Raw genomic sequence first — 57,671 nt, 5'->3', positions numbered from 1 at the left:
TGTGTAGTTGTACCGCCGTTATTATTTTATTGGCCGATGTAGATATAAGCGGTGAAATGGAAGGTATACGCTTAACGCAAAGCGCCATGACCTCTCACTTAGCGCAAGGCGGCGTGTATTTTGTAGCCGCTGCCATTACTTTATTTGCATTTACCTCGGTGGTTGCTAACTACGCCTACGCCGAAAGTAACCTACACTTATTTAAGCTCGATAACAAAGTAGGGCGCGGTATTTATACTTTGCTTTATTTATCAATGATGTTGTGGGGCGCATCGGCCACCTTAAAACAAGTATGGGATTTAGCCGATATTGCGTTAGGGTTAATGACAGTGGTAAACGTTATCGCTATTATACTACTCACACCGACCATTTTGTCTGTTACTAACGACTACCACACACAAAGAGACAAAGGCATAGAGCCTGAGTTTAAGGTAAAAAACGTAAAAGTGCAGGGCAAATGTGAAGACGGAATTTGGGATTAAGATTAAAGTTTAAAAGTGTTGTTATTGCATAAGTATTCATTTTAGATTTAGCTTTAACAACATTAAACTGCGACTCTACAGGTAGTATTTTTAGATGATCGACATTTATGCAGGTAAAACTGCAGCAAAAATAATAAACGAACAAGGGTTTAAACCTGAGCTTTTTACCTCGTTTTTAGGGGCAAGTGGCGGGCCTAAATGGTTTACCTTATTTGGTTTAGATAAATATATATTTGGCGAATTTTTTAAACACCGCACTCAACCGCTTAATTTAATTGGCTCATCTGCAGGTGCTTTTCGTTCAGCGTGTTTTGCACAAAACGATCCAGTTGCAGCCATTAAGCGGTTAGCAACATCGTATTCACAAACGCGTTATTCAAGTAATAAACCAACACCTGCTGAAATTACAATTAAAGCCCGCGCATTACTTGAAGATGTATTTGGCGATAATGGCGTTATCGAAATAATAAATAACCCCGTATTTAAAGCACATTTTATAGTCGCTAAATCTAATGGCTTTATTGCCAGCGAAAATAAATTAATTCAGCTTTTAGGTTTATCAAAAAGTTATATGCTCAACCGCGTAAACCGAAAATTATTAGGCTCGCAATATGAGCGTTTTATTTTTGGCGCGCCCAATAGTAATTTAAGTATTACCGACAGCTACAATTTTATAACCAAAAATATTGCACTCACACAAACAAATTTGAAAGATGCTTTATTGGCATCAGGTTCTATACCACTAGTAATGCAAGGCATAAAAAATATCGCCGGTTCGCCACCAGGAATTTACCGCGATGGCGGCATTATTGATTACCACTTTGATTTAAAAATTAATAACCCAGGCTTAATTTTGTATCCGCATTTTAATAGCGACCCAAAAGCAGGGTGGTTTGATAAAAACTTAAAACGTAAAGTAGCACCACAAAATTACGACAACGTTGTGATGATCACCCCATCAAAAGAATTTATAGCCGGCTTACCTTACGGAAAAATCCCAGACAGAAACGACTTTACTGATCTCGATGCCGACACCCGCATTAAATATTGGAATACCGTATTTAGTGAAACGGAGAAATTAGCTGAAGCGTTTGATAATGATTTAAAAAGGAAAAATTAAAATGCATAAGAGGATTAAATTAGATTGCGGCATTACGGTTGATATAGATAGAGCTCCAGATAAATGTCCTATTTGCAATCAAGCACAATTGCCAGCAAATATTTTTGCAAAACTCACTGGTGATATTGAAAATAGAAAAACAAAACTGGAACTTGTTATGGAGTGCATGAACCTAAGTTGCGCACGATTTTATATTAGCCGTTACAGTAAAACTCACGGAACATATAATCATAATTTCAAATTTGATCATTCAATTCCTAATGTCTTTAATGCTCCAAATATTGGACAAGAAATAGTTAATACTTCAGAATCATTTGAAAAAATATTCACTCAAGCTAGTGAAGCTGAGTCTAAACAATTGGATGAATTGGCAGGTATTGGCTATAGAAAAGCCCTTGAATATTTAATTAAAGATTATTGTATAAGTATAAAACCAGATAAAGAAGAAGACATAAAATCAAATCAATTAAGTCGTGTTATAAATAATTATGTAACAGATGAAAATCTAAAAAACTGTGCAAACAGAGCTGTATGGCTTGGTAATGATGAAACACACTATGTTAGAAAATGGGAAAACCATGATCTTAAAGATTTAAAAATCTTAATTCAATTAACTTGTACGTGGATACAAAGCTCAATTTTGACAAAGAAGTATATGGATGAAATGAGTCGTGATTAGATAAATATAGGATGTAATGCTTTAGGGAATAGAATGACAACTCATAAATTACGTTATGTTAAATTGTAATGTTTAAATTAAAGTGGGCGTAATCATACAAACTAGCCCACTTATGATAGGGTTTTAAGAGCTTAGTTTAGCTCAGAATCTACCCAAAATTTAGTGCCTTTTAAAACGGCTTGTAGTGCAAGGCCACTTTCGGTTAAAGAGTATACAGTAACTTGGTCTGCAATGGCTTCGGCAACTAAAGCGCCACCCTTATCTTGGTATTTTGCAGCAGCATCTGCATTTCCGCCGAATGCCCAACCATGTTTAATAAATCTATTTAACGCAGCTTGATCGTGAAAAACCATCACAATATTGAAGTCTTTAACGCCTAAACCTAAGCCTAAACCAGCTTCGCCCATATTCATGTAGGTTGATTTACCAGTTAAGTTATTTTTTACTACACCATATCCACCACCAAAACTGGCTAAAATGACATTTACATTGGCATTATCAAAAACGGCATAACCGGCTGAATTGGCAATTTGGGTTTTAACATCTGGTTTTTTAGCATAAAGAGCACTTAATGTATTCGATTTCATGCTTTGTACTAAAGCACGTTTTTCGGCCGGTGAAGCACTGCCAGTTGTAGCGCAGCCACTTAATGCAACAGTGATCAGCAGCATGCTCAACAATAGAAGTTTTTTCATGATTTTTCCCTTAATAAGGTATATGGTTAATTTACTAGCAATTGAGCTAAAATATTAAATTCATTATGTCCAATACTAGACAGTATCGGACTTTAAAGTTAACCTATAAGCCTATTATTTTATTATATATTTTATTACTATGCTTGTTGCTCTGGTCGATACATTAAAACAATTACGTTATCAAATAGCTCACCTTGAAGATAATACACTCCAATCAGAATATCCAGAACTAGCCTCTTTTATACAGCAAGTAAGCTTGACTGTAACTGAATCAAAGGCCGATCTTAATTTTTTATATCAGTTTTTGTATGTTTATGGTCGAAAATCTGAGGCAACCTATAGTCGTTTTCGCAATGAATTAGAACGTTTTTATTTGTGGTCATGGCTTATAGCTGAAAAATCTGTATTTGAACTTAAGCGCGATGATATTGAAGCGTACGTTGATTTTATGGTCGAGCCGGATAAAAAGTGGACATCAACTTCGGTGCAGTGGCGTTATAAAGATGAGCAAGGAATTCGTCGATTAAACCAAAACTGGCGCCCTTTTATGCAAAAAGAATCTATTGCGAGTCAGCAAACATTATCAGCTATGTTTACTGCCCTTAATGTATTTTACAAGTTTGCTATTTTAGAAGAAAAAACCTTTGCTAACTTTGTTCCTGTGGTTAAAAAAAATAGCCCTTATTTAGTAGTGCAATCGCAGATTCAAATTCCTGATACATTGAGCGATATTCAATGGGAATATGTATTTGGTGTAACGCGTGATCTGTGTGAACAAAAACCAGAATATGAAAGAAACCTATTTACCCTAGCCTGTTTAAAAGGTTTATATTTACGGATATCAGAGTTATCAGAACGACCACAGTGGTCCCCAGTTATGTCACACTTTTGGCAAGACAACGATGGCTTTTGGTTTTTACGTATTATGGGTAAAGGTAATAAATTACGCGATGTAACATTAAGTGATGATTTTATTGAATATTTAAAACGCTACCGATTATATCGAGGGTTACCTGCCCTGCCCCGTGTTGATGAATCAGACCCATTAGTGCATAAAATTCGTGGCCAAGGTGGTATGACGGTAAGGCAAATTCGCCGTTTAGTACAACAAAGTTTTGATATTGCACAGCAGTCATTACTTGATGATGGTTTTAAAGATGATGCAGAACAACTTGAAGCCGCTACAGCACATTGGCTTCGACATACCGGTGCAACACATGATGCTCAAACTCGCCCATTAAAGCATTTATCTGAAGATTTAGGCCATGCAAAAATAGCCACTACCGACCAAATTTATATTCAAACAAATATTAAAGAGCGAGCTAAATCTGGATTAAAAAGGAAAATTTAATGGAGTACTTAGTTATTGCTTTTATTGGTGTGTTATTTTTAATTTATTCTTTAACGTTACGCCAACTAGAAAAAACTGAAATTACCGGCCCAATGTTTTTTGTTATAGGGGGTATACTGCTGGCATTTATAGCCCCAAACGAAAGTGAACATTTTAAAAATGGCTTACGTTTTTTACTGCCCTTTATAGAATTAACGCTCAGTATATTTTTGTTTACCGATGCAGCAAAGTCAAAATTAGGAGTATTAAGGCATAGTTTTCAATATCCTAGTTTACTTTTATTTATTGCTTTACCTTTAACCTTATTACTCGGGATTGCTACCGCATTATTTTTATTTGCTGAGCTTTCATTAATTCAAGCAGCTTTGGTAGCAATTATATTAACCCCAACCGATGCGGCGTTAAGTAAAGGGTTATTAAGTAATACCAAAGTGCCTGAAAAAATACGCGAAGGCATCAATACTGAAAGTGGTTTAAACGATGGCTTGTGTGTACCTATATTTTTAGTATTTATTTTACTTGCGAAAAACCCTGAGTCTGCCGTAACCGTAACACAAACATTAAGTATATTTGGTTCAGAGTTGGGGATTGCATTATTAACCGCTGTTCTGAGTATTGCTGTTTTTATTCCGTGTTTAAACTTTGCAATGAAGCGACATTACTTTGCCCAAAATACAAGTCCGTTTTTATTATTGGGGTTTGCTATGGCTGTGTTCTCACTTACGCAATATTTTCATGGCAGTGGTTTTATTGCTGTGTTTGTTGCAGGGCTTTTATTTGATAAATATGCGAGCAACAAAGTAAGTAAAGAATTAATTGAAGACTCAGAGCATATTGCCGATTTTACTTCTTTAATGATCTGGTGTTTATTTGGATTTGTATGTGCTTACTTGGTTATTCCTAAATTAAATTTAGAGATAATAACGTATGCATTATTAAGTACGACCTTAATTAGAATAATTCCTGTTATGTTATCACTGCAATTTACGTCATTAAAAATAAAAGAGCGTTTAACGTTTGCTTGGTTTGGGCCAAGAGGATTAGCTTCAATTGTATTTACCTTAATGGTGATAGACACACAAATAGAAAACAAATTTCAAATTGCGACCATTGCCATGACAACAATTTTATTTAGTGTATTTATTCATGGTATAAGTACAAAACCCATTGCAGACAGTTTTGCTAAAAAACTAAATAAGCAAAAATAAAAAGGCGTAACTTAATAATAAGTTGCGCCTTTTTATTTTACAGCTTACTTAATTAAATTATTAACTAAGCATTTTTGCTAGTAATTCTATCGGATGCTTGGGTTTAAATTTTTCATAACGTTTTACTTGGCTACGACATGAAAAGCCGGTTGATAAAAGTTGTTCAGGTTTATTTTTATCAACGATAGGTTTCCAACTCATTTCATAAAGCGCTCGCGAGTTAGCTTGGTTTTGTGCTTCATGACCATACGTTCCAGCCATGCCACAACATCCAGTATTTGTGGTGTTTAATGTTAAACCAAGCTGATCAAAAATATTTTTCCACACATTTGCGGCTTTAGGTAGCGCGGTCGTTTCGGTGCAGTGGCTTAACAAGATAAATTCAGTATCAGATTGTTTAGCTTTTAAAGCACTGAACGATTGTGTTTCTAACCATTCATGCGCAAGTTGCACATTAAAGTCACCACGGTTATTTTCTAAAATTGTATTATATTCATCGCGATAACACATTACTAACGACGCATCTAAGCCGACTAAAGGTGCATTAATATCATTCAGCTGATTTAAAAATTCTGCGGCACTTTTTGCCGTTAGCTTAAACTCATGCAAAAAACCTTTCACGTGCTGAGGTTTACCGTTGGGTTTAAATGGTAACAACATTGGTTTTTTCCCAAGCTGTGTAATTAACGTAATAAAACTCTCAACCAATTCTGCTTCGTAAAAGCTGGTGAATGGGTCTTGAACAATGAGTACATAATCATTTTGCTCATCGGCACTTAACTTTTTAAGTAATTCTAAATTAAATTTTTGCGCTTTGTTTATACGTTTATTGAGTGCAGGAATACTAAGCTGTGGGGTATCAACATAGCCTACGGTTTTTTTAATCAGGCTACTGACTAATGACGTTTTAACAATTGGGTTTATAACCCTCGCAAATTTTGCCATTAATGGTGCGCTGTTTTCGATATTACCCACTAAATAATCTTTGAGTGGTCGCGCATAATAACTATGATAATAATTTAAAAAGCGAGCACGGAAAGTCGGCACATCTACTTTAATTGGGCAAGCAGTCGTACATGCTTTACACGCTAAACATTCATCCATTGAGGCTTTTACTTCGTGTGAAAAATCGTAAACACCTTGTTTTTTTTCTCTGCTATGAACAAAACGCTCCCACCAGGTAATGACTTCACCTTTGTTTAGCTCTTTTTCAACCTCGAGTAAATTAACATCTTTTGACTCTTGAAGACGTAACCATTCGCGCATTAGTCCCGCTCGACCCTTTGGCGAATTACGGCGATCACCGGTCACTTTGTACGACGGGCACATTGGCGAGTTTTCATCATAATTAAAACACAAGCCGTTACCATTACAGGTCATTGCATTGTTAAAACTGGTCTTAACATCAATAGATATTTGCTTGTCAAAGTAAGAACGCTTTTGCCCATCAACGCTAACTAGTAAGTCCTTACTTTCAAGCGGTGTACAAATTTTACCGGGATTTATTTTATTATTTGGGTCAAACGCCGATTTTATTTTTCGTAATTGGGTAAATAAATGCTCACCAAAAAATTCAGGGCCGTATTCACTTCTGTAACCTTTACCGTGTTCGCCCCACATTAAACCACCGTATTTGGCGGTGAGTTTTACTACTTCGTCTGAAATAGTACGCAGTAATTTTTCTTGCTCTGGGTCGCACATATCAAGTGCTGGCCTAACATGTAAAACGCCCGCATCAACATGACCAAACATACCGTATTGTAAATTATGGCTATCGAGTAGCGCTCTAAATTCAACAATGTAATCGGCTAAGTTTTCTGGTGGAACGGCGGTATCTTCTGCAAATGCGAGAGGCTTTTGGCTGCCTTTTACATTACCGAGCAAACCCACTGATTTTTTACGCATTGCATAAATTTTTAGTATATCGCTTTTATCACTGGTTAACTGATAGCCAATAACGCCATTAGTTTGATTAGCAACACACTCATCTAACAATTTGCATAATGTGTCTACTTTGTCGTTTATATCTTCTGGTGATACGGCATTAAACTCAACCATGTTGAGCCCCTGCATATCTTTATTAGCAACGTCGGTTATTAAGTCCGATACTGAATGCCAAATAATATCTTCACGAGCTAGATTTAATACTTTGCTATCAACGGTTTCAACTGAGGTTGCACGGGCAGCAACTAAAAATGGTGAATGGCGAAGCGCAGAATCAAAGCTATCGTATTTTATATTGATGAGTGTTTTAAATTCTGCGATAGGTGTTAGGTTTAATTTTGCTTCAGTAACTATACCTAAAGAGCCTTCTGATCCGGTTATTAAGCGACTCATATCAAAAGTTTGTAAGTCTTCACTTAGCACATGCTCTAGGTCATAACCCGTTAAAAATCGATTTAATCGTGGAAACTTAGCTAATATAGCGTCGCGTTCATTAAGCGATATGTCTAACACTGTTTTGTAAAGTTTGCCAATTAAGGTGTCTTGATCGGCAATTATTTTTGCTTTATCTATATCAATTGGGCTGGTAGACATTGCGGTGCCATCAACCAAATAGGTGGTTAGCCCTAAAACATGATCGCTGGTTTTACCGTAAACCAAGGAGCCTTGCCCCGATGCATCAGTGCTGATCATACCGCCAATGGTAGCCCGGTTACTGGTGGATAAGTCGGGTGAAAAGAAAAATCCATACGGTTTTAAAAAGTCATTAAGTTGATCTTTTATCACACCGGTTTGAACACGTACCCAACCTTCTTCAACATTTATTTCGAGAATTTCACGCATATAACGTGATAAATCAACCACAATACCAGGCGTTAAAGATTGGCCATTTGTTCCTGTGCCGCCACCGCGAGGACCAAAGGTTAACGATAAAAAAGGGTCTTGCGATGCTATTTGCAGAGCAACTTGAATATCTTTTTCGGTTTTAGGAAAAATAACACCCTGTGGAAGCTGTTGATAAATACTGTTATCGGTTGATGCTGTGAGTCTGGTCGCATAACTTGCGTCAGTATCTCCAGTAAAGCCCTGATTTTTAATGGTGTTTAAATAATTTGCGACAAGCTCGGTCGCGGCATCTTGTTGTGTAATAGTTGCTATCATGGCGGCGCTTATTAATGCATTTGTGTAATTATATCATGGCGATGGCTAATAGAAATTGAAGATTTTACAGTTTGTAACACTCTTTTTATCGATATATGAGCAGCTGCAATTATAATCAAGTTAAACGCCTACTATGAGGTTTATATGAAAAAACTACTAATGCAGATCAGCGGAACACTATTTATTTTACTCGGATTATTGTTTGCTGTGGTGCCCGGGCCATCGTTAATATTTTTTATTGCAGGCTTATTCTGCTTTTCTATGTATTACCCTAAAGCAAGAGGGTATTTAACTTGGTGTCAAAAAGCACTGACTCGCTCGTGTGCCTATTTAGATAAAAAATTAGCAAAAAATTAATTTTTAGTCATAAAAAATGCCAGCAGTTGCTGGCATTTTTTAACGAGGTAACTTACTTAGCAAGTTTGTCTGCTAAGTATAACCATGTTTCTAGTACTGTATCTGGGTTTAGTGAAACAGAGTCAATGCCCTGCTCTACTAACCATGCTGCAAAGTCTTCATGATCTGAAGGACCTTGACCACAAATACCTACATATTTACCTTTTTCTTTGGCTGTTTTAATTGCCATAGAAAGTAGCTTTTTGATTGCAGGGTCACGCTCATCAAATAGGTGAGCAATTAAACCTGAGTCGCGATCAAGACCAAGCGTTAACTGTGTTAAATCGTTAGAACCGATAGAGAAACCATCGAAGTATTCTAAGAATTCTTCAGCCATTAATGCATTTGACGGAAGCTCACACATCATGATTACTTTAAGACCATTTTCGCCACGTTTAAGGCCATGTTCTTCAAGTAATTCAATAACGCGTTTACCTTCTTCAAGGGTACGTACGAATGGGATCATGATTTCGATGTTGGTCATATCCATGCTGTTTCTTACGCGTTTTATAGCTTCACACTCAAGTGCAAAACAATCACGGAAGTCTTCAGAGATATAACGTGCAGCGCCACGGAAACCAATCATTGGGTTTTCTTCTTCTGGCTCGTATTGTTGGCCGCCCACTAAGTTTGCGTATTCGTTTGATTTAAAATCAGACATACGAACAATTACACGCTCTGGAGCAAACGCACAACCTAGGGTAGAAATACCTTCAACTAGTTTACCAATATAGAACTCAACAGGTGATTCGTAACCGGCAATCATGTCTGTGATTTCTGCTTTTAATGCATCTGTTTGTGCATCAAAGTTTAGTAAGGCTTTAGGGTGAACGCCAATCATACGGTTGATGATAAACTCTACGCGAGCAAGGCCAACACCTGAATGTGGTAAACGTGCAAAATCGAATGCGCGATCTGGGTTACCTACGTTCATCATCACTTTCATTGGAAGTTCAGGCATTTCGTCAACACGTGAAGTAAGTACTTCAAAGTCTAAAATACCTTCGTAGATGAAACCTGTATCGCCTTCGGCACATGATACAGTAACTTCTTGACCTGCTTTAATTAAGTCTGTTGCATTACCACAACCAACAACGGCTGGAATACCTAACTCACGTGCAATGATTGCAGCATGACATGTACGACCACCACGATTTGTAACAATCGCAGCCGCGCGTTTCATAATAGGTTCCCAATCAGGGTCTGTCATGTCGGTAACTAAAATGTCACCTACTTGTACTTGGTCCATCTCTTTGATTGAATCAAGTACACGTACAACACCACTACCAATTTTATGACCAATTGCACGGCCTTCAACAACAACATTGCTGCTGCCATTTAGTTGGAAGCGTTCCATTACGTTAGTGTCTTCGTTTGAACGAACAGTTTCTGGACGCGCTTGAACTATATATAGTTTGCCATCGTTACCATCTTTTGCCCATTCGATGTCCATTGGACGACCGTAATGCTTTTCAATGATTACAGCTTGTTTGGCAAGATCTTGCACTTCTTCATCTGTAATCGAAAATTTGTTTGAAAGTGCAGAGTCTACGTCAACAATTTCTACTTGTTTGCCATGAGCTTTGTCTTGAGAGTAAATCATTTGAATGGCTTTAGAGCCAATGTTACGACGTACTACAGCTGGCTTGTTTTTAAGTAGCGTTGGTTTATGAACATAAAATTCATCTGGGTTAACCGCACCCTGTACAACCATTTCACCCAAACCATAGCTTGATGTGATAAACACTACATCTTCAAAGCCCGATTCAGTATCAATACTGAACATTACACCTGATGCTGATTTATCAGAGCGTACCATGCGTTGAATACCCGCTGATAACGCTACACCACGATGATCGTAGCCTTGGTGAACACGATAAGAAATAGCGCGGTCGTTAAATAACGAAGCGAATACGTGTTTAATAGCTGTCATTACAGAATCAATACCAACAACGTTTAAGAACGTTTCTTGTTGTCCTGCAAACGAGGCGTCTGGCATATCTTCAGCAGTAGCTGATGAACGAACAGCGAATGAAACATCTGCAGCGGCATCACCATGAAGTTGGCTATATGCGTCGCGGATTGCTTTATCTAGACTAGGTTGGAATGGGGTATCGATAATCCACTGACGGATATCGGCGCCGACTTTGGCGAGTGTGTTTACATCATCAACATCAAGAGTATCTAGAATGTCGTGAATTTTTGCGTTGAGTCCTGATTGATCTAAAAACTCGTTAAAAGCGTCTGAGGTAGTAGCAAAACCACCTGGGACTTGCACACCTGCGTTAGCTAAGTTTGAAATCATTTCACCAAGTGAGGCATTTTTACCACCAACTCGAGGAACATCTTGCATACCAAGCTCTTGATACCAGAGAACGTATTCTTGCACGGATCTTTCTCCAAAAAACAAATTGTAGTACTAACTGTGAGAGTTAAGAAAGAAAACCTTTTATAAAGGTCGCCCCCATTCTACACTGGCAAACGTCCTCACGTAAACCGTGATACACTTATTTTAAAATTAAATGTAATAAAAAAGAGGCTTTATGAGAACTGCGTTTTATATTTCAGATGGCACGGCAATAACATCTGAAGTGTTTGGTCATGCGACCTTGTCTTTATTTCCTGTTGAATTTAATCATAAAACAATCCCTTTTGTAGAAACAGAAGAAAAAGCACTTGAAATTAAAGCGCTTATCAATGCAACGTCATCTAAGCAAGGTGAAAAACCATTAGTGTTTTTTACCTTTGTGAATCATAAATTATCGGAAATTATTCGCTCTGCAGATGCCGTCTCGTATGACTTTTTAACAACGTATAGTGAAAAAATTGAAAGCGAATTGAACGTTGCCCCAGTACCTAAAGTGCACAGAACACACTCTATACACGAGAAAAGTTATGACTTTAGAATTGATGCAGTTAACTATGCTTTAATGAATGATGACGGCGGTAATATTAAAAACTTTGCTGAGGCTGACATTATTTTGGTTGGCGTTAGCCGAAGTGGTAAAACACCGACAAGTCTATATTTAGCTCTGCAATACGGTATTAAAGCGGCCAATTATCCGATCACAGAAGATGATTTAGAAAGCGAAGGGTTACCCAAGTGCTTAGTGCCATATAAGCATAAACTGTTTGGTTTAACTATAGACCCTGAAAGACTGGCTGCGATCAGAGATAGACGCATGGCAAATTCAAAATACGCATCAATTAGACAGTGTCGTATTGAAGTGCGCGAAGTAGAAATGCTCTATAAGAAGCATAAAATTGCTCATTTAAATTCTACCCACCATTCGGTTGAAGAGATCTCAGCAAAAATCATTTCTGATACAGGTCTTGAGCGTCGTAAGTACTAACAAACTAACATGTGATTTAAGCATGTAATTACACACAGCACACAAAAAAGCCGCTAAATAATAGCGGCTTTTAACATATTAGGAAGGCGTATTACTTGCGAGCATCTTTTAAAAGGTCTGCAACTAAAAAGCCAAGCTCTAATACTTGATCGGCATTTAAGCGAGGGTCACATTGAGTTTTGTAACGCTGCGCTAAGTCATCATCCGATAAACCATATGCACCGCCGGTACACTCTGTAACATGTTGTCCGGTCATTTCTAAATGAACACCACCTGCGTATGAGCCTTCAGCTTTATGAACAGCGAAGAACTGACTAATTTCGCGCATAATGTTATCAAAGCTGCGAGTTTTATAACCTGAGCTGGCTTTTTCTGTATTGCCATGCATTGGATCTGAGCTCCAAATTACTTTACGCCCTTCTTGCTGTACTTTATGCACTAGCGCCGGGAGCTTCTCTGGTAATACGTCTGCACCCATGCGAGTTATGAGCGTTAATCGACCAGGAATGTTATCTGGGTTTAGCGCATCAATTAAACGGATAAGTTCGTCAGGATCCATACCTGGACCAACTTTAACGCCAATTGGATTTTTAATACCTTTAAAGAATTCAATATGAGCATGGTCTAATTGACGTGTACGCTCACCAATCCATACAAAGTGGGCAGAACAATCGTACCAGTCACCTGATAAATGGTCTCTACGGGTTAATGCCTCTTCATAGCCTAGCAATAACGCTTCGTGTGAGGTGTATAAATCTGTTTCTTTTAAACTTGGCGCTATAGTGGAATTGATACCACATACTTCCATGAATTCTAAAGCGTCTTGAATTTTATCTGCAAGCTGTTGGTATTTCGCTTTTTGTGGATTAGCAGCAACAAAGCCCATGTTCCAACGGTTAACCTGATGTAAGTCAGCAAGCCCACCTTGTGCAAAAGCACGTAGTAAGTTGAGTGTTGCCGCACTGTGATGATAAGCGGTCATTAAACGTTGGGGGTCTGGAATTCGTGCTTCTTCAGTAAACTCAAAGTTATTTACTATATCACCACGGTAAGATGGTAACGAAACGCCGTTTATTGTTTCTAAGTCGGCTGAACGTGGCTTAGCATATTGACCTGCCATACGTGCAATCTTAACTACTGGGCATTTACCGCCATAGGTTAGTACTACAGCCATTTGTAAAATGGTCTTAAATGTATCGCGAATATTTGCTGCGTTAAAGTCACTGAATGATTCAGCGCAGTCACCACCTTGAAGTAAAAATGCACGGCCTTCACACACATCTTCAAGTTGTTTAAACAAACTTCTGGTTTCTTCTGCAAATACTAGAGGCGGTGCACTTTTAAGCTGGCCTTCTACTGATTTTAATACGTCTTGATCTGGGTACTGTGGCTGCTGCAGTATTGGCAGTTCTCTCCAGCTATTTGGGTTCCACGATTGCATGTTCATTCCTCATTCCTATTACCTGATGTATTGAAATTAACGTATGCAGCGTCCTTTGTTCAAGGACTAAATACACTATTTACCAATTATTTAGTTATTAGGTAAATATAAATAGGACTGCAAGCCCAGATTTGGCTATTTTATTGATAATAAATTTTTAAATAAAAAAACGTAAAGCATTAAAAAACAATAAGATATGTAGTAAGAGTGGTATTTATTTAGCTTTGCTTGTAGCCACTTAGCTAAGCTGTTTAAGATAATGTTAAACGTAGGAACACATCATACTTAAATCACCTATACGTATTCTTAACTTTACAGTTAAAATTAAATATATCTGCCGCCAGTTATGTAGTTTCGAATATATATGCTAGCTGAGTAGTTCTGCTGGTTTATACCCACTCCTTTATACTTCGTTTATATATAACTATTAGTAAGTTAGAAAATATTATTATTTAAATGTTCCTACCAACAGTAAAGAACACATCATACTCAATTTAAATATAAGTTTAATCTTAACAATAGAGTAATATTTAAATATTAGACTACCAAAGCAAAAGGTTATTTGCGAAAATGGTGGAATAGTAAGATGTGTTCTTGGTGGTGTTATGGTTACAAAAGTACAAATTAGAAGCCAGTTTGATTTACTCAATGAGTTAACGCTTAGGTTAATTGAAGAGCTTAAAGAATGTGGATTTGCTAAGGCCGAATATTATCAACTACCTGAAATAAGCAGTGTGGATGAAAATATAATTCCCGAGTCGATTGCAGTATCTAAAATTACAGGAGAGCTAGCACATAAGGCTATTTTAAATTCTTTTTCTGATATGTATAAAAAGCCTGGGCTGAGTAGTCGCGTATTAAAACGCCACCCTGGTTTATTAATAATACAAGATGCTAACAAACAAGCCATCATTGATCGCATTGCTCAAGTTAATAATGCAAAAGCGGCATTTAAAAATTGTATTTTAGCGATAGACAATAATGATGCTCGATTTGAAGCCGTGCATAATGCTATGCCAAATTTAATTACGCTTGCCGCTTATCGTAAAATTCATAGCGAAAGCGAATCCCCTTTTTCAGTTCGTTTTACTTGGATGCATAAACATGCCACTAAAACACTCACAAAGAAGATGGCTCTTGAAATGCTTGAAAAATCCGCTGGGTATAAAAACCCAAGAATGATTGATCAGCAAAAGTGGCAATCATTGGTTGCTCAAGAACAAGTTCGAGTTGCCAGCTTAGGTGAAAAAGAAAAATTACGAATTAGGCGCCCTACCCGAGTTAGCCCACAAGTTAATGTTAGATACACGGCTCAAAATCGTTACCATGTTAGTGCCGCCTTACCTTTTATTCTTATAAACCCACAACCCGATGTTAAGTATGGCCAACTGCCGAGTTACGAAAAACCGTTATCACATCCACGAAAACGTGAGTATGACTTTCTGGTAGACCGTTTATATTTAGAACAAGTAACAAAGTAATTATGTTAAAAAGGCCACATTATGTGGCCTTTAATATAACTAGTGGTAAAAATTAATATAATTATTTTTCTACAATTTCTTCCAGCTTATCTTCATCAATTAAGACTGCATTTTCAACAATGCGTTTACCACCTTGTATCTCTATCCGCTTGTTGTGTTTATTTAATGCCAGAATCTCATCACAAAACTGATCAGATGGATGCATTTCATAGGTGTAATCTACAATATTACCCGTTTTATCATCTTTTACATTGGTAATGCTGTACTCAGATATTGCCCCTTTTTCAATTAAGTCTTTCATCGTGGTGGTCATATCACGACGCAGTGCTTTTAATTTATTTTCGGTAATATCATCGGTTGAATAAATAGAGCCGTATTTTTCCATAATAGACAACAGTCTAAAATGATACGTTTTTCCTGGGGCAGCATAACGCCATAAGTGATACAAACGTAACATCATCCAACGCGATAGTCCGCGCTTTAATTCTTGAGCACTATTAAAATAATAGCCCTTATATTCAAGGTTATCGATCATGTTATGAACAAACGCATTTAAACACGCCACACATTTAACATTTCCGCCTTGGCCTTTTTTACCGCTAAAGTGTAAAGACGATAAAAAGTTCATATTCGACTCATAGAACGAATCATCAATATCAGAGTTTTTAGTGTCAGTAGCAGAATATTTAAAAGAAAGTTTTGAACCTTGTAATGCTTCGAGCGATTCTTTAATTTGCGGATAAGGCATAGACTGACCAACCGCTTTAAGTTCTTGTGCTAATTCGTTCATAGAAAACACAACGGCATATTGAATACCGGACTTAAAATTAATTTTTACTATTTTACCTTTTGAAGCAAGGCGAATTAGTGCACGCTCAACTTTTTCTTCTCTGTCTGATGGCCAAACTAGGTATTCAACGTCTTCACCATCTTTACGAGTACTTACCACAGCCGGTGTTATTTTAATTTCACCATCGTATAAAATACCGTCTACTTTCTCAGATATCTTACGCGTAATAATGGTTTTTTTAGGGGCTTCTTCAAGTGGCAGCTTTTTATGTCCTGAGCGAACAAAGCGTCCCCACAGATCATAATGGTTAAATGTGTTAGAGTAAGCGCGTAACCCATGGGCTGCATTTTCTATCGAAATTCGCACATCTTTATTATCTGTAAATAGTGCTAAGCTTTCGTTATCAATTGCACTTTCCACCCCGTGAATTTGGCCCCTAAGTGTATCGGGCAAGTTATCTACCGAGATGTTGACCTTTCGGCTCATGGTTTTTATTTCCGTTTTTATTGTGACAGCTAATAACAACACATAAAGCCACAAAAGTTAAATGTTTAAGTTAGTATAAAAGTGATCTGACTTCAAATAAAATGCTTAGATCAGTATTTTACTAAGCAAAAGTTAAAACAGAAGATTTCAGATCACATTTATACTAACTAGGCTTTAATAAACCGAATTTTTACTAACTGAATAATAAATTTGTCCATTGCAAAGTGTTTTATTTGATATTTAGCACGACAAATTAAACAAAAAATTTGTTGCCTGTGGATAAGCTTAGTTCGAGTTAGCATAGATCTGATCTGTACTTACTACAGATCAGATCTATACTAATTAAACCGCTTATTATCTCTGTTGGTGGGTGCATAACTTTATAATTTACTTAGTAAAAACATGATCTATAGCGATGCTTTTGTGAGTAACTCAGTGCTTAACCTGTGCGTAACTAAGCTGCTAAATATTTGCTTAGTATAAAGGTGATCTGCCAGTAGATAAGGATCTGATCTTAACCACGTACAATGCTGATCCACTTTTTTAAGTATTATTCATGTAAATCATGTAGTTAAATGATAATTTTAAGCCCTTAGCCTTTAATACCTTATATATTTAACCATACTTAAACTTCTTTATTTATACTAAGCAATATTAAAGGCGTAAAATTATTTTAGATGTCATGTATTTAAAATACATGTCGTCTTAAATAGTTGTTTACAGCTAATTGAATGGACATTATACTAAACGCCTAACTTTGAGGAATAAAGTATGTCTATCAACAATAATGCGCTAGATACCTACCGACTTTTGAAAGCAACCGCAGAAGTTGCTGAAAAATCACTAGAAGGACGTATTCAACATTACCGCGCCCATCTTAAGTCTGAAGAAAAAGAATTAAGAACCTACACCCAAAAAGCCGCTGCTGATTTACTTGGTTGTAATAATCGTACCTTAAAAAGACGCCATGACAATGGTGATTTTGACGATTTAAACATAAAACGCGGTGCAAACGGTCATTACGCTTATACGTTGGTTAATATTTTTGCCATGGCCGATATAATGGATATAAAACCCGATCATCGTGCACCGACAGACAAACTCCAAGTTATTGTTATTAATTCGCTAAAAGGTGGTTGTGGTAAAACAACGAGCATGGTTAATATTGCTGCAGCACTTGCCACTACTAACATCAAGCGTTACCGAATTGGTATTATCGATTTAGATCCGCAGGGGTCATCATCTAGCTTTTTCCCATCTTCTGAGCCCGATCCAATTACTGTGGGTGATTTAATGCGTGACTGCATTGATCTTGAAGAAGGTGAAACCTGGCCTGAATTTGTTTCAAACTCTTTTTTACCAACTCATATTCCTAATATTCGTGTTTTACCCTCAGGTATGGATGATTTTTATTTTGAACACGAAACTGCAACTTTGCTTAAAGACACCTCAAACTATGAGCAAACTCGCCATTACCATAAGCTGTTAGAGCGTGTTATCGAGCCAGTAAAAGATGAATTTGATATTTTACTAATTGATACAGCGCCTACTCTTAACTTTATGTTTTATAATGCATTAATGGCTTCTACAGCGATGCTTATACCGGTTCATCCTGAAGCGGTAGACTTTGATGCTAATAATAAATATTTAAAACGTTTAGGTGAGATTTATCATACCGTTGCAGCTCTTGGTCACGATGGTTGGGACTTTATGCAATTTTTGGTTACCAATTATGTAAAAGGCAATCACTCACAACGTGACATTGTTAAAGACGTAAGAAGTGCCTTTGGTCGCCAAGTTATGAGTTACCCTATTAATCACAGTTCAGCAATTACCGCGAGCTCATCCTCGTTTAATACCATTTTTGATCAAAAAGCGTCTGATAGTTTAGCGAGTAGAGAATCGTTAATGCGCGCTCAAGAAAATATCAAAGATGTTGTCGATGAACTCGAAATGCTAATTCGTTCAAATTGGCAATCTACACAATCAAAATTAAATACGCCTAAGTAAGGATGTTGACTAAAAATGGCTAAAAAACGTAAAAATGACACCCGCTTAGATCCCTTTGCAACCGCTGTTGGCAGTAGCAGCTTAGACGCTCTTTTAGAGCAAGCCAATGCAGGCGATGTTATTCGTATGCCTGCGCCAAGCGATCCTAACCGCGAAATCACCTTAGTGTGTAAAGTGATTGCACATAACGAGATTGAAAAATCGACTCAGGTTTATGGCAAAAATCGCCGTGTACAAGCGCTTTTAAACGAAAAGTCGGTATCCGATATACTTCCTGCAATTAAAGAAGATGGTCGCAATCAGCACCCTGCCCTACTTTGGGATCAAGGTGATATGAGCCTCGTTCTTGCAGGTTCAAGACGTCGTAAAGCCTGTATTTTGGCTGGTGCAGACTATCTTGTTTTGAGTTCAAATGATTTTAATGAGCAAGATGCCAAAGTGTTAGCGGTTTCTTCCGATCAATACATTGCCCCTAGTCTATGGGAGTTAGGCCAAGCGTATCAGCAAACTCGAGATGAGCTCATTCAACAAGGCAAAAAAGGTTCGTACCGCGAAATTGCCGTTATTGAAGGGGTATCGCACACCGCGATTGCTGATGCTATCAAAGCGTATGAGCAAATATCTGCCGATGTTATAGCCCTTTACCCAACTGCTAATTATGTAGGGAGAGAAGTCGCTAAAAAGCTGATTAACGCAAAGGAGCGAGACGAGGCTGCATTTAACGAGTTAGTTGTTGCACTTGCCAGCAATGATGAAGTTAACGCCTTAGAAGCCGACGACAAGCGCGCTATGTTGATCACTAAATATTTAACCGCAGAGCCTAAAACAGCATTAAAGCGTGAGGCTGTGCTTGAAAACGACTTTATTAGTGTGCAACGCAACCTTAAAAGTGGTGACGTTTCAATAAAAATTAATAATAAAGTGATGACAGACAAGCGCTTAGAGCAACTTACTAAACTATTAAGTGCCTTTAATTAGTTAGTAATATCGTGATCTGTAAAGGGGCTAGGTTAGTTAAATCGTGATCTAGCCCCTTTAATTAGTTAGTAAAAACCTGATCTATCAAGGCAAAAAAAAGCAAATAAAGCCCGATAAACCACCAAAGATCGTATTTTTACTAACTAAATCTGTTCTAGTTGGTCAATTTGCTACCTTGTTAGTAAAAACCTGATCTATTCCTAACTAAATCCCCCTCATGAAGTTAATTGATTGTTTTTATTTTGTAATTTAAACGTGCTTTTTTAGTGAGCAAAATTAAACAATCGCTATAAACCATTTTTTTACTAACCAATCAGATCCAACCAGTCTATTTTAAAAATAATATTGCTTTAGCTCAGCGCTGATAAGGCATATACTGGAAAAATTGTTTTTAAATTTTAATACTTTGAGTGACATGTCTGCTAACTTATCAAAAAATGATTTAATGGCTATTTTTGAAGAAATTAAAAATGAGCAGGCTACCCAGTTTCCTCTTTCTGAGCGATTCATAAAAAAATTGTTTAAACCCACGGTGTTAGCCAAAGGAAAGTCTTACTACAAGAATGGTCAAATCACCTGGTTAGAACATAATGCCGATTTTTCTGTGGTAGATTCTACGGTACAAGGCGATAAGGGCATTGCGTTTAACCAACGAATTGAGATCAGTAAATTACCAACTGGCTATTCAGTCGACACACACTGTACTTGTAATGTTAAAACTAAATGCCGCCATTTGGCTGCAATTTTGTTAAAACTAAAAATTGAGCATTCAGGTGAATACGGCGAAGACTATTTTATAAATGATTGGTTTAGCGAACTCAGTGCGCTTAAAAACACCGATCAAGCTCAACCATCGCAAGTGTTACTGTTTGTATTAGACATAGAAAACAACAAAGTATTTTTAACACCTAAAATTGCCAACTACGATAAAAATAATAACTATGCACTAGGTCGCAATTTAACCGAACAACAGCTTAATAGCTTTGTAACTCCTAGCGACCTACTAGAAAGTGACTTTAGATTATATAGCTGGATCCGCTCGCAAAATGCGGTGGGTAATATTGAGCTTAAAGGACAATGGGGTTTTAACGCGCTACAGCAATTACTAGGCACAGAACGATTATTTTTACAGCGTTCGCGAGTACCTATAAAAGCACAACCTGGCTTACCGCTAAATTTTGTTTGGGAAAAACAAAAAGAAGTTACTCAGTTAAAAATTCATCTTGATCAAATTCCTAATTGGGCGTTAATTAAAACCACACCACCTATCTATTTAGATTTAGATAAATATAAGTTAGGGCGTATTCGCACGCCGCTCAGTGCTGATGAAATAGCGCATCTACAAACAATACCTGCACTGCACGATACTAACTTTGACCGAATTTATAAGCAGCTTGCTGATAATTTTGGCGCCGGTGTTATTCCGCACCCAACTAATGCACCTAGTAGCCCTGTAAAGTCGTTAAGTAATGCCGTGCTTAAAGTTAGCATGTCGGGCTCAGTTATGGCTATTTCGTTATCGTTTAAGTATAAAAATAAAAATTACTTAGCAGGTACGGCGCCTGAAAAACTTATAAATAGTGCATTCGAAAACACCGTTACTAATGAGCTGGTTAATTTGGGCTTTGATTTTTGTAAAGGGGGTTTACACAGCGAGTTTATTTTTAGTCAGGAATCGGCTATTCATTTACACTGGTTAGCGCATGAGGTGTTACCAAGCTTTAAGCAACGTGGCTGGCAAGTATCAATGAGCAAAGTTAATGTTGCTGATACTAAAAGCAAAATCTCTCTGCATGTAAACAGAGCCGCTGGTCATCAAATGCATAGCAAAGTTGTACTAAACGACACCAAAGTGGCCACTTTATTTAATGTAAATAACAAACTGTATGAATCGTTAAATCGTCAAAGTGAATTGTTTTATTATTACCCTATTGGTCGTCAATTTGGGGTTATAGATAAAGCCGCGTTTAATTTATTAATTGAATTTAAATTGCGATTTGAGTTTATTAAAACCCGTGACGAATTTAACATTCCGCTTTCATACTTACCTGAATTAGTTCAGCACACAGCTATTAATGTAGAGCTACATGACCCGTCACTAGAGCGTTACCTTGATGAACTAAATAACGATGCACTGCTATCACCTAACACTGCCATTCATGGCTTACACGATTCTGTAGTATTAAGAGAGTATCAGCAAGAAGGCGTGGCTTGGCTTAACTTTTTAAAGCGTAATCAGTTAGGTGGGATTTTAGCGGATGATATGGGCTTGGGTAAAACGTTACAAGTGATTGCCTACTTAGCAAGCTCATACAATACACCGCAAGCAGGGCCTACGCTTATTGTTTGCCCAACAAGCTTAGTGAGTAATTGGCAAAACGAAATTAACAAGTTTGCTAAAAACTTAAAAGTGACCACTATTTTTGGTGCACACCGAAATGATTCGTTGCAGCATTTGGCACAAGCGCAATGTATTTTAACCACGTATCCGCTATTAAAACGTGACATTGCTTATTACTCACCGCTGTATTTTGAAAACATTATTCTTGATGAAGCCCAGTATATTAAAAACGATACCGCACAAGTTTCGCGGTTGGTAAAACGTTTAAATGCCGACTTTAAGCTTTGTTTAAGTGGCACCCCAATTGAAAACAATTTATTTGAATTAAAGTCATTGCTCGACTTTGCAATGCCCTCGCTTTTAGGTTCACAGGCGCACTTTAAGCAGCATTTTCAAGGCCCTATTGAACGCGAAAGCAACATTGAACGTGCAGAGCAACTAAAAGCGTTAATTATGCCGTTTATTTTGCGCCGTACTAAAGCCCAAGTGGCTCAAGAGCTACCGCAAAAAACCGAACTTATAAAAGAGTTTGAGTTTGAACCTAAACAAAAAGATATGTACCAAGGTATAACTCGTGCGCTTGAAGAAAAACTGATTGATTTATTTGCCGAGCAAGGCGTACAAAAAAGTAAACTCGCTTTTTTAGAAGCTTTATTAAAGTTACGCCAAATTTGTTGTCATCCTAAACTCATTGAACCTGAAACAGAGGCAGCCAGTGCTAAATTAGAATGGTTATCGAGCCACTTACCTTTAATGCTTAGCCTTGGCCGAAAAGTGATTATATTTAGCCAGTTTACCTCTGCCCTTGATTTAATTGCCGAGCGTTTAAATGAGCTAAATATTAATTTTAGTATGCTAACGGGGCAAACGCGTCATCGCGATAAAGTAATAGACGAATTTACCAGTGGTAACACTTCCGTGTTTTTAATTAGCTTAAAAGCCGGTGGTACAGGGCTTAATTTAACCCAAGCCGACACCGTTATTCATTTTGATCCATGGTGGAACCCAGCCGTTGAAAAACAAGCCACCGATCGTGCTTATCGTATTGGCCAAACCAATCCAGTGTTTGTTTATAAACTAATTATGGCTAACTCTATTGAACAAAAAGTATTTCAAATGCAGCAAGATAAGCAAGCGCTTGTAGATGCATTATTTACTGAAAAATCAATGAGTTTTACCCAGTTTGACGAACAACAAATGCTGTCTTTAATTAAAAGCTAAAATAATTTTAAAAAATCATGACGAGTTTTTGAACTTATTTAAATTGTAGGCGTCTATTAATATGCTTGGTTAAATTGCAGTTTCTCCAAGCTTTCATGTTGATATCCCATATAGTAGTTACTAGACATAGTAATGATTAAGCCAGCCAGTTCAGCGCTGGCTTTTTTTTGCCTGAATATTTTAAACTATTTTATTTAAAATATTTTTGAACTAATCAATAATAGCTGGGTCTATTAATATGCTTGTAGTTGATATGTTGTTATACAAGTTTCATGTTGATTTCCCTGTTTGATTACTAATTTAGTAATATTGAGCCAGCTTTATTAGCTGGCTTTTTTTATGCTCTAAATTCAACTTTTTTTAAAAATTATTTTGAACTAATTTAATCAGGACGCGTCTACTATTATGCTTGTAGTGATGTGTTGTTATACAAGTTTCATGTTGATTTCCCTGTTTGATTACTAATTTAGTAATATTGAGCCAGCTTTAATAGCTGGCTTTTTTTATGCGCTTAATTTAGTGCGTTACCCCTACTGCTAAAGAGCGTAATTCGTTATGATAGCATGTCACTAAATTTTAAAAGTTTATTCTATGTTTACTTCGTTTTTTTCCCATTTAGATTGGTTAAGTGTTGGTACTGGCGCTATAGCCGGTATGGCTATTTTCAGCGTTGTATCAGTCCAGTTAAGTAAAAAAATAAAGCGCCAAGTGAGTGAGCAGCAACAACAGTTATTGTTATTACAAAGCCAGTATGAGCAAACGCAAAGCCAATATGCCGCATTGGTTGAAGAGCACGATTTATTAGGGCTTACTCATCAAGAGCAACGTGATCAGTCTCAGCATTTTAAAACCCGTTTAACTGAACAAGAAAAGCAAAGCCAACTTTATAATCAATATTGGCGTAAAGCCGAAGCCGAGCTAACCGCCCTGCGCGAGCAATACAATCTGCGCGATGTAGAGCTTAATAATATACGCACTACCCTTGAGCAAAAGCAGCAACATTTTAGTGAACAACTCGCCCATATAGAGCAAAGTAAAGAAACGCTTAAAAAAGAATTTGAAAATTTAGCTAACCAAATATTAGAAGAAAAGTCGCAAAAATTTAAAACCCTCAATCAAGAAAGCATAGAGCAGTTACTTAAGCCGGTTCAAGGTGAGCTAAAAGGCTTTAGAGATAAAATGGAGTCTATTCACGTTGAAGACTTACAGCAACGTGCAGCACTTAAAACCGAGCTATTACATTTACAAGCCAAAAGCCAAGCAATTACCGAGCAGGCCGATAAGCTAAGCAATGCCTTACAAGGGCAAAAGAAAACCCAAGGTAATTGGGGCGAACTCATGCTTGAAAACGTGCTTGATAGCGCAGGCCTGCGCGCTGGCACCGATTACAAGCGAGAAGTGTCGTTTAATACCGAAGACGGCCGTTTGCGCCCTGATGTGGTGGTGTATTTACCCCAAGGACGGCACTTAGTGATTGATGCAAAAACATCGTTAAATGCCTATACCCGCTATGTAAATGCCGAAACAGAGCTTGAGTCTCAACAAGCGATTAAAGAGCATGTAAATGCCGTAACTGCTCGTATAAATGAGCTGGCCAGTAAATCGTATGACCGTTTACCAGGGATAAACTCGCCTGAGGTTGTTATTATGTTTGTACCCATAGAATCCGCCTTTGTAGAAGCACTTAAATACCAAAGCGACATTTACCAGCAAGCAATAGAAAAAAACATTTTGGTTGCTACCCCTACTACCCTGCTAACCAGTTTAAATATTGTTAAACAGTTATGGCGCTTTGAAGAGCAAACTAAATATTCAAAAGAGCTGGCTAATCGTGCTGAGCGTTTTTACAGTAAACTCAACGGCTTTTTAACCAGTATGGAAGGTGTGGGTAAACAGCTTGATAAAGCCAAAGAAACTTACGATAAAGCATTTTCTCAGTTATACCGTGGTAAAGGTAACTTAATTAAACAAGCCTCAGAATTTAAGGAGCTGGGTGTATCGGTGCAAAAAGAGTTACCTCAAGAAAGCGTTGAACGCGCTCACTTAGAGCTTGATGAATAAACACCGCACATAATATTTGCGCACTGAGGTTGTGCGTTTATGTGGCTAGTTATTTACTAACGGCGCAGGCACTATAATAATACCTGTCCTTTAGGATTAACCACATGCAACGCCCAACCGTTTTTTTCATTTCACATGGTGGCGGCCCAATGCCATTACTAGGTGATGCCAACCATGCAGAAATGCGAGCCTGCTTAGAACAGGTTGCCGCTAAAACCCCAAAGCCCTCTGCTATTTTAATGGTCAGCGCGCATTGGGAAGCTCAACCAATTAGTATAACCGCGCACTCTTCACCGCCGCTTATTTACGATTACTACGGTTTTCCTGAGCAGGCGTATCAATTAACTTACCCTTGTGCTGGCCAGCCGCAACTTGCTAATTTAGTACAGCAGGCGCTCGCAACACATAATATTGACTCAAAACTCGATTCACAGCGTGGCTACGATCACGGTATGTTTGTGCCGTTAAAAATTATGTACCCAAAGGCCGATATTCCCTGTGTGCAAATATCCTTGCATCCAAGCCTCGATCCGCTAATGCATATTGAAATTGGTAAAGCGCTGCAAAGCATTGATTATGATAACTTATTAATTATAGGCTCAGGCTTTACCTTTCATAATATGCGCGCTTTTGGTGTTACCCAATCAAGCGATGTTAATCAGCAAAATCAGGCATTTGAAAATTGGCTGGTAAGCACAATCGCAGATCAAACATTAACCGAGCAGCAGCGTGAACAGCAATTACTAGCATGGCAGCAAGCTCCAGCTGCACGCTTTAATCACCCCAGAGAAGAGCACTTGTTGCCGCTACATGTATGCTATGGCGCTGCTACTAGCTCAAGCACTGAGGTATTTGAATTAAATATTGCCAATAAGCGAGCCAGTATGTATTTGTGGCGATAACACAACGGCTATTAGGTTTGGGTTTAAATCGTTCTTAGCTGCGATAAAGGTGCTGATATTTAGCGTGTTATTTTGTTACAGTAAATGTAATAAGCGTCTTAATCTAGAAAGCGCTCTAACCGAAGACTAGGAACAATAACAATGAATCTGATCAAAACATCGGGCTTGGCACTGGCCATTGTTGCGGGCTTAGGCTTGCAAGCATGTTCAAGTACCAGCATAACAACCAACAATAATGCAGCGATGAGCACCGTGAATAACCCATTAACCCTAACGCAAATTTATAAAGATAAAGAATTTAAAACCCAGCGAAGCACTTACTTTAAGTGGCTAGACGATGGCACTGGCTACACCGTACTTGAAGAGCGCGAAAGCGAAAAAGAAAAAGCAGACGATAACAACGCCGATGACGAAAAAGAGCACGGCGTAAAAGGCAACGACATTGTATTTTACAATGCTGACGGCACAGGCCGTAAAGTACTGGTTGAGTTTGAAAAACTGTTGCCAGAGGGCGCAGACGAGCCATTTGCAATCGAAAGCTATCAGTGGTCAAAAGACGGTAAATGGCTGATGGTATTTACCAACAGTGAGCAAGTTTGGCGCTCTCGCAGCCGCGGGGATTTTTGGTTACTTAACCTTGAGACTAACCAGTTACAGCAATTAGGTGGCTTGGATGTTGAGCCAACTAAGTTAATGTTTGCTAAGTTCTCGCCAGATAGCTCAAAAGTAGCTTACGTACGCGATAACAATATTTATATGCAAGCGGTTGGTAGTAACGATGTAACCGCGCTTACAACCGATGGTAGCGCCACCATAGTTAACGGTAATTTTGATTGGGTATACGAAGAAGAGTTTACTATTGCCGATGGTTTTCGTTGGAGCCCCGACAACAAATCAATCGCCTATTGGCAGCTTGATACTAGTGACGTTAAATTTTTCACTATGATCAACAACACTGACGAACTTTACCCTACCCTTAAAGAATTCCCTTATCCTAAAGCGGGTGAAACCAACTCTGCCGTGCGTGTTGGTGTGGTAAGCCTTGCTGATAAACAAACCCGTTGGGCTGAGCTTGAAGGCGATAACCGCGGCCGTTACATTCCGCGTATTAGCTGGGCAGGCACTGGTAATGAATTAATGATTCAAGATTTAAACCGCCCACAAAGCCATAACAAAGTGTGGTTGTTTGATTGGCAAAAGCAGCAACTGACCAAGATTTTAGAAGACAAAGACGATGCGTTTATAGAGTGGTTTTATAAAGCAAGCTGGTCAAAAGACGGTGAGTTTTTTATTTGGCATAGCGAACGCGACGGCTGGCGTCATCTTTACCGTGTATCGCGCGATGGCAAAACTATTATCGACCTAACCCCTGGTGATTACGACATTATTGATATGCTGAGCATCAATGAAGATAAAAACGTAATGTATTTTATTGCCTCGCCAAACGATCCTGGTCAGCGTTATTTATACAGCACACCGCTTGATGGCAGCAGCAAACCGGTACGGGTAACACCTGCTGAGTTTGAGGGATCAAACAGCTACTACATGTCAAAAGATGCCTCATGGGCTATGCACACTTACTCTAAATTTGGCACGCCACCGACTAAAGAGATCATTAAAGTGGCAAATCATAGTAATGTAAAAACCTTAGTTGAAAATACAAAGCTTAAACAAAAGCTGGCTGAGCAAAGCTTACCAAAGCATGAGTTTTTTAAAGTAAATGCGCAAGATGGCACCGAGCTTGACGGCTACATTATGTTCCCAGAGAACATGGATAAAAGTAAAAAATACCCAATTGTATTTTACGTATACGGCGAACCATGGGGCTCAACCGTGCAAGACCGCTGGGAAGGCAACAGTTACCTGTATAAATCACTGTTAACGCAAAAAGGCTTTATTGTGGCATCGGTTGATAACCGTGGTACACGTGCACCAAAAGGCCGCGATTGGCGTAAATCAATCTATAAAAAAATTGGTTCTATCACAGTGCAAGACCAAGTAGACGCCCTAGATGCTATGGCTAAACGTTGGGATGTAATAGACACTGACCGCGTTGGCGTGTGGGGTCATTCAGGCGGCGGTAGCTCAACCCTTAACTTACTGTTCCGCCATGGTGATAAATTTAAAGTTGGCATTGCCTCTGCACCGGTGCCAGATATACGTTTATACGACACCATTTATCAAGAACGTTATGCGGGCAACCCAAACACCGATCCTGAGAGTTACGATAACACCTCGCCTATTACCTTTGCTAAAAACCTAACTGGTAAGCTATTACTTATTCACGGTACGGGCGATGATAACGTGCATTATCAAGGCTCAGAGCGTTTAATTGACGAGCTTGTAAAGCATAACAAGCAGTTTGAGTTTTTCTCATACCCTAACCGTTCACACAGCTTGCGCGAAGGCAAAGGCACCACTTTGCATTACCATACAATGATGGCTGACTTTTTTGAAAAGCACTTATTAAATAAGTAATCGCTTTAAAAAAATAAAATACTAAAGCCGCACACTAACTGTTAGTGTGCGGCTTTTTTAATCAAAATGTAATGGGGGTTTACAGCAGGGTGTAAAGGTTAACCTTGAGAAAGGAAGTCTCATGTCCTTATACTAAACCTAAATAACAAGAACCTGAGTAAACTTTACTGGAAGATGACTTTGGTCTTTTGCTTTCTTAAGTAGTATTAATTTAGCTATCAGCAGAGCTATTTAATAATTTACTATTCTCTTTTAGACTTTCTATATGCTTAAGTATAATACCTTCCATTATAGGGGTTATAGCTGCATTAGCGTCTTTGTACCAAGGTTTATCATTTTGAGACATATTTAGATCGAATGTAAAATTAGCCATAAGATAATATTTTTCATTCAATTGCGTTGCAAAAATGTATTTTTTCTTTGTTTCATTAGAACGAATCTCTGTATATTTTATCCACTCAATATTGTTAAATGTACATTCATCAAATTGAGATATTTCAGGGAAACCTGAATTTAATAAGTTAGACTCTATGTGATGTTGCTTTTCTTCGTCTGAAAATGGTGTAGCTCGGCGAGCAGAATGAGCTTCTATTTCATTGATGAGCTCAGTATTATGCCCTTTAAAATATTTACCTATTGAAGAGGAATTATAATAGTCGTTATATTCCTTTAGAATGGCATGGCCGAGTTCTTTAGTGCTAGTGACTGGAGATGCGAGCTTTCCAATAGTAATATTGAGCCGCAGGCTTCCCAACTCATCTGACATCGGCGTTCGCATTAGAGGCCAATAAAACCAATAGGACTCATGAATTGGAATATATCTAGAATGTCGAATCTGACTATAGTTAGTTTCAAACCAATTTGCTTCTGTAAAAGGATAATTTACAATTTTTGTTTTAGGTTGTTTCAACGGATTACAAACTGGAAGAGCAACGGTCAATTTAAGCTCTTCGTCTAGGTAATAATGCTCTTTTTGAATATTATTAAAATCAGGGCCTCCGCGATAACCGCGGAGTATTTTTTTCATTAGCATTTAAGTATTTCTCTCAATACAACCACTCTAAGTATTTTTTTCTATATAATTTAGTACGTCTTGTGCTCTCCGATGATTACCAGCTAAGCGCAATTGAGTATGATAAGACTCTAGCCCCAAATAAGGTAATGTATGTGGGCTGGTTAATTCTGTTCCTAAAAAGGTAAGACCCATAAACTTTAAGCTACGAATTAAACTGCTGGGAGATCGATTATTTTTTCCTGCCATATTAGGTACTACATCAAAGGGGGTCATTTTTTAATGATTTAATTCTGCATTGACCAAGTATTTCATTAACAGTATTCACTATTACATTAATTGGCACCAACTTCTGTTGATTAGAGGCATTTAGTGCATTAAATGAAAGAGTGAACATCTCCTCGTTGTTTACTGCTGACCAAAAACCAATCAAGTTATCATGCTCATTGAACGTAGCTTTCCAAATTGATAACTTTGCATCTCGCTGCTCCCAGATATGATCTTCAGAATGTAATAAATTCACCGTATGAAAAAGGTCCTCTTCCCACATTTTTTCATATCTTTTGTGTGAGTATTCCACAATTTCAATCTTTGATGCTTTTTTAGCTGAGCTTTTAAATAAAATAGAGTCGTGCTCAGGCCTTATGACTCCGACAGTAATAGTTATTATTTTATGGTCATCTATAAGCTGAAAGTCATACTTGAGATCATTATCATATTTTTTCTTACTAATTGTGACTTCTTGATTCCCTATAGACGATATTTCGCAAACCATCGTTGACTGACTACGGCCATGAGTACTCAATGAAATAAGTAATAAAATTAACCAAATAAAACTATATTTTGAAATATTATGTATCACTAAACTATCCTTTTAAATACTTAGTATAAAGAGTTAGAGCTAACGCTTATCTTAATTATCACTTAAAAACTACACTGAAAGAACACCGCGCTTAATCTATTTTTTACTTCAATTTCGATAGAAGTTTTCATGTTTCTTTCTAGATAATGATTATAGAGCTCTTTAATGAGAGCGTTATGTGGGTAATCCAAATAAAAGATCCGAGAGTTAAGATAATAGTCCGCCTCGTTAGTGTGCGGCTTTTTTAATCAAAATAGTACGAGGGTTTACAAGGCTTAGGTTGGGTAGAGTGTAACGAAACCCAACAAAGAAAGGCGGCTTTGCTCAATAGCAATGCGCTAAAGGCTCAATAGGCAATAATTGAATCGTTTATTACTAAACATAGCTTGGAATTAGAGAGGCATTAAAAAAGTAGCATCCTTGCTACTACAAGTGCGATATTAACTGCTTGGTTGCGAAGGTTGATACTTATTAACGAGAATGTGCTGCAAACTTTTAAGTGCCCGCTTTATCGCTTGCAGCATACTTCTTCCTTTTGTATTTACATTAATACTGGGTAGCCCAGGCAAAAGAATATTAATTTTGCATTGCTGCAAAGTGCCGTGACGCTCACTTGAAAGATCATTTATTTGAATCTCAACTTTACGAATATTTAAAGTATGTTTTGCCAATTGGCTTTTTATCAACTTCAAAAGCGACATCTTTTCACTTGCGTTAATTATCTTGTTTTTAACTGTAAGTTTTAGCTTCATGCAATTACACCTTTTAATAGTAACTATGTTGCAGGCATGACTGTAATCTACTAACTTAGTGGCAAAGGAAAAAGCTGATTATTTCTTACTTTAAAACAGGTATTTTCGAATGATTACCAACATTAACTACAATCACTTATATTATTTTTGGCAGGTAAGTAAGCACGGCAGTATTGCAGCGGCGAGTAAAATACTTAATTTAACGCCGCAAACGGTCAGCTCGCAAATTACTAACTTAGAGCAACGATTAGGAAAACCACTGTTTGTTCGCCAAGGGCGAGGCCTACAGTTAACGGAGTTTGGCCATGTAACTCAGCAGTACACCAATGATATGTTTGCTATTGCTCACGAATGGTTAGAAACTACGCAAGGCGATACCACGCAATACTCACGAACGTTAAAGGTGGGTATTTCAGATGTGTTACCCAAATCATTGGTGTCGAAGTGGCTAGCGCCTTTAATTAATAACGACCGTATTACCAACTTACACTGTATTGACGGCCAACAAGATGAACTGCTGGCGCAAATGGCGATTCATAAGCTCGACTTAGTGTTAGCCGACAAACCACTCGATACCACTTTATCATTTAAGGCGTTTTGTCATGAAATAGGTAAAAGCCAAATCGCTCTTTTTGGTAACGAAACATGGCATTCGCAACTACATAAGCAGTTTCCGCAGTCTTTAAATAACAAGCCTTTAGTGCTCCCTGCAAAAGAAAGCCCCGTCGCGCGGGCTATTTATTATTGGCTGCAAGAGAAAGACATTGAAATGACAATAGCTGGCCATGTTGACGACAGCGCATTAATGAAGTCGTTAGGTGAGCAAGGGTTTGGCATATTCCCTGCGCCTATTTTGGTAAGAGCCGAAGTAGAGCGCCATTACGGCGTAAATTACATTGGTACAATTGATAATGTTTATCAGCATTATTATGCCTTTACGCCTGACAGGCTTATTAAAGACAGTATTTATGATGAATTTATAAAACACGCTCAAATGACGTAGATTTTAGTTAATCGCCTTATTGACGGGCGTCGGGGGGCGGGTTACGGGGCTAAAACCTTACACTTCTCATACTTCAAATAAATATATTAAAAATATCAACAAAGCGATAAATAATACCGGAGTGAGCAAATAAAATATGATATTGGCTACAATTTTATTGTTATCTCTAAAGTTTAATACTTTTTGGCGTGCGGCAATTAAGGCTGGGAATGTAAAAAACCCTTGGATACCGATAGCTAAAGTAATAGTAAGTTGCATGATAATAATTTGCCAGTATTGCTCTGGGTCATCAATTAACGATGCTTGTTGATAGTCGCTGCCTGTCGTTCCAAGCTGATGAGCAGTTCCTGTAATTAACCCTATAATAGGTGATATCAAAAAGAATAAAGCAACACTTAAGATTGTTTTATCAACTTTATCCCTTAATTTAACTATTTTCATAGCATCCTTGCCTTAAAGTTTATTATTTCAAAATATATTCGCAAGCAAGCCTGCGAACTTTAACCTTATCGAGTAAACATATTGATTGCCATTACAATTAATAAGCCGGCAAATATTTTCTTTATGGTTGAAACCGGTAAGTAATGCGTGGCTTTAGCACCGAGCGGTGCAGTAAACCATGAGGTGCATACAATACCCAATAAAGCGGGCAAATACACAAAGCCCGCAAATCCTTCTTTTACGCTAAATAACTGGCTACCAGAGCTGATATAACCCAGTGATCCAAACAACGCTATCACAATGCCTGAGGCCGATGCGCAGCCAATGGCTTTTTTCATATCAACAGAGAAAAACGTCAGTAACGGTACCAATACTGCCCCGCCACCAATACCTATCATGGCAGACAAGCCACCGGTTATGGTCGTATAAACACTCAGTAGCCCTTTGTTTGGCAACGGGCACGCTATTGCTGAATCATTCTTACCTGAAAAAATCATTTTTAATGCAATTAACACCACACTTACAGCAAATACCAAACGTACCACATGCTCAGGTAACAGCGCGGCCATAAAGCCACTAATGAGCGCGCCAAAGGCAACGCCTGTCATAACCCAAGGTGCAATATCCCACGGTACATTGCCATTTTTATGATGCGCAATAGCCGACGAGGTCGAGGTAAATAAAATAGAGGCCAGCGAAGTCGCAATGGCAACCACCACTACTTGTTCAGGTGGCAAAGCATTAAAGTGCAGTAATATCATGCTGAGTATGGGCACAATCACTAGTCCGCCCCCTATTCCTAATAAGCCTGCTAAAAAACCAACACCGCTACCTAATATGGCGCAGTATATAATTAACACTATTAAATCACTCATTCCTTTTGTCTCTTCTTATGTTGTGGAAAGTTCTGCGGCGGCGAGCTGCTTAATAAAGCGCTTAAGCTCACCTAAGTTTATTCGAGTATATCAACAACCGTTTATGCAAATTGGACTTTAAGTACTTATGAGCATTGAATAATACTCACGTTTTGTATGAATAAATCACAACACCCGTAAAAACATCTAGAAATCTAGACTTCTAAAGTGGGTTTTGTCTGAGTGGGAGCGTCTACTAGCCTAATTTATTCATTCAACTTTGTTAAAGAATCAATCTGGCTCATGTTTTACCTGAAATAATACCGTTTTTCTTCATGCTACATAGCGCGTATAAATTTATTAACTCTGCAAAGCACCATTACAGTTATCCCGTTAGTTTGGTTTTAACAGCGAGTAATGTGTCATTGATAAAAGCAGTAACAACTCAAATTGAAAGGATACGGCTATGAGCACTGATCTTACATTTACTATTAAAAGCACTAACTTGGATGAAAACTACCATCCGTCAAATAACACACGTATTACGACTAATTTCGCTAATTTAGCAAGGGGTGAAAGCCGCCAACAAAACCTGCGTAATACCCTAAAAATGATCAACAACCGCTTTAATGCACTGGCCAGTTGGGATAACCCACAAGGGGATCGTTACGAGGTTGAGCTGGAAATCATTTCGGTCGATTTAGACATTGCAGGCAGTGGTCAGGCATTTCCGTCAATTGAGGTATTAAAAACCAATATTATTGACCGCCAAACCAACGAGCGAATAGAAGGCATGGTGGGTAATAACTTTTCATCGTATGTGCGCGACTACGACTTTAGCGTGTTATTGCTTGAGCATAACAAAAGCAAACCGCAATTTAGCATTCCCGATAACTTTGGTGACTTACACGGCAAGTTGTTTAAATGCTTTGTAAACTCAAATACCTATAAACAGCACTTTAAAAAGCCACCGGTTATTTGTTTAAGCGTGTCTGATAACAAAACCTATCAGCAAACCGAAAACTTACATCCTATTTTAGGCGTAGAGTATCAGCCTAATGAGTCGTCGTTAACTGAGCAATACTTTAAAAAAATGGGCTTACAAGTGCGCTACTTTATGCCACCAAACAGCGTTGCACCATTAGCGTTTTACTTTTTTGGTGACCTACTTAACGACTACAGCAACCTTGAACTAATTAGCACCATTAGCACCATGGAAACGTTTCAAAAAATTTATCGTCCAGAAATTTATAACGCCAACGCCGCCGCAGGTAGCCGTTATAAACCAAATTTAAAAAATGACGATCATTCGTTAACGCAAATTGTGTATGACCGCGCAGAGCGAGGTCAATTAGCGGTAGAGCAAGGTAAATTTACTGAGCAGCATTTTATTAAGCCTTATCAGTCAGTATTGCAGCAGTTCTCGGCAAGTATCGCTTAATCACACAACAAAATTAAAGGCAGCATTTATTATGAAAAAACTATTACCTACATCATCAGCAGGCAGCTTGCCAAAACCGTCATGGCTTGCTGAGCCCGAAACCTTATGGTCACCGTGGAAATTACAAGGCAGTGAGCTGGTTGATGGCAAACACGACGCCCTGCGTATTTCCCTGCACGAGCAACAAACTGCAGGCGTAGATATAGTCAGCGATGGCGAACAAACTCGCCAGCACTTTGTAACCACCTTTATTGAACACTTAAATGGCGTTGATTTTGAAAACCGTAAAACAGTTAAAATTCGCGACCGTTACGATGCCAGCGTACCCACAGTGGTTGGCCCTGTGTCTCGTACTAAATCGGTATTTGTTGAAGACGCCAAGTTTTTACGCCAGCAAACCAGCCAACCAATTAAATGGGCATTGCCAGGGCCAATGACCATGATCGACACCCTGTATGACGATCATTATAAAAGCCGTGAAAAACTAGCATGGGAATTTGCTAAAATACTCAACCAAGAAGCCAAAGAGCTAGAAGCCGCTGGGGTTGATATAATTCAATTTGATGAACCCGCTTTTAACGTGTTTTTTGACGAGGTAAACGACTGGGGCATAGCCTGCCTTGAGCGAGCTATAGAAGGGTTAAAATGCGAAACCGCCGTGCATATTTGCTACGGCTACGGCATTAAAGCTAACACCGATTGGAAGAAAACCCTTGGCACCGAGTGGCGACAATACGAAGAAGTATTCCCTAAGCTGCAAAAATCGAATATAGATATTATTTCGCTCGAATGCCAAAACTCACATGTACCCATAGAGCTACTCGAACTGGTTCGTGGTAAAAAAATAATGGTAGGCGCAATTGATGTAGCCAGCAATACTATAGAAACCCCTGAAGAGGTGGCCAAAACCCTACGCGAAGCACTTAAATACGTAGATGCCGACAAGCTCTACCCCTGTACCAACTGCGGTATGGCACCCCTACCACGCGACATCGCAAACGGTAAACTCAACGCCCTAAGCAAAGGCGCAGAGCTAGTACGTAACGAGCTATTAGCAGCGAGTTATTAGCAGTGATGGTCGCTTAACTTTAGTTACAGCTGCTGTAAAAAAGCCATACCTTTGCACATGTTAAAGTGTCGTTTTTTTAATCAAAATGTAACGGGGGTTTACACAACGAGGTGAAAGGTTAAAGGCAAAAGGTGTTAGGTGAAAGGTTTTAAGTTCGTTGAATATTGGTTGGGTTGAGTGTAGCAAAATCTAGCGTAATTAAATAAATTTAACCAAGCCGCCAGTTACTATTGGCTGAGTGGAGAGTGTCAATTGCAGAAGCTGGCACCATAGCTATTTGCTATAAACTAAACTTTGGAGATAACCCACTTATTGCAGTCTATAATATTGTCCTTACCAAACTGCTTTACATTAATAGGTGCAAATTCAGTAGAGATATTTTTAATAACATCGTCTAAATTATCATTACTACAAATAGCTAATTTACCTGTGTCCATAGCTTTTGCAAACAACGAAATGGAGTCCCAGTAAGTATAATGCGAATTAGAAATTATTATAATATTTGGAGTGAAACCATAAACAGCGACACCTTGATTCACCGTCTTCTTAAATTTATTTATGTCCGCGTCTGATAATTTATACTCACTATCTAATACAATCTTATAAAGATATGGACTTGCTGAGTGCTTAATCTGATGCATATATTCCTTATCTCATTAAAGCACGCGTATTTTAACATCGCCTTTCAGCGACTTGTTATAAGCCAAAACTACCTTTAAACTCTGAAATAAATTGCCCATTTTGGAATTGTTGTACAGAGTAATAGTTATTATCTTTATCTAATTCAATGAAATAGCCAACCTCATAACCGCAAACATGCTCGGGGTGAGTTTGCCCGTCAAAAGACCAAACATCATCAAAACTAGCTTTAGTTAAAGTACGTAAGCGTGCTCTATCACTAGCTTTTTCTTCTTCTGGCCTTTCAGATTTTTTCATTTCAATAGCGATTAAGTTGTCTCTAGCCATTACTTCACCTCGACTATGTAGGATTAGATCACAAGTAATATTTATAACTTGCATATCATCATCCAGCATTGTTTTGACTCTACCATTTTGCTTTCGGTTGTATTCTGTATCAGCGTAATAGGTTGATAAACCATTTTGGTGAGTTATCGTTTCGAGAGGGATTGCGAGCCTAGAACAAAGATTTCTTTCGCTTACGCCACTTAGAATATTTTGTGCTTCTCGTTGGAAAAACTGCTCTAGACTTTGTTCGAAAATTTGAGTTAACACTCGATGCCTCCTTGACTTATAACGCCCCAATAAGCGGCGAACAATAGTTGGCTATATTTGTGAACGAAGTGAACGCAGCCAACTGTTAGGCGTCCGACTTGATTGGCTTGCTACAGGGCAGCCTCGTTTTCTTGAGGAACTGGCACTGCCGATTCTAACTCTAAGATTTCTGAATACAATGTGATTAAGTGTTCAATCGTCAAATCTAATATCGGTTCGTACATGAAAGAGTTAAGGTGAATATTAGAACTAACAGTAATGCTAACCTTTTCAAGAGTTCTGATAGCTTGACTATCAGGTAATTCTCTTATGTATGACTTCATTAGAGCTCCAAACTGATTCATTGATTGACACCAATATGCATCATCAGATTTTATTTTTCTTATTTCTTCGATTAGAAAAATTTCAGAACTCATTCTGATGGCTATTGATAAAAGGACTTTATCTTCTAAATTAAGCCCCTCATGATTAGCCCTATCCTTAATCTCATTTGCTTTATTAAATAGTAACTCTTTGAAAGATCTCACATCGTTCGTCGGGTAATTTGTACCAAATAATCGATTATAGATTTCATAATACTCACCGATAGTAATTTGGGATGTGTCTTCTTTCCAATGCAATAGACTAGTAAGCTTCAAGTAATCTGGATCATTTTCGCCTTTTATATACTCGATTAGATTTCTCGTAAAAGGTACGGTCGCACAAAGGATGAATTCACTATTAGTTATGTTTCTTTTCCACTTTCCAATAAAGTAGTTTTTTATACCTTCTGCTTGAGAGAGTTCTATACCATTTTTAGTTCTGTTAGCCATTAAACATCTTTCACGATGAACAAAGTTATTTGCCAAAGTTCTAAAGAAATCAAAATTATGAGTCAAAATTAATTGAGAGAAATGTTCAACCTCAGAGATGTCCTCAAGATATTGAACAATAGCATGCTTATTTTTGTAGTCGAAAGAGTCTGCTACATCGTCAATAATAAAAAGAGTTTCTGCTGATTTTCTTTTTCTATCTTCTACTTCAAAGATAAAATTAAGAAGGTATAGTGCGCGTTTCTCTCCTTGGCTTAAAGACTTAATTTCACTTCTAGTACAATCTATAAGATCATCACCATCTTTAAACGTGAACTTTAATTGTGCTTTATCTTTACCTAGTGCAGCTTCAACCTGATTAAATAGTGAGAGAGTAAAAGGCATGTCGACAAAACGATTATTAAAAAGCTCTATAGCTACAGACCAATTTGGAGCTTCTGTTGCAGCGTCTAATTCGATTTCTTGTAACTCTGCTTGGTTGTCGGAGAAAGCTTCTAGAAATACATCAGTATCAGAACAGTTTTGAATATAAAAAGCCCATAAACTCCTTTTGAATTCTGCTTGGTTATTAGGTTTTACATTATGCAAAAGTAGATCAACCTCTGTTGCCGAAATATTTTCCAACAATGAAACTAATGCTTGAGTTTGTGCATTTTTAGCTAAATTAACTCGTATATTTTTAAGTTCATTATCACTGTCGATTGATTCATGTACAACCTTCATTTTTTCTTGCAGTTCTTCGTAATTAATTGAAGAAGCATCTCCTTGTAGATGAACTTTATGTCCACCGGCAAAGTATCCTTGCTTATTTAAGGTACTGAAAGATGTATCAGCTTTTGTAGGGTTGAAAACCCCTCTACGGTATATTGTTCCTGCTTGATTAAAGAGTTCCTGATAACGCTGATTAAACTCATCGGATTTTGATAAAAACTCAGGACTTTCTAGTATCGAAATGGCTTTAGGGTCGAATATTTCGTTATAGATAAAACTTTTTAAATCATCACTAACAACAATTTCTTTTGCTAACTCTATTGCCCTTACAAAATTATCTGTTTGAAAGTCATTTATCAGTTTATTTTCGACTTCATCTTTTTTTAGTTTGGACTTTTTCTGGAGTGATGTTTGTAGCTTTGATTTCAATTTATTAATATTAGATATTAATGAGTCATATCTAGCTTTACTTTCTTTATTGATAAGGATGTTCGTTACAGCTTCATTATCAGAACTTATTTCTATTTCAGATTTAAGAACGTATATTTGTTCCTTCGTAATTTCCTCATTATCAACTTCAACAGTGCAAGTTGGTTGGCGATTAAAGCGTTCTTCTTTAGGCTGCTCACCTTTTGATAAGGCATCAAAAGTTCTAGAAAAGGATGTTTTCATCAGTCCATTTGGAGCGTAAATTGAATAAGCTTTAGCTTTTCTCCCTACAGCAGTTAAATCAAACGTTTTATCTAATGAAGAAATACCGTAACAGTTTTCAAGATGTACTTTAAGGTTATCCATAACTCATCCTTTTAATTATTCACTGAGGTTAGATTAAACACCTAGCCCTATAACGCCCCAAGCAGGGGCAACAACACGTAGGCTAAAAAAGGAATGAAGTGACGGGAGCCTACGTGTTAGTGTCCCGCTGACTTGGTTTGTTATGTTTTGGGCTTAATAAAGTTCTTTGTTGCCGCAGCAGAATACTTATCTAATTTATCAATTGTGGACATTACAAATAATGCACTTAACAACCCAAGTTTCTTTATGTAAGCAATATGCACACCTTCGACATTCTTCAAATCTGATTCGAAGAATATGGCTATTCCAAACCCCATCGCAACTCCAAAAGCTACTGAAACCCAAGGGTTAATAGGTTCAAACTCATTTTGCTTATCGGCACGTTTAAAAAGATAGGGAAATCCCCATCTCAAAAGAGCACCTACAACTCCACCTCCGATACACCAAAGGTAAATTGCTTCTGATAAAGTCAATTCATACTCCTAAAAACATAACAATTTAATAGTTCGCTCATCGCGCATATTTCTGCCGACGCCACGCTCATTTTTCTACTTTATATAGTTTTAGCAAATAACCTAAGGTATTACTATCATTAAGTTTTCTAAAAATTTTAAGTGAGGTTAAATTAAATAGAGCAATATGCGCTATTTGCTAATTTTTATAAATATGTGAGCAAAGAGCTGTTTGATGAATTGATTAACTATTATATTTATCCAATCTCAATGATCGTTTTTTGCTCACACCTGACTGCTCACAAGCCTACCCCGAAAAGATAGGCTAATAAACCCTACTTTTAACTATTACGTTCTTTGATTGCTATCGAGCACTTATGAACTCAACAACCCTTCCTAAAACAACGCGAATGTTTCTGACTTAAAAGCGCTGCTGATTTATTTTTTGATTAAAAACCACCTTACCATGCGGTATTTTTAACCAAACCGTAACGGGGGTTTACAGCACTCAATTGAATGCAAAGCTGTTTGTTTAGCAAAAAATTACTATTACCATCGCCTAGTATAAAAGCACTGCGGTTAAGGATTATTTTTTGGTTTTTTAATTTATATTCAATGGGGTAGCTATATTTTTTTGAAGTGCTATTCTGATATATCAATTTGTAATTAATGCCGTTTTAATTAAGGATATTGGTCGTTGTTTTTTATTAAACCTAAGTTTATTTACAGCTCTTGTTCTATTTACAAACCTAAAATATCGTTTTCATTATTTTTTGTGCTGCTGTGTTTGCCATTTTTTGCAAATGCTCAATTTGTCATTGGCATAGTAGGAAAAACTAAAAACGATAGCTTTTATATTCAGGCGTACAAAGGGTGTACCGAGTTTGCAAAGTCACAGCCTGACGTTACCTGTAAGTATGATGGGCCTGATGATTATCAAGATATTCGAACCCAAGCTTTAATTATTAATGACATGATGAAAAGTGGGATTGATGGTTTATTAGTATCAATATCAGATTCTGATTATTTGGTAGAGAGAGCCCTTAAAGATTTATTTGAAAAAAACATTCCTGTTATTACTTTTGACTCAGATTTATTAGCAAAAGATCACCAGTACAGGCTGGCTTACGTTGGCACTGATAATTTTGACTTTGGTGTTGCGTTAGGCAATCAATTAAAGAATTTAGTAAGTGAAGAAAATAAGCGTATTTGTATTCAATCTGGCCATCCTACTGCACCAAACTTAAATAAAAGAATCGCAGGTGTTAGGTTTGCGCTTTCTGGGCAAAGTAGTCAGCGCTTGTCGGGTGAAAATGGCTGGAGCGAGTATAACCGCTGCCCTCTTTATAGTTTAGGAAAAAGGGGGGCCTCCTTAGAGCAAGTAAAAAGCCTTACTAAGATGGAAAAGCCTCCTGCGTTTGTTGCTGTTGCTGGTTTTGCGCAATTTAATACTGAGTATATAAACTTGATGACACCCTACAAACATAAACTTGATTCAAAAGAACTTGTTATTGTTTCAGCAGATACCGAAAAAATACAATTAGACGCGCTTAGCAAAGGGCTATCTTCATCAAACGTTGGTCAAAATCCATATGAAATGGGGCGACTCAGTGCGCAGTTAATGTATGACGTAATTAAGCATAATATAAAGCCTGCTGAAGCGTTTTATTTTTTAGACTTTCATTACTGCCAACAAAGCAACGCCCAAACATGTACTGTAAATTATTAATATTTAACCCCTAGGTGGTGAAATATTCACTTTAAATCCCTATTCCTCATGCGCTATTTTTAACCAAACCGTAACGGGGGTTTACAGTAACTGCTTAAAACGCGGGTGTTGTTACTGTACTTTATTAACTGATAAGGTGATTAAGCGAAGCAATAACATTGCGTTTTAGCAACGATTTAAACAGGAGTCATTAATGGCAACTACACTGGCGTTTGATGTATACGGTACGCTTATAAACACCCATGGCGTGGTGTCGTTACTTGAAAATATGGTTGGCGACAACGCGCATGCATTTTCGACTACTTGGCGTGAAAAACAGCTTGAATACTCGTTTAGACGTGGCTTAATGCAAAACTATGTGCCGTTTTCGGTGTGTACTGAGCAGGCACTTAATTATGCGTGTTTGCTGCACAAGGTGTCATTAAGCGATGAGCAAAAAGCACAGTTGTTAGCGCGATATAAAACCCTACCCGCATTTGATGATGTTAAAGCAGGGCTTGAGAGCTTAAAAGCACAAAACTATCGGTTGTTTGCGTTTTCTAATGGTGCGGCCAGTGCGGTAAATACCTTGCTCGAAACCGCAGGTATAAGTGATTATTTTGAAGGCGTGGTGAGCGCCGATGATATTAAAACCTTTAAACCCAACCCCGGTGTTTATAGTCATTTTTTACGTGAGGCACATTCAACCGGTGCTAATACTTGGTTGATATCGAGTAACCCGTTTGATGTTATAGGGGCGTTATCGCATGGTATGCGTGCTGCGTGGATACAGCGCTCAAGTGAGGCTATTTTTGATCCCTGGGAACTTGAGCCTACAATAACGGCGTGCAATTTACATGATTTAAAAACCAAGCTGGCAAGTAATAACCAGTTATTTAGTGGGCAGGCAGGGGTTAAATAACACCAATGAAAGGCTAGGTTTGCGCTTACAAACCTAGCCTTTTTTAGTCTTTAATTGCAATGGCAATTTCTATTTCGTTACTGCTTTTATAGTACTCAAAGTCGCTAGTGTAGGTGCGGGCATAACGGCAATCGTCTGAGCTGAAGTATTGCCAAATTTCGCCCCATAAATCTATTACTGCATCGGGCATTTCACCCTCACCTTTAAATACCAAATAACGCCCCGCTTGGGTGGTTACTTTTTTAGCTTCAGGGAGTTTAATTGATAAATTATCGCAGCAGGCAATTACGTCAAAATCGCCTGTGAGATCGCTTTCGTAATTAGTATACACACCATACACTTTGGTGTTTTGGGTGAGGCTGTTGGCAAACTTTTCACCAAATTTTTGCCAAAGTTCAGCTATATTTGCAGTGCCAGCGTTCATTTCATTGGCGTTGCAGGTTCTTACTTTTAAGCCGATTAAGGTCTGACTAGCTAGTTGCTTTACTTCCATCATGACGTCCTTTAGCGTTAATACAAACACCAACGTAACAGAAAAACCGCCAATACTTTAAATATTGTATTAAATATTTCATAAATAATGATTATTAAGCTCAGTTGCGTATTTATTGCTCGTATTTAAATAGGTGGTAATGGCTAAACATAGCTTTGCTACCGCTAAAATAATTTACTTAACTTTTTCTTTTTTAAGTTTATTTTTTGCATGTAATGCTTGTCGTTTAATAATGAAGTTTATCGATTTTAGTTAAAAATATACGACAAGCTTATTAGCTCTAATTTAAAAAAAGTTGCTATCTAATCTTTTTTCATTATTGTAAATAGGAATCGTTATCATTAAGATCCTTGCACCTAAAAAGTGTACTCAAGGAATGTTGATGTGTCTCAATCTCAAGTGTTAAATATTAATACCATTGAAAAACAGGCTGTATTTGAACAAAGCGGCCTGCCCCCACAATTCAATTTAGAGCAGTTCATTAATTATCAAATAGCGTCTTTGCAAGGGCTGTCGGCAGTACAGCAAGCGATGGCTAAAGCCCAAAAGCCATTTTCAGGTGTGTCGGTAAATGCGTTAGCAAAAGTAGTAAACGATGTTGATTTATCACAGCCTTTGGCTGACTTTCCGGCGGTGCTTGAAGAGCTAAAAGGCGTGTATTTAGATCATGCCGTGTATTTTCATCATCCGCGTTATATGGCGCATTTAAACTGCCCTGTAACCTATCCTGCTGTGGTGGCCGAACACATTATTGCCGCTATTAATACCTCGGTAGATACGTGGGATCAAAGTGCAGGCGCGACCTTAATTGAGCAAAAGCTGATTGATTGGACATGCCAAAAAGCGGCATTGCCAAGCACTGCCGATGGGGTATTTACTAGTGGTGGCACACAATCAAACTTAATGGCAATGTTAGTTGCTCGTGAAGTGGCTGTTAGCCGCTATGCGCCAGAACATCAGGTAAAACTTCAGGGCTTACCAGCTGTTGCCTCGCGCTTTAAAATTTACTGCTCTGAGGTGGCGCACTTTAGTATTCAAAAAGCAGCGGCGTTACTGGGCTTAGGTTACAACGCCGTGGTGCCGGTGGCTACAAACAGCGAAATGCAAATGGATATGGAGGCACTTAAAACCGCCATAGCAACAAGCAAAGCGCAAGGTGATTTACCCATTGCAGTGGTTATTACCGCAGGCACAACCGATTTTGGCTCAATCGATCCAATCCATAATATTGCTATGCTAGCTAAAGAAGAGCAGCTATGGTGCCACGTAGATGGCGCTTATGGTGGTGGTTTGTTGGTGAGTGAGCACCATCGCAATGCGCTTAATGGCATTGAGTTGGTTGATTCAATAACGATTGATTATCACAAATCATTTATGCAACCGGTTAGTTGTAGTGCCTTTTTATTAAGCGACAAACGTCATTTTAGCCACATTACTTTATATGCCGATTATTTAAACCCATTAGCAGAGGCCGGAAATGGCACGCCTAATTTGGTAGATAAAAGCCTACAAACCACTCGCCGTTTTGATGCCTTAAAGTTATGGCTAACACTGCGCACCACTGGAGAAGCACCACTTGGCCGTGCGTTCGATAAAGTTATTGGTCTTGCGCGCCAAACGCATATTGTACTTAACGACCATCCCGACTTTGAAGTAGTTAACTACCCCGAGCTTAGTGCCTTGGTATTTAGATTTGCCCCTGATGACTTAAAACATGACCTTGATTTACTCGACTCTTTAAACCTGCATGTACGACAAACGTTTTTACAAACCGGTGAAGCCATGGTTGCCCGTACAAAAATAAATGGCCGCCATTATCTTAAATTTACATTGCTTAATGCGCAGTGCCAATTATCTGATGTACGCGCTGTTATTGAGCAAATTAGCCACATTGCATGGCAAACTTATAGGGAAATTGCATAATGGATAATCAACCTTACGATTTTATAGCTATTGGCCTTGGCCCATTTAACTTATCTTTAGCGTGTTTAAGTGAACCGCTCGAAGATGTAAAAAGCTTATTTTTAGAACAACGTAGTGAATTTGACTGGCACCCAGGAATGATGCTGGAAGGCGTTACATTACAAACTCCGTTTATGTCGGATTTAGTAACCATGGCAGATCCAACCAGCCAATATAGCTTTTTAAATTATGCCAAATTGAATAATCGGTTATACCCGTTTTATATTCGCGAAAGCTTTTTTTTATTGCGCCGTGAATACAACTTATATTGCCAATGGGTTTGCTCGCAGCTTTCAAATGTTAACTTTGAACAAACAGTCACTCACGTTGAATTTTGCCCGCAAAGTGAGAGTTATACCGTTAGCTGTAACACCCCCAATGGTACGCAACATTATGTGACTCGCCATATTGTTTTGGGCACAGGGCCTGCACCGTATATTCCTGATTGCGCTGTGCAAAGTAACTCAAATAACGTAATGCACAGTAGCGATTTTTGTCATCGGCTTGATGAATTAAAGGCAGCTAAACGGGTTACTGTGGTAGGGGCTGGGCAAAGTGCAGCAGAAATTTACCACACCTTATTGCAGCAAGCAGTACCGCAAGGCTTGCAGTTAGATTGGATAGCACGTTCACCGCGCTATTTTCCGCTTGAGTATACTAAGCTCACCCTTGAAATGACCTCTCCTGAGTATGTAGATTACTTTTATAATTTAAAAACTGAGCAGCGAGATTGGCTCAATCAAAACCAAAAAAACCTATTTAAGGGCATTAACGGCGATTTAATTAACGACATTTTCGACACCCTCTACGCGCAAAGCCTTGATGGGCCAATTTCCACTACATTTAAAACTAACAGCAAGCTGACAGGTACTCAAAAAGTAGGTAAGCGTTTACTGACTGAGTTTTATCATCAGGAGCTTGAGCAGCCCTTTTCAATAGAAACCGACTTTTTAATTTGCGCCACGGGCTTTAAATATCAGCGCCCTGCTTTTTTAAATAATATTGCCCACCAATTACCCCAAGATGAGCAAGGTCGTTATTTAGTAAGCCGTGAATATGCGGTAGATAGCGAACAAAAACGTATTTTTGTACAAAATGCCGAGCAGCATACTCATGGTTTTGTAACACCAGATTTAGGTATGGCTTGCTACCGTAATAGTATTATTTTACGTGAAATTTTAGGTTATTCGCCTTATCAGGTTGAGCAAAAAATTGCTTTTCAAAACTTTGATTTAAGCGATGTAACCCTATCAGCACAACAGCAGAGTAGCGCCGCATGAGTCTTCGTTTAGCGCTAATTTTGCTGACGGTTATTTCGGTGGTATGCGATACCTTGCTGCTACCGTTTTATCCGCAATTTTTTGCTAGTGAATTTGCTATTAGTAACGCCACGTTAATCGGCCTCTTTGTGGCTAACTGTTGTATTACTGTGATGCTGGCTTTGCCGCTATGGGCTAAGGTCGCTAAAAAATACAATGAATTGGCTTTATGGTTAGTAACCCAAGTAGTAGCCGCTGGTTTTGGCCTGCTTTGCTACTTTGCGACCAATGTATGGGAGTTTTGGATTTACTACCAACTAATGTTGGTGCTAAAGGCAAGCTACCTACTTATATACCCATTTGCACTGCGATTGGAGCAACAAACTAAGCATTTATCTATTATTGGTTTGTTTTCTGTATTGATGCATTTTGGTGCGATTGGTGGTGCTTTAATTGGTGGTTATTTCTTTAGTTTAGCAGAGCCACGCTATGCGTTATTACTCAGTAGTGCCGGTGACCTAGTTCAGGTTTTATTATGCGCCTACTTAATGTATTCATTAAAAACAGGTATTTATCAGCAAGCAATAGCGACTGAAAAACCGCGAGAACGTATTCCCTATTTTATTTGGCAATTTTGCTTTTTAAGTGTGGTGGTTTATTTTAGCGCGTTTTTAATTCGTCCCTTCTTTACTACTCATTGGCAAGCATTAAACGCACAAAGCAGTACGTTGCAAAGCGCTGTTGTATACGCCGTTCCTGCCTTTGCCGCGCTTGTTATGCTGGTTTTTAACCATTTCAGGCAGCATTTACCACTGCCAACATTAAGCCGCACTAGCACTTTGTTATGTGCACTTATTTTAGGGGCGCTTGGGCTTTATTTACAAGCGCAGGAGTCGGTTGGGTTAGTGATTTTATCACGTGTTTTATATGGTTTTGCGCTATTTCAAGTGATGGTACTGCTAGAGGTAATGCTATTTGCTAAAAGTGAGCCTGCACATTACGGCAGCGACTTTGCCAAAGTGCACATTGCTCAAAATATCGGGGTTATTTTAGCGTCGTTACTAGTGGGTATGAGCGTAGAGCATCTTTCAACAACGGTTGTGTTTTACTTTGCTGCCATTGGCTTTGCAAGCCTTGCCTTTATTTTGCTTTGGCGGGTTAAGGCTGTTGCTCGAACTGCGCGTTCAGCGTCTTAGTTTTTAAGATTTATTGGAGTTTTTATGTATTTTTCATCTTTTGTAACCACCCTACAGCATACCGGCAAAGTGACGATGCGGTTATTACAGCAAACAGATATGCCAACAGTTTGCGATTGGCTTAAGCAACCGTATGCGCACTTTTGGGGGATGCAGCAGCAAACCGAGCAACAAATAACTAAAGCGTATCAAGATATTATTGATACGCCTCATCATCAGGCATACGTGATCGAGCAAAATAATAACCTATTGGCTTTAGTTGAGCTTTATAGCCCTGAGCACGAAAGCTTAATGAAAGCGGCGTACGAGGTGGAACCTAATGATGTGGGTATGCATATTTTATTAGCGCCTAACACGGCACCTAAGCGCCATTTTAGTTTTGAAATGATGCAGTGCGTGCTGCAAAGTATTTTTGCTCAAAACAGTGCCGCCCGTGTTGTGGTTGAGCCCGACATTGCTAATAGTAAAATTCATACTTTAAATAAACGTTTGGGATTTGTTCACACCCAGCAAATTCAACTAGGCGAAAAAGCCGCTTATTTAGGCTTTTGTAATAAAGCAGCCTTTGATAGGCACAGCCAACTATTTACTGATTCGTTAGCACCTTTGCAAACTGATTACGTGATACAGCCACATTGGCAATGGGCAAATCGGCATTTACAAGCTAAAGCACTAACCGAGCTAGTGCACGAGCGTTTATTGGCCGCAGAGACAACAAAGCAAGGCTTTAAAGTGAATGTTGAAGGCGGTTACTTTATTTTTAATGGCCGTGCTATGGCACTGAATCATATAGATATAGACGAGCCAAGCTTATGCTTTTACAACCTTAACGAAGAGCTGCAGCCGCTAGATGTGTTGCACTTTTTTAGTATGCAAGGGCCTGCGCTAGGTTTAACGGGTAAGCGCCTTGCCACCTACCTTGAAGAGCTAAATGCTACTTTAGCCAGTGCGTGCTTTAAACGTGAAAATAACACTTTAACAGCGGCGCAGTTAGCTAATTTAGGGCTGCAAAAAATAGAAGCCGCAATGAGCGAAGGTCACCCTGCCTTTGTTGCTAATAATGGCCGCATTGGTTTTAGTAAAGCTGACTTTTTACGTTATGCGCCAGAAGTAGGCAAACCGTTTAAAGTACTGTGGTTAGCAGCGCATAAAGCGGTATGCGACTTTGCCCATAGTGAATACTTTGCCGATTACCCAAGCCATATAAGTGATGAGCTAGATTTAACCTCCCGAGATGCTTTTAACAAAGCGCTAAAAGCTCAAAACCTAAACCCCGATGATTACTTACTTATTCCTGCTCACCCTTGGCAGTACCAACACAAATTGAGTGTGGTATTTGCAAATGAGTTGGCAAATCAGCGATTAGTGTATTTAGGTGAAGGTGACGATTTATATCAAGCGCAACAATCAATTCGTACCTTATATAATTGCTCGCACCCGCATAAGCCGTATTTAAAAGTGGCGTTGTCGATTTTAAATATGGGATTTATGCGTGGCCTATCGCGTGCTTACATGGCGGTGACTCCTGCCATTAACGATTGGGTATTTGAAAAGGTTAGCCAAGATCAACAACTCGCAGGCGCTAATTTTACAGCGCTTAGAGAATACGCCACCTTAGGTTATGCCCATCATACGTTTGAGCAAAGCGCGCTGGGAGATACACCCTATCGTAAAATGTTTGCCTGCTTATGGCGAGAAAACCCAAACCATAATTTAAATAGTGATGAACAACTGACCACTATGGCAGCGTTATTACACTTAGATAATAATGGCCAAAGTTTAGTGGGCGAATGGATAGCGCAAAGTGGTTTGAGCACGCAGCAGTGGTTACGTGCCTACTTTAATGCCTATTTAATTCCGCTAGTACATTGTTTTTTCGCGCATAAATTAGTGTTTATGCCTCACGGCGAAAACCTCATTTTAAAGCTTAAAAATTCGGTGCCTGTGGGCGCATATATGAAAGACATAGGTGAAGAGGTTGCCTTACTTAATAGCACTGAAGTATTGCCTGCAGGGGTTGAACGTATTCATGTTTCTATGCCTAAAGAACTTGAGCTATTAAGTATATTTACCGATGTATTTGACTGTTTCTTTAGATACTTAGTGGCAATTTTAGTGCGAGAAGAGCGTATTACAGAGCATGACTTTTGGCAGTGTGTTACGCAAAGTGTTAAAGCATATCAACATGCTAATCCTGCTTTAAATGAGCGATTTAAAGAGTATGACTTTTTTAGTGATGAGTTTGCTCACTCTTGTTTAAACCGCTTACAGCTGGGTAATAATGAGCAAATGGTTGATTTAACGGATCCGGCAGGTAGTTTGCAGTTTGCTGGTAACTTAAACAACCCCGTATCGGCAAAGCTGTATGGCTAAACCGATTACCCTTGCGCAGTTTTTATATTGCCAACAACCCGTGCAACGAACTTTTAAACCGAGCTTATTATTAGTGCGCGCTTTAACAGTTCGTTGTAAGGCGCAGTACCCTACTGCGCCTAAGCAATTTATTAGTCGGCATTTGTATTTACAGCTTTGCTGGCAAGCTGTTTACGCTTATTGCTATTGGTTTGCTTGCAAGCAAAGTACGGCTGATCCCATTAACATGCCGTTAGCGGTAAATGGCGCTTATTGTCGTGGGTTTAACCTGAATAATGACGTATTAGTAAGTAAAACAGAGCAAACCAAAGCGTTTACTCATTTTATAAGCCAAGTTGGTGAATGGGTAAATACCGACTACGCGCTGGGTAAAAAAGAACAAGCACGGTTATTACTCGATTCATTAAGTAGCGCCATTGAGCGAGCTCATAGCTTAGCCCTTGCTACTACTTTACATATCAATAATTGCCATCGTCAACTGCACACCCTTATTTGTGAACACTTTAATCTTGATGCGCCATTTACTGAAAAACCCCAGCGTTTAACCTGTTGCCGCTATTATTTAGCCGGTTATAGCAAATGCCAAACCTGCCCTAAAAAGGATATTAAAACCAATGAACCAACGTCTTAAAACGATTGATCTTGCGCGTGGTGCGAGCGTTTTTATTATGATTATTGTGCATACCTTATGGATGTATGCCTCCACGACGCTTCAAAGTGAAAGCGCATTTGGTACGGTTGTGCATATACTTGGCAAAGGCACCGCCTCGTTTTTAGTGGCAATGGGGCTATCTATGGCGCTTTCGCGCAGGCAAACACCTTTGCTATTAATTAAGCGTGGCATACAGCTTTTACTACTTGCTTATTTAATGAATGCGGCCAAGTTTTGGCTGCCTATTGAAGTATTTAATACCATGCCTGAGGCATTTATAAATGCTTATGGCTGGCAAAGTCCGCTCAGTGCTGGGCAGTTACAATTTATGGTGTTAACAGGTGATATTTTACAACTGGCTGGAGTTAGCTTATTGCTGTTTGGTGTGCTTAATATTGCCCGTTGGAAAACAATATGGATTGCGGTTTTAGCCATTGCAATTGCAGTTATGAGCCAGTTTGTGAGGGGGCAACAATTTACGCTTTCACCTTATATTAGCGATTTGTTTTTTGCTAATAACTATCAGGTGTATTTTCCGGTATTTCCTTGGATAAGTGCGATATTAACGGGGTATGTACTTGGTCGTTTATATCTTAGTAACCAACAAAATGCCGATTACTTATATAAAGTATGTGCACAACTCGGTGCTGCTTTACTTGTTATTGGCGGCATGTGGTTAGCCATTGATTTTAAAGGGCAGTTTGGCAACTTTTTCCATTTAAATGGCGGCGGTATTAGCTATTTAATTGGCTTAAATTTATGTGCACTAGCGGCTATACAGTATATTTTTGCTGATAAATATAATGGCCCTATTACACGTGCCCTTTTATATGCCAGTAAACATGTAACCGCGCTCTATGTTATTCAATGGGTACTTATTTGCTGGTTTATGGGGGCGCTTGGTTATCATACCCTCAGCCTTTGGCCGACACTTTGTATGATGGTACTGATGACTTTACTTACTTTTGCTGTGCACAAGGTTTATTTAAAAAGCAAACAGAGCCTCACAGACATTACGCAAAAAGCTAAACGTACAGCTTAAGCTGTAAAGGGGCTTTACGGGCGCTGATTTAGGTGCCCTAGCCTGCTTTTATTGCATCAATAACGCAATGCATACGCTTTGCTAACGGCCTATTTCGGTGATGGCACACATAAATATTTTCGCTAATTGGTTTGGTTAAATGATGCGTTTTAATAAGCGCAGGTTTATTAAAAGCACTTACTGCGTGTGCGGGTAAAACCGTAAAACCCAGCCCTAAACTTACCGGCTCCAGTATTAAACTTATTTGGTTAGAAAACCCCGTTTGCTTAATTTGATCAACATGTTCAAATTCACTGTAGTTTTCGCTAAGTAAAAGCTGCGCGTGGTGTTTTGCATCGGGGTGGCCAATAAAGCCAAGCTCACATAAAACCTCCCACGTTGGGTTTTCTATATGTGCGGGCGTTACTAATAATAGGGATTCTTTACCAATTTTGTGGCTGGTAACTTCACTAAGGGTAGGCGCTTGAGTTAAAAAGCCAATATCGGCACTGTGATTGGCCACCGCTTGTTCAACACTGGTATTTGGAGCAAAGCGGTAATCTATAATTAGCTCCTTGTGCTCTACTTGCAGTGCTAATAGTTGATTGTAAAACTGCAGCCCGCAACTGCCTGGCGACTGTATTTTAACTAAACCGCTGTAAGGTGAATCATCTTTTAATTGCTGCTCTAAAAACTGCCATTCTTTGAGTAACTGACTACCCTGCTGATATAAATTTTGCCCCTGAACAGTAAGCGTAAATTGTTTACCGTGGCGCTCAAGCAAGGCGCAATCTACTTGCTGCTCTAACTTTTTTATATGTTGGCTTACGCCTGACTGGGTCATATAAAGGCGCTCGGCGGTTTGGGTAAAATGGTTTACCTCAACTAAAGTACAAAACGTGTTTAACCATGTCGGGTTTATCATTACAAAATATACTCAAAATGATGATTAATGATAATTTTACTTAATGTTGGTCAATTCGTAAACTCACTCCATCAACTAAACATAGTTAAGTAGGAGTATTTATTATGAGTCATACATATCCACGTAGTTTTTCGCACATTGGTATTTCAGTACCGGATGTTGAAAAAGCCGTAGAGTTTTACACTAAGGTAATGGGCTGGTACACCATAATGGAGCCTACCGTGATCACTGAAGACAACAGCCCAATTGGCGAAATGTGTACCGATGTATTTGGTCCAAATTGGGAAAAATTTAAAATAGCGCACCTTTCAACAGGCGACCGTATTGGGGTAGAAATTTTCGAATTTAAAGACCAAGAAAACCCTAAAGACAACTTTGAATACTGGAAAACCGGTATCTTCCATTTCTGTGTACAAGACCCAGATGTAGAAGGCTTAGCAGATCGTATTGTTGCTGCAGGTGGTAAAAAACGTATGCCAGAGCCACGTTACTACTACCCTGGCGAAAAGCCGTACCGCATGATCTACATGGAAGACCCGTTTGGTAACATCCTTGAGATTTACAGCCACAGTTACGAGCTTATATACAGCGCTGGTGCTTACTAACATACATGTTAGCTATTCACTTAAAGCCCTACAAATTTTTGTAGGGCTTTTTGTTTCATGTAAAGGGGATTTACAGCAGCGGCATTAATTATTTTTATAGTTTAAAACAACCGATTATTTCACGCCTTTTAATTATTAACACCTAAATTAGACATACGCTAGCCTGTTCGCTTACATCACGTTAAGATGGATGAAAATAACACAATAAGAACAATATAATGTTAACAAAAACAAATGCCTTAATTTACTTTTTAGCCTTTAGCAGTGGCTTTAGTATTATGGGAATAGAGCTGTTAGGTGGGCGAATTTTAGCACCTTACTTTGGCAGTAGCGTGCATATTTGGGGCAGTATTATTACTGTGTTTATGCTTAGCTTATCATTTGGATATTTACTGGGAGGTAAGCTGTCTATTCGTCATCCTTCGCTAACTAAATATGGGTTAATTTTTTTAGTCGCCAGTATTATGGTGGTGCCAATTGCATTGTTTGCTGAGCCAATTATGGCATTTATTTTTTCGCATATTGAAGACAGCCGCTACGGCTCGTTACTCGCCTCAACCGCGTTATTTTTTATACCTACCATTATTTTAGGCATGATCTCGCCTTACTCGGTACGTTTGCTAGTTACCAATAGTGAGCGCAGCGGCCAAGTGGCTGGCGGGCTTTATTTTGTCAGTACCTTAGGCAGTGCACTGGGCACCATTATTACCTCTTTTTATATGGTACTGGCGTTTGATGTTAACGCCATTATTTTAGGTTTTGCTGGGGTGTTGGGCACACTTGGCTTGATTGCTATTACTTTTGATAAACTTAGAGTACGAGAGGCCGTTTATGCTCAAGCTTAAATTATTGTTTATTTGTATTATGGCGCTGCTATTTTCAACTTACAGTATGAGTAATGTTGTGCATAAAGAGCGTTCTTTATATCGAAATTTATTAGTTGAAGAAACCGGTGACTTACGCTGTTTAAAGTTTGATGAAAAAACCCGACAAAGCAGTCAAAGCTGTATGTATATCAGCGACCCTAAAAAACTGGTATTTAATTATACTAAGTTGGCTTTTTCTAGTTTGTTACTGATTGATAACCCTAAAAATGTGCTCATTATTGGTTTAGGGGGCGGTACGCTTTCTAATATGATTCATGAGCTATATCCAAAGGCACACATTAAAAATGTTGAAATAGATCCCGCAGTAATTAAAGTGGCGCGCGATTATTTTAACTTTATAGAAACCGATAAGGTAACTGCTAAAGTGCAAGATGGGCGTATTTTTATTAAACGTGCGGCGCTTAAAAAGCAGCAATTTGATTGGATTATTTTAGATGCATTTAATGGCGATTACATTCCTGAGCACTTACTCACTAAAGAGTTTTTTGAAGAAATAAAAAGCGTATTAGCCGAAGACGGAATTGTTGCTGCTAACACGTTTTCATCAAGCAAACTCTATGAACATGAGTCGGCAACCTATCATGCGGTATTTGGCGATTTTATTAATGTAACAGCCAATAATAATAGTAATCGTATTATTTTAGCTGGTTATAGCAATATCCCTACAGAGCAACAAATAGCGCAGCGGGTGACGCAGCTAGCTCCGTTACTTGCCCCTTATGACGTAGATATAAAGGCAATTAGCCAGCGTATGTTTTTCACTAAAGATGGTAAAGATTGGCCAAGTGATACTAAGGTGCTAACCGATCAATACTCTCCAGCTAATTTACTTAACTTTTAGGGGTTGTTACATGGTCACTTATATCCGGTGACCGTTACTTTATTAAACAGATAATATTCTAAGGAAACGGCAATGCACATTCACTTTATTATTCATGAACATTTTGAAGCACCAGGCGCTTATGAAGCTTGGGCTAAAATGAATGGCCACACGTTGTCTTATACCCGTATTTATTTAGCTGATCCCTTACCTCAGCACACCGATGATATCGATTTTTTAATCGTAATGGGTGGGCCACAATCCCCCGCTACATCGCTTGCAGAATGCCCTTATTTTGATAGTAAAAAAGAACAAGCCTTTATTGCCAGCGCGATCACTGCAAACAAAGTGGTATTGGGCGTTTGTTTGGGGTCACAATTAATTGGTGAAGCGTTAGACGCGGCCTATCAACCCAGTCCAGAAAAAGAAATTGGTAAGTTTGCGATTACCCTCACCGATACAGGCTTGAATCATCCTTTATTTAGCCATTTTGGTAGTGAGCTTAATGTAGGGCATTGGCATAACGACATGCCAGGGCTAACTGCTACAGCCAGTATTATTGCCTATAGTGAAGGTTGTCCAAGGCAAATAGTCGCTTATAGCGATTTAGTATTTGGTTTTCAATGCCACATGGAATTGACTACCGAGGTGGTTACCCTCCTCATTGCCAACGATGATTTAAGCAATGCTCATAATTACTGCTTTGTTGAACAGCCCGAAAAGCTCTTAAGCCATGACTATAGTGAAATGAACGCTAAACTTTATACTTTTTTAGACAAGCTTGCTGCGCATTATTTGTCTAAATAAAACTTATTGACGTGAAGCTAAAATACCAATTATTTACTTAGCCTGCTAACTAATGCTAAAATTTGCTGGATATTCACAAGCAAGAGTTCCTATGAGCAGCACTATTCCTTTTCATGAAACACTCGATTTAACCTTATGCGGCAATATGGGCCGAGTGCATCGCTTATGTCGAGAAGCGGTGACATTGGCGGTTGAGCCGCTAGGTTTAACTCAGTCGCGCTGGACGGCAATGATCCACTTACATCATTTACCTTTAGGGGCAACACAACAAGCGTTGGCGACTAGCTTAGGTATTGAAATGCCCTCATTAACGCGCACCATTAAGCAATTAGAGCAGCAAAATCTGGTTATTCGACAAGTTGATGAGCACGATAAACGCAGTAAAAAATTGTACTTTACCGATGAGGGTATAAAGTTATTAGAACACTTAAAAGAGCTCACAAGCGATATTAAACAGCGTTTATATGCAGGCTTAAGCACGGAGCAGCTTGACGGTATGGCGCATAGTTTAGTGCAAATGGAAGAAAATGCGCGGCGTTGTATTGCAAGCTTATCTGGAGATAAATAAGTATGACACCCGATCAAAAATTTGCCCGCTACGTTAAAGTATCGCTCGTTGGTTTTATTGTTGTATTTTTCTATTATATTGTTGCCGATGTATGGCTGCCGGTTACGCCACAAGCACGGGTTTACCATCCGGTTGTGCAAATATCGCCGCAAATAAACGGCCGTGTTACTGATGTATTGGTCAGCAACAATCAAACGGTTAAAGCGGGTGATGTATTATTTGAAATAGACAAAAACACTTACCAACTAGCACTTGAGCAAGCGCAGCTCGCGCTTGATGATGCCAAACTGCAAAATAAACGCCTTGATACCAATGTAAAAGCGCTGGAAGCACAAATAAGTGCAGCTAACGCTAAATTGCATGAGCAGCAGCTATTAAAAAAGCGTGGCGAAACACTCTACAAACAAAACTCTATTTCGGAGCAAGAGCTTGAAAGCATTCGGGCTAATTTTGCCGCAAGCCAATCTAATTTAGCTGCCTTTGAAGCACAGTTGGCAGAAGCTGTTTTAGCGCGTGGCGATTCAGGACAAGATAACTTAGCACTGCGTCATGCGGCCAATCAGTTAGCCCAAGCTGAGCTTAATTTATCTTATACGCAAGTGCGCGCTTTAAGTGATGGCGTTGTGGCTAATTTACAGTTACTTGAAGGTTCCTATGCGGTTGCGGGTAAGCCATTACTCGCGGTTGTGGCAAAGAAAGCGGATTTGGTGGCCGATTTTCGTGAAAAGTCACTATTAAATATGCAGCCAGGCAGTTTAGCAAAAGTGGTATTTGATAGCCGACCTGGTGAAGTATTCGACGCTAAAATTGAAACCTTTGAAGCAGGTGTTAGTGACGGGCAACTTAGTGCGAATGGATTACTTAGCACCACCGAAACCAGCAACCGCTGGGTTCGCGATGCCCAGCGTCAACGTATTCATTTAGTGCTGCCAAATAACACTCAGCTTATAAATAATATGCCCAGTGGTGCGCGTGCTACTGTGCAGTTACTTCCGCAATCGGCTGTAGGTCAATGGTTGGGAACAGTACAGATCCGTTTTATTAGTTGGTTACATTACATTTATTAGTGGGGCGAGTAATGACACAACATGTTAGCCAAGCGCCACAACTCGATTCAAATGGCTTACGCCAAGCGCTTCGTATTGCTGGCGGCTGTACTATTGGTTTTACTTTGTGCAAGTTAATGAATTGGCCCAATGGAATATTTTTTACAGTTTACCCCATGTTATTACTCGGTTTAGTGCCAAGTATTAACAAAGATGTGATTCGCCAATTTGTTGCCAGTGCTGCCTACAGTGCGTTTATAGTACTTATTTTACAGGGCTTATTTTCGCATTTACCGGTGTTAATGACGCTCATTATTTTTGCTAGTTTTTGCGTGTTATTTTACTTAATGAGCTCTGGTGGTGCGTTTTTATTTGGTGCTTTGGGGGCGGTGAGTTTATCGATTCAGTTACA

At 38.7% G+C, this 57,671-nt stretch carries 48 protein-coding genes (2 of these 48 cut by a window edge); 32 read left to right on the top strand and 16 right to left on the bottom strand.

Annotated elements, in window-relative coordinates:
• The 3 genes from B1F84_RS15625 to B1F84_RS15615 all read left to right on the top strand — a co-directional run.
• Positions 1-482, top strand: partial view of an alanine/glycine:cation symporter family protein gene (locus B1F84_RS15625; RefSeq protein ID WP_131692009.1) — the final stretch only. 925 nt of this gene lie to the left of the window's left edge; the window shows 482 of its 1,407 coding nt (coding positions 926-1,407); the start codon falls outside the window, past its left edge; it ends in the stop codon at positions 480-482.
• Between the two features lie 94 nt (positions 483-576).
• Positions 577-1,602, top strand: a complete 1,026-nt coding sequence (locus B1F84_RS15620) for a patatin-like phospholipase family protein (protein ID WP_131692008.1) — start codon at positions 577-579, stop codon at positions 1,600-1,602.
• A 1-nt stretch (position 1,603) separates the two neighbouring features.
• Positions 1,604-2,281, top strand: coding sequence for a DUF4145 domain-containing protein (locus tag B1F84_RS15615; protein WP_131692007.1), 678 nt, complete (start codon positions 1,604-1,606; stop codon positions 2,279-2,281).
• A gap of 131 nt (positions 2,282-2,412) precedes the next feature.
• Here the strand turns inward: B1F84_RS15615 and B1F84_RS15610 are convergent, their stop codons facing one another.
• Positions 2,413-2,976 (bottom strand): YSC84-related protein, encoded by a 564-nt coding sequence (locus B1F84_RS15610; RefSeq protein ID WP_076920314.1) that lies wholly within the window; start codon positions 2,974-2,976, stop codon positions 2,413-2,415.
• A gap of 139 nt (positions 2,977-3,115) precedes the next feature.
• On the opposite strand from B1F84_RS15610, the gene B1F84_RS15605 reads away from it, so the two are divergent.
• A complete protein-coding gene (locus B1F84_RS15605; RefSeq protein ID WP_131692006.1) occupies positions 3,116-4,327 on the top strand; it encodes a tyrosine-type recombinase/integrase in 1,212 nt (403 codons plus the stop codon).
• Positions 4,327-5,535: a cation:proton antiporter gene (locus B1F84_RS15600; protein ID WP_131692005.1), complete on the top strand. Its 1,209-nt coding sequence runs from the start codon at positions 4,327-4,329 to the stop codon at positions 5,533-5,535. The genes B1F84_RS15605 and B1F84_RS15600 overlap by 1 nt, the downstream gene beginning before the upstream one ends.
• Positions 5,536-5,595: 60 nt before the next feature.
• Here B1F84_RS15600 and B1F84_RS15595 read toward each other — a convergent pair whose 3' ends face one another.
• Positions 5,596-8,640 (bottom strand): FAD-binding and (Fe-S)-binding domain-containing protein, encoded by a 3,045-nt coding sequence (locus B1F84_RS15595; protein ID WP_131692004.1) that lies wholly within the window; start codon positions 8,638-8,640, stop codon positions 5,596-5,598.
• Between the two features lie 144 nt (positions 8,641-8,784).
• Here B1F84_RS15595 and B1F84_RS15590 point away from each other — a divergent pair, with 144 nt between their 5' ends.
• The gene (locus B1F84_RS15590; RefSeq protein ID WP_008108725.1) at positions 8,785-8,997 is read left to right on the top strand and encodes a PGPGW domain-containing protein; all 213 of its coding nucleotides are present in this window, start codon (positions 8,785-8,787) and stop codon (positions 8,995-8,997) included.
• 52 nt (positions 8,998-9,049) lie between these two features.
• Here B1F84_RS15590 and ppsA read toward each other — a convergent pair whose 3' ends face one another.
• Positions 9,050-11,425 (bottom strand): phosphoenolpyruvate synthase, encoded by a 2,376-nt coding sequence (gene ppsA, locus B1F84_RS15585; protein WP_131692003.1) that lies wholly within the window; start codon positions 11,423-11,425, stop codon positions 9,050-9,052.
• A gap of 154 nt (positions 11,426-11,579) precedes the next feature.
• On the opposite strand from ppsA, the gene B1F84_RS15580 reads away from it, so the two are divergent.
• A complete protein-coding gene (locus tag B1F84_RS15580) occupies positions 11,580-12,389 on the top strand; it encodes a pyruvate, water dikinase regulatory protein (protein WP_055012682.1) in 810 nt (269 codons plus the stop codon).
• Positions 12,390-12,480: 91 nt separating this feature from the next.
• On the opposite strand, the gene B1F84_RS15575 is transcribed toward B1F84_RS15580, so the two are convergent.
• The gene (locus B1F84_RS15575; protein ID WP_205988871.1) at positions 12,481-13,830 is read right to left on the bottom strand and encodes a 3-deoxy-7-phosphoheptulonate synthase class II; all 1,350 of its coding nucleotides are present in this window, start codon (positions 13,828-13,830) and stop codon (positions 12,481-12,483) included.
• A 605-nt stretch (positions 13,831-14,435) separates the two neighbouring features.
• Between B1F84_RS15575 and B1F84_RS15570 the strand changes: the two genes are divergently transcribed.
• Positions 14,436-15,311 (top strand): DNA replication terminus site-binding protein, encoded by an 876-nt coding sequence (locus B1F84_RS15570; protein ID WP_055012680.1) that lies wholly within the window; start codon positions 14,436-14,438, stop codon positions 15,309-15,311.
• Between the two features lie 61 nt (positions 15,312-15,372).
• Here B1F84_RS15570 and B1F84_RS15565 read toward each other — a convergent pair whose 3' ends face one another.
• Positions 15,373-16,587 (bottom strand): hypothetical protein, encoded by a 1,215-nt coding sequence (locus B1F84_RS15565; RefSeq protein ID WP_013463357.1) that lies wholly within the window; start codon positions 16,585-16,587, stop codon positions 15,373-15,375.
• A 771-nt stretch (positions 16,588-17,358) separates the two neighbouring features.
• Between B1F84_RS15565 and B1F84_RS15560 the strand changes: the two genes are divergently transcribed.
• The 6 genes from B1F84_RS15560 to B1F84_RS15535 all read left to right on the top strand — a co-directional run bounded on the left by B1F84_RS15560 (position 17,359) and on the right by B1F84_RS15535 (position 28,578).
• A complete protein-coding gene (locus B1F84_RS15560) occupies positions 17,359-18,597 on the top strand; it encodes an AAA family ATPase (protein WP_010388797.1) in 1,239 nt (412 codons plus the stop codon).
• Positions 18,598-18,612: 15 nt separating this feature from the next.
• Positions 18,613-19,575, top strand: a complete 963-nt coding sequence (locus B1F84_RS15555; protein ID WP_131692001.1) for a ParB N-terminal domain-containing protein — start codon at positions 18,613-18,615, stop codon at positions 19,573-19,575.
• A gap of 415 nt (positions 19,576-19,990) precedes the next feature.
• A complete protein-coding gene (locus B1F84_RS15550; RefSeq protein WP_131692000.1) occupies positions 19,991-23,137 on the top strand; it encodes a DEAD/DEAH box helicase in 3,147 nt (1,048 codons plus the stop codon).
• Between the two features lie 591 nt (positions 23,138-23,728).
• The gene (rmuC, locus tag B1F84_RS15545) at positions 23,729-25,198 is read left to right on the top strand and encodes a DNA recombination protein RmuC (protein ID WP_131691999.1); all 1,470 of its coding nucleotides are present in this window, start codon (positions 23,729-23,731) and stop codon (positions 25,196-25,198) included.
• Positions 25,199-25,302: 104 nt separating this feature from the next.
• Positions 25,303-26,100, top strand: coding sequence for a class III extradiol ring-cleavage dioxygenase (locus B1F84_RS15540; RefSeq protein ID WP_131691998.1), 798 nt, complete (start codon positions 25,303-25,305; stop codon positions 26,098-26,100).
• A 141-nt stretch (positions 26,101-26,241) separates the two neighbouring features.
• The gene (locus tag B1F84_RS15535) at positions 26,242-28,578 is read left to right on the top strand and encodes a S9 family peptidase (protein ID WP_131691997.1); all 2,337 of its coding nucleotides are present in this window, start codon (positions 26,242-26,244) and stop codon (positions 28,576-28,578) included.
• 211 nt (positions 28,579-28,789) lie between these two features.
• Here the strand turns inward: B1F84_RS15535 and B1F84_RS15530 are convergent, their stop codons facing one another.
• From B1F84_RS15530 to B1F84_RS15515, 3 genes are all read right to left on the bottom strand, one after another.
• Complete coding sequence (locus B1F84_RS15530) at positions 28,790-29,611, bottom strand: hypothetical protein (protein WP_131691996.1); 822 nt, start codon at positions 29,609-29,611, stop codon at positions 28,790-28,792.
• A 241-nt stretch (positions 29,612-29,852) separates the two neighbouring features.
• Positions 29,853-30,452: a hypothetical protein gene (locus B1F84_RS15520; RefSeq protein ID WP_131691995.1), complete on the bottom strand. Its 600-nt coding sequence runs from the start codon at positions 30,450-30,452 to the stop codon at positions 29,853-29,855.
• A gap of 440 nt (positions 30,453-30,892) precedes the next feature.
• Positions 30,893-31,204 carry a hypothetical protein gene (locus B1F84_RS15515; RefSeq protein WP_131691994.1) on the bottom strand — a complete coding sequence of 104 codons (312 nt, stop codon included), beginning with the start codon at positions 31,202-31,204 and terminating at the stop codon, positions 30,893-30,895.
• Between the two features lie 109 nt (positions 31,205-31,313).
• Between B1F84_RS15515 and nhaR the strand changes: the two genes are divergently transcribed.
• The gene (gene nhaR, locus B1F84_RS15510; protein ID WP_131691993.1) at positions 31,314-32,207 is read left to right on the top strand and encodes a transcriptional activator NhaR; all 894 of its coding nucleotides are present in this window, start codon (positions 31,314-31,316) and stop codon (positions 32,205-32,207) included.
• Between the two features lie 66 nt (positions 32,208-32,273).
• Here the strand turns inward: nhaR and B1F84_RS15505 are convergent, their stop codons facing one another.
• Together B1F84_RS15505 and B1F84_RS15500 are read right to left on the bottom strand one after the other, a co-directional pair.
• Positions 32,274-32,648, bottom strand: a complete 375-nt coding sequence (locus B1F84_RS15505) for a hypothetical protein (protein ID WP_131691992.1) — start codon at positions 32,646-32,648, stop codon at positions 32,274-32,276.
• A gap of 65 nt (positions 32,649-32,713) precedes the next feature.
• Positions 32,714-33,523: a sulfite exporter TauE/SafE family protein gene (locus tag B1F84_RS15500; protein WP_131691991.1), complete on the bottom strand. Its 810-nt coding sequence runs from the start codon at positions 33,521-33,523 to the stop codon at positions 32,714-32,716.
• Positions 33,524-33,968: 445 nt separating this feature from the next.
• Here B1F84_RS15500 and B1F84_RS15495 point away from each other — a divergent pair, with 445 nt between their 5' ends.
• Both B1F84_RS15495 and B1F84_RS15490 read left to right on the top strand, forming a co-directional pair.
• Positions 33,969-34,943, top strand: coding sequence for a DUF1852 domain-containing protein (locus B1F84_RS15495; protein ID WP_010388779.1), 975 nt, complete (start codon positions 33,969-33,971; stop codon positions 34,941-34,943).
• 31 nt (positions 34,944-34,974) lie between these two features.
• Positions 34,975-36,012 carry a methionine synthase gene (locus B1F84_RS15490; RefSeq protein ID WP_131691990.1) on the top strand — a complete coding sequence of 346 codons (1,038 nt, stop codon included), beginning with the start codon at positions 34,975-34,977 and terminating at the stop codon, positions 36,010-36,012.
• Between the two features lie 287 nt (positions 36,013-36,299).
• Here the strand turns inward: B1F84_RS15490 and B1F84_RS15485 are convergent, their stop codons facing one another.
• From B1F84_RS15485 to B1F84_RS15470, 4 genes are all read right to left on the bottom strand, one after another.
• Positions 36,300-36,653, bottom strand: a complete 354-nt coding sequence (locus B1F84_RS15485; RefSeq protein ID WP_131691989.1) for a hypothetical protein — start codon at positions 36,651-36,653, stop codon at positions 36,300-36,302.
• Between the two features lie 55 nt (positions 36,654-36,708).
• On the bottom strand, positions 36,709-37,245 hold the full coding sequence (locus tag B1F84_RS15480; protein ID WP_131691988.1) for a hypothetical protein: 537 nt from the start codon (positions 37,243-37,245) through the stop codon (positions 36,709-36,711).
• 110 nt (positions 37,246-37,355) lie between these two features.
• A complete protein-coding gene (locus tag B1F84_RS15475; protein ID WP_131691987.1) occupies positions 37,356-39,563 on the bottom strand; it encodes a hypothetical protein in 2,208 nt (735 codons plus the stop codon).
• 140 nt (positions 39,564-39,703) lie between these two features.
• Positions 39,704-40,036, bottom strand: a complete 333-nt coding sequence (locus B1F84_RS15470; RefSeq protein ID WP_131691986.1) for a hypothetical protein — start codon at positions 40,034-40,036, stop codon at positions 39,704-39,706.
• 676 nt (positions 40,037-40,712) lie between these two features.
• Between B1F84_RS15470 and B1F84_RS15465 the strand changes: the two genes are divergently transcribed.
• Positions 40,713-41,744, top strand: a complete 1,032-nt coding sequence (locus tag B1F84_RS15465) for a substrate-binding domain-containing protein (RefSeq protein WP_131691985.1) — start codon at positions 40,713-40,715, stop codon at positions 41,742-41,744.
• A gap of 193 nt (positions 41,745-41,937) precedes the next feature.
• Positions 41,938-42,645 carry a haloacid dehalogenase type II gene (locus B1F84_RS15460; protein WP_131691984.1) on the top strand — a complete coding sequence of 236 codons (708 nt, stop codon included), beginning with the start codon at positions 41,938-41,940 and terminating at the stop codon, positions 42,643-42,645.
• A gap of 43 nt (positions 42,646-42,688) precedes the next feature.
• On the opposite strand, the gene B1F84_RS15455 is transcribed toward B1F84_RS15460, so the two are convergent.
• Entirely contained in the window at positions 42,689-43,138 is a 450-nt protein-coding gene (locus B1F84_RS15455) for a GyrI-like domain-containing protein (protein ID WP_131692308.1), read from the bottom strand.
• A 384-nt stretch (positions 43,139-43,522) separates the two neighbouring features.
• Here B1F84_RS15455 and B1F84_RS15450 point away from each other — a divergent pair, with 384 nt between their 5' ends.
• From B1F84_RS15450 to B1F84_RS15425, 6 genes are read left to right on the top strand one after another with little or no spacing between them, the layout of a single operon-like run.
• Positions 43,523-45,061 (top strand): aspartate aminotransferase family protein, encoded by a 1,539-nt coding sequence (locus B1F84_RS15450; RefSeq protein WP_131691983.1) that lies wholly within the window; start codon positions 43,523-43,525, stop codon positions 45,059-45,061.
• Entirely contained in the window at positions 45,061-46,380 is a 1,320-nt protein-coding gene (locus tag B1F84_RS15445) for a SidA/IucD/PvdA family monooxygenase (protein WP_131691982.1), read from the top strand. The genes B1F84_RS15450 and B1F84_RS15445 overlap by 1 nt, the downstream gene beginning before the upstream one ends.
• Positions 46,377-47,555: an MFS transporter gene (locus B1F84_RS15440; RefSeq protein WP_131691981.1), complete on the top strand. Its 1,179-nt coding sequence runs from the start codon at positions 46,377-46,379 to the stop codon at positions 47,553-47,555. The genes B1F84_RS15445 and B1F84_RS15440 overlap by 4 nt, the downstream gene beginning before the upstream one ends.
• Positions 47,556-47,579: 24 nt before the next feature.
• A complete protein-coding gene (locus B1F84_RS15435; protein ID WP_131691980.1) occupies positions 47,580-49,928 on the top strand; it encodes a GNAT family N-acetyltransferase in 2,349 nt (782 codons plus the stop codon).
• On the top strand, positions 49,921-50,559 hold the full coding sequence (locus tag B1F84_RS15430; protein WP_075170133.1) for a hypothetical protein: 639 nt from the start codon (positions 49,921-49,923) through the stop codon (positions 50,557-50,559). Before B1F84_RS15435 ends, B1F84_RS15430 begins: the two co-directional genes overlap by 8 nt.
• Positions 50,543-51,622: a heparan-alpha-glucosaminide N-acetyltransferase domain-containing protein gene (locus B1F84_RS15425; protein WP_131691979.1), complete on the top strand. Its 1,080-nt coding sequence runs from the start codon at positions 50,543-50,545 to the stop codon at positions 51,620-51,622. Before B1F84_RS15430 ends, B1F84_RS15425 begins: the two co-directional genes overlap by 17 nt.
• A gap of 37 nt (positions 51,623-51,659) precedes the next feature.
• Here the strand turns inward: B1F84_RS15425 and B1F84_RS15420 are convergent, their stop codons facing one another.
• On the bottom strand, positions 51,660-52,526 hold the full coding sequence (locus tag B1F84_RS15420) for a LysR family transcriptional regulator (RefSeq protein WP_131691978.1): 867 nt from the start codon (positions 52,524-52,526) through the stop codon (positions 51,660-51,662).
• A gap of 104 nt (positions 52,527-52,630) precedes the next feature.
• Between B1F84_RS15420 and B1F84_RS15415 the strand changes: the two genes are divergently transcribed.
• From B1F84_RS15415 to B1F84_RS15385, 7 genes are all read left to right on the top strand, one after another.
• Positions 52,631-53,131, top strand: coding sequence for a lactoylglutathione lyase family protein (locus B1F84_RS15415; protein WP_008130525.1), 501 nt, complete (start codon positions 52,631-52,633; stop codon positions 53,129-53,131).
• 218 nt (positions 53,132-53,349) lie between these two features.
• The gene (locus B1F84_RS15410) at positions 53,350-53,976 is read left to right on the top strand and encodes a fused MFS/spermidine synthase (RefSeq protein ID WP_008110797.1); all 627 of its coding nucleotides are present in this window, start codon (positions 53,350-53,352) and stop codon (positions 53,974-53,976) included.
• Positions 53,963-54,859, top strand: coding sequence for a fused MFS/spermidine synthase (locus B1F84_RS15405; protein WP_131691977.1), 897 nt, complete (start codon positions 53,963-53,965; stop codon positions 54,857-54,859). Before B1F84_RS15410 ends, B1F84_RS15405 begins: the two co-directional genes overlap by 14 nt.
• Before the next feature lie 72 nt (positions 54,860-54,931).
• Positions 54,932-55,645 carry a type 1 glutamine amidotransferase gene (locus B1F84_RS15400; protein ID WP_131691976.1) on the top strand — a complete coding sequence of 238 codons (714 nt, stop codon included), beginning with the start codon at positions 54,932-54,934 and terminating at the stop codon, positions 55,643-55,645.
• A 91-nt stretch (positions 55,646-55,736) separates the two neighbouring features.
• Positions 55,737-56,213 (top strand): MarR family transcriptional regulator, encoded by a 477-nt coding sequence (locus B1F84_RS15395; RefSeq protein ID WP_008110790.1) that lies wholly within the window; start codon positions 55,737-55,739, stop codon positions 56,211-56,213.
• Between the two features lie 2 nt (positions 56,214-56,215).
• Entirely contained in the window at positions 56,216-57,280 is a 1,065-nt protein-coding gene (locus tag B1F84_RS15390; protein ID WP_008110789.1) for an HlyD family secretion protein, read from the top strand.
• A gap of 11 nt (positions 57,281-57,291) precedes the next feature.
• Positions 57,292-57,671: the 5' portion of a DUF2955 domain-containing protein gene (locus B1F84_RS15385; RefSeq protein ID WP_076920040.1), read on the top strand. The gene runs 670 nt beyond the window's last position; the window shows 380 of its 1,050 coding nt (coding positions 1-380); it begins with the start codon at positions 57,292-57,294; its stop codon lies beyond the right edge, outside the window.

Source organism: Pseudoalteromonas sp. DL-6, assembly GCF_004328665.1.
GTDB lineage: Bacteria > Pseudomonadota > Gammaproteobacteria > Enterobacterales > Alteromonadaceae > Pseudoalteromonas.
This window is presented reverse-complemented; position numbering and strand designations above follow the sequence as displayed.

Coding starts and splice junctions, on each gene's coding strand:
- B1F84_RS15455 (WP_131692308.1), bottom strand. CDS start 43,138: ATGGAAGTAAAGCAACTAGCTAGTCAGACCTTAATCGGCTTAAAAGTA.
- B1F84_RS15425 (WP_131691979.1), top strand. CDS start 50,543: ATGAACCAACGTCTTAAAACGATTGATCTTGCGCGTGGTGCGAGCGTT.
- B1F84_RS15410 (WP_008110797.1), top strand. CDS start 53,350: ATGTTAACAAAAACAAATGCCTTAATTTACTTTTTAGCCTTTAGCAGT.
- B1F84_RS15460 (WP_131691984.1), top strand. CDS start 41,938: ATGGCAACTACACTGGCGTTTGATGTATACGGTACGCTTATAAACACC.
- B1F84_RS15540 (WP_131691998.1), top strand. CDS start 25,303: ATGCAACGCCCAACCGTTTTTTTCATTTCACATGGTGGCGGCCCAATG.
- B1F84_RS15475 (WP_131691987.1), bottom strand. CDS start 39,563: ATGGATAACCTTAAAGTACATCTTGAAAACTGTTACGGTATTTCTTCA.
- B1F84_RS15420 (WP_131691978.1), bottom strand. CDS start 52,526: ATGATAAACCCGACATGGTTAAACACGTTTTGTACTTTAGTTGAGGTA.
- B1F84_RS15615 (WP_131692007.1), top strand. CDS start 1,604: ATGCATAAGAGGATTAAATTAGATTGCGGCATTACGGTTGATATAGAT.
- B1F84_RS15490 (WP_131691990.1), top strand. CDS start 34,975: ATGAAAAAACTATTACCTACATCATCAGCAGGCAGCTTGCCAAAACCG.
- B1F84_RS15405 (WP_131691977.1), top strand. CDS start 53,963: ATGCTCAAGCTTAAATTATTGTTTATTTGTATTATGGCGCTGCTATTT.
- rmuC (WP_131691999.1), top strand. CDS start 23,729: ATGTTTACTTCGTTTTTTTCCCATTTAGATTGGTTAAGTGTTGGTACT.
- B1F84_RS15605 (WP_131692006.1), top strand. CDS start 3,116: ATGCTTGTTGCTCTGGTCGATACATTAAAACAATTACGTTATCAAATA.
- B1F84_RS15570 (WP_055012680.1), top strand. CDS start 14,436: ATGGTTACAAAAGTACAAATTAGAAGCCAGTTTGATTTACTCAATGAG.
- B1F84_RS15530 (WP_131691996.1), bottom strand. CDS start 29,611: ATGCTAATGAAAAAAATACTCCGCGGTTATCGCGGAGGCCCTGATTTT.
- B1F84_RS15560 (WP_010388797.1), top strand. CDS start 17,359: ATGTCTATCAACAATAATGCGCTAGATACCTACCGACTTTTGAAAGCA.
- B1F84_RS15415 (WP_008130525.1), top strand. CDS start 52,631: ATGAGTCATACATATCCACGTAGTTTTTCGCACATTGGTATTTCAGTA.
- B1F84_RS15435 (WP_131691980.1), top strand. CDS start 47,580: ATGTATTTTTCATCTTTTGTAACCACCCTACAGCATACCGGCAAAGTG.
- B1F84_RS15590 (WP_008108725.1), top strand. CDS start 8,785: ATGAAAAAACTACTAATGCAGATCAGCGGAACACTATTTATTTTACTC.
- B1F84_RS15390 (WP_008110789.1), top strand. CDS start 56,216: ATGACACCCGATCAAAAATTTGCCCGCTACGTTAAAGTATCGCTCGTT.
- B1F84_RS15555 (WP_131692001.1), top strand. CDS start 18,613: ATGGCTAAAAAACGTAAAAATGACACCCGCTTAGATCCCTTTGCAACC.
- B1F84_RS15580 (WP_055012682.1), top strand. CDS start 11,580: ATGAGAACTGCGTTTTATATTTCAGATGGCACGGCAATAACATCTGAA.
- B1F84_RS15550 (WP_131692000.1), top strand. CDS start 19,991: ATGTCTGCTAACTTATCAAAAAATGATTTAATGGCTATTTTTGAAGAA.
- nhaR (WP_131691993.1), top strand. CDS start 31,314: ATGATTACCAACATTAACTACAATCACTTATATTATTTTTGGCAGGTA.
- B1F84_RS15485 (WP_131691989.1), bottom strand. CDS start 36,653: ATGCATCAGATTAAGCACTCAGCAAGTCCATATCTTTATAAGATTGTA.
- B1F84_RS15445 (WP_131691982.1), top strand. CDS start 45,061: ATGGATAATCAACCTTACGATTTTATAGCTATTGGCCTTGGCCCATTT.
- B1F84_RS15515 (WP_131691994.1), bottom strand. CDS start 31,204: ATGAAGCTAAAACTTACAGTTAAAAACAAGATAATTAACGCAAGTGAA.
- B1F84_RS15575 (WP_205988871.1), bottom strand. CDS start 13,830: ATGCAATCGTGGAACCCAAATAGCTGGAGAGAACTGCCAATACTGCAG.
- B1F84_RS15620 (WP_131692008.1), top strand. CDS start 577: ATGATCGACATTTATGCAGGTAAAACTGCAGCAAAAATAATAAACGAA.
- B1F84_RS15495 (WP_010388779.1), top strand. CDS start 33,969: ATGAGCACTGATCTTACATTTACTATTAAAAGCACTAACTTGGATGAA.
- B1F84_RS15440 (WP_131691981.1), top strand. CDS start 46,377: ATGAGTCTTCGTTTAGCGCTAATTTTGCTGACGGTTATTTCGGTGGTA.
- B1F84_RS15395 (WP_008110790.1), top strand. CDS start 55,737: ATGAGCAGCACTATTCCTTTTCATGAAACACTCGATTTAACCTTATGC.
- B1F84_RS15400 (WP_131691976.1), top strand. CDS start 54,932: ATGCACATTCACTTTATTATTCATGAACATTTTGAAGCACCAGGCGCT.
- B1F84_RS15595 (WP_131692004.1), bottom strand. CDS start 8,640: ATGATAGCAACTATTACACAACAAGATGCCGCGACCGAGCTTGTCGCA.
- B1F84_RS15505 (WP_131691992.1), bottom strand. CDS start 32,648: ATGAAAATAGTTAAATTAAGGGATAAAGTTGATAAAACAATCTTAAGT.
- B1F84_RS15565 (WP_013463357.1), bottom strand. CDS start 16,587: ATGAGCCGAAAGGTCAACATCTCGGTAGATAACTTGCCCGATACACTT.
- B1F84_RS15610 (WP_076920314.1), bottom strand. CDS start 2,976: ATGAAAAAACTTCTATTGTTGAGCATGCTGCTGATCACTGTTGCATTA.
- B1F84_RS15500 (WP_131691991.1), bottom strand. CDS start 33,523: ATGAGTGATTTAATAGTGTTAATTATATACTGCGCCATATTAGGTAGC.
- B1F84_RS15535 (WP_131691997.1), top strand. CDS start 26,242: ATGAATCTGATCAAAACATCGGGCTTGGCACTGGCCATTGTTGCGGGC.
- B1F84_RS15600 (WP_131692005.1), top strand. CDS start 4,327: ATGGAGTACTTAGTTATTGCTTTTATTGGTGTGTTATTTTTAATTTAT.
- B1F84_RS15430 (WP_075170133.1), top strand. CDS start 49,921: ATGGCTAAACCGATTACCCTTGCGCAGTTTTTATATTGCCAACAACCC.